Source organism: Halobaculum gomorrense, from assembly GCF_900129775.1.
GTDB lineage: Archaea > Halobacteriota > Halobacteria > Halobacteriales > Haloferacaceae > Halobaculum > Halobaculum gomorrense.
The window spans coordinates 165545-221169 of the sequence record NZ_FQWV01000005.1 but is presented as its reverse complement, the minus strand read 5'-3'; the positions used below and the strand labels follow the sequence as shown (position 1 = coordinate 221169).

Annotated in this window: 56 protein-coding genes (2 of these 56 running past the window's edge); 38 read left to right on the top strand and 18 right to left on the bottom strand. The window is 68.8% G+C overall.

Translation table 11 applies throughout. The annotated features are described in order from the left end of the window. Together BUE16_RS10825 and cyaB are read right to left on the bottom strand one after the other, a co-directional pair. Positions 1-669 carry the 5' portion of a methionine adenosyltransferase gene (locus BUE16_RS10825; protein ID WP_073309506.1) on the bottom strand. Its footprint begins 546 nt before the window's first position, so the window shows 669 of its 1215 coding nt (coding positions 1-669); its start codon is at positions 667-669; the stop codon falls past the left edge of the window. Between the two features lie 60 nt (positions 670-729). Next, positions 730-1371 carry a class IV adenylate cyclase gene (gene cyaB, locus BUE16_RS10820; RefSeq protein ID WP_073309504.1) on the bottom strand — a complete coding sequence of 214 codons (642 nt, stop codon included), beginning with the start codon at positions 1369-1371 and terminating at the stop codon, positions 730-732. Positions 1372-1565: 194 nt separating this feature from the next. Between cyaB and BUE16_RS10815 the strand changes: the two genes are divergently transcribed. From BUE16_RS10815 to BUE16_RS10790, 6 genes are all read left to right on the top strand, one after another. Further along, complete coding sequence (locus BUE16_RS10815; protein ID WP_073309502.1) at positions 1566-2579, top strand: FKBP-type peptidyl-prolyl cis-trans isomerase; 1014 nt, start codon at positions 1566-1568, stop codon at positions 2577-2579. An 89-nt stretch (positions 2580-2668) separates the two neighbouring features. Continuing rightward, positions 2669-2929: a hypothetical protein gene (locus BUE16_RS10810; protein ID WP_073309499.1), complete on the top strand. Its 261-nt coding sequence runs from the start codon at positions 2669-2671 to the stop codon at positions 2927-2929. 84 nt (positions 2930-3013) lie between these two features. Further along, on the top strand, positions 3014-3415 hold the full coding sequence (locus tag BUE16_RS10805) for a YlbF family regulator (RefSeq protein ID WP_073309497.1): 402 nt from the start codon (positions 3014-3016) through the stop codon (positions 3413-3415). 114 nt (positions 3416-3529) lie between these two features. After that, positions 3530-4216 (top strand): MinD/ParA family ATP-binding protein, encoded by a 687-nt coding sequence (locus BUE16_RS10800; protein WP_073309495.1) that lies wholly within the window; start codon positions 3530-3532, stop codon positions 4214-4216. A gap of 37 nt (positions 4217-4253) precedes the next feature. Beyond that, positions 4254-4880: an RAD55 family ATPase gene (locus tag BUE16_RS10795; protein WP_073309493.1), complete on the top strand. Its 627-nt coding sequence runs from the start codon at positions 4254-4256 to the stop codon at positions 4878-4880. Between the two features lie 82 nt (positions 4881-4962). Continuing rightward, entirely contained in the window at positions 4963-5982 is a 1020-nt protein-coding gene (locus BUE16_RS10790) for a sodium:calcium antiporter (protein WP_073309490.1), read from the top strand. Positions 5983-5984: 2 nt separating this feature from the next. On the opposite strand, the gene BUE16_RS10785 is transcribed toward BUE16_RS10790, so the two are convergent. Further along, positions 5985-6971: a PhzF family phenazine biosynthesis protein gene (locus BUE16_RS10785; RefSeq protein WP_073309488.1), complete on the bottom strand. Its 987-nt coding sequence runs from the start codon at positions 6969-6971 to the stop codon at positions 5985-5987. Positions 6972-7082: 111 nt separating this feature from the next. On the opposite strand from BUE16_RS10785, the gene dph2 reads away from it, so the two are divergent. Further along, entirely contained in the window at positions 7083-8120 is a 1038-nt protein-coding gene (gene dph2, locus BUE16_RS10780) for a diphthamide biosynthesis enzyme Dph2 (protein ID WP_073309486.1), read from the top strand. Between the two features lie 306 nt (positions 8121-8426). Here the strand turns inward: dph2 and BUE16_RS17365 are convergent, their stop codons facing one another. Beyond that, positions 8427-8555 carry a hypothetical protein gene (locus BUE16_RS17365; protein ID WP_268762493.1) on the bottom strand — a complete coding sequence of 43 codons (129 nt, stop codon included), beginning with the start codon at positions 8553-8555 and terminating at the stop codon, positions 8427-8429. Between the two features lie 167 nt (positions 8556-8722). Between BUE16_RS17365 and BUE16_RS10775 the strand changes: the two genes are divergently transcribed. From BUE16_RS10775 to BUE16_RS10750, 6 genes are all read left to right on the top strand, one after another. Then, positions 8723-9574 (top strand): MBL fold metallo-hydrolase, encoded by an 852-nt coding sequence (locus tag BUE16_RS10775; RefSeq protein WP_079991606.1) that lies wholly within the window; start codon positions 8723-8725, stop codon positions 9572-9574. Between the two features lie 142 nt (positions 9575-9716). Further along, positions 9717-10163, top strand: coding sequence for a universal stress protein (locus tag BUE16_RS10770; protein ID WP_073309484.1), 447 nt, complete (start codon positions 9717-9719; stop codon positions 10161-10163). Positions 10164-10255: 92 nt separating this feature from the next. Beyond that, entirely contained in the window at positions 10256-11986 is a 1731-nt protein-coding gene (locus BUE16_RS10765; RefSeq protein WP_073309482.1) for a prolipoprotein diacylglyceryl transferase, read from the top strand. A gap of 125 nt (positions 11987-12111) precedes the next feature. Then, complete coding sequence (locus BUE16_RS10760) at positions 12112-13011, top strand: hypothetical protein (RefSeq protein WP_073309480.1); 900 nt, start codon at positions 12112-12114, stop codon at positions 13009-13011. Between the two features lie 153 nt (positions 13012-13164). Then, complete coding sequence (locus BUE16_RS10755) at positions 13165-14787, top strand: sensor histidine kinase (RefSeq protein ID WP_073309478.1); 1623 nt, start codon at positions 13165-13167, stop codon at positions 14785-14787. A gap of 506 nt (positions 14788-15293) precedes the next feature. After that, positions 15294-16103 (top strand): BtpA/SgcQ family protein, encoded by an 810-nt coding sequence (locus BUE16_RS10750; RefSeq protein WP_073309476.1) that lies wholly within the window; start codon positions 15294-15296, stop codon positions 16101-16103. 28 nt (positions 16104-16131) lie between these two features. On the opposite strand, the gene BUE16_RS10745 is transcribed toward BUE16_RS10750, so the two are convergent. Next, positions 16132-17208 (bottom strand): carbohydrate kinase family protein, encoded by a 1077-nt coding sequence (locus BUE16_RS10745; RefSeq protein WP_079991605.1) that lies wholly within the window; start codon positions 17206-17208, stop codon positions 16132-16134. A 1-nt stretch (position 17209) separates the two neighbouring features. Next, on the bottom strand, positions 17210-18175 hold the full coding sequence (locus tag BUE16_RS10740; protein ID WP_073309473.1) for a metallophosphoesterase family protein: 966 nt from the start codon (positions 18173-18175) through the stop codon (positions 17210-17212). Positions 18176-18358: 183 nt separating this feature from the next. Between BUE16_RS10740 and BUE16_RS10735 the strand changes: the two genes are divergently transcribed. The 7 genes from BUE16_RS10735 to BUE16_RS10705 all read left to right on the top strand — a co-directional run bounded on the left by BUE16_RS10735 (position 18359) and on the right by BUE16_RS10705 (position 27932). After that, positions 18359-20335 carry an ABC transporter substrate-binding protein gene (locus BUE16_RS10735; protein ID WP_073309471.1) on the top strand — a complete coding sequence of 659 codons (1977 nt, stop codon included), beginning with the start codon at positions 18359-18361 and terminating at the stop codon, positions 20333-20335. Positions 20336-20460: 125 nt separating this feature from the next. Further along, positions 20461-21522 carry an ABC transporter permease gene (locus BUE16_RS10730; RefSeq protein WP_073309469.1) on the top strand — a complete coding sequence of 354 codons (1062 nt, stop codon included), beginning with the start codon at positions 20461-20463 and terminating at the stop codon, positions 21520-21522. 1 nt (position 21523) lies between these two features. After that, positions 21524-22999 carry an ABC transporter permease gene (locus BUE16_RS10725; RefSeq protein WP_079991604.1) on the top strand — a complete coding sequence of 492 codons (1476 nt, stop codon included), beginning with the start codon at positions 21524-21526 and terminating at the stop codon, positions 22997-22999. Further along, positions 22999-24078, top strand: coding sequence for an ABC transporter ATP-binding protein (locus tag BUE16_RS10720; RefSeq protein ID WP_073309466.1), 1080 nt, complete (start codon positions 22999-23001; stop codon positions 24076-24078). The genes BUE16_RS10725 and BUE16_RS10720 overlap by 1 nt, the downstream gene beginning before the upstream one ends. After that, a complete protein-coding gene (locus BUE16_RS10715) occupies positions 24075-25481 on the top strand; it encodes an ABC transporter ATP-binding protein (RefSeq protein ID WP_073309464.1) in 1407 nt (468 codons plus the stop codon). The genes BUE16_RS10720 and BUE16_RS10715 overlap by 4 nt, the downstream gene beginning before the upstream one ends. An 892-nt stretch (positions 25482-26373) precedes the next feature. Further along, complete coding sequence (locus BUE16_RS10710) at positions 26374-26835, top strand: DUF5805 domain-containing protein (protein WP_073309462.1); 462 nt, start codon at positions 26374-26376, stop codon at positions 26833-26835. Further along, entirely contained in the window at positions 26832-27932 is a 1101-nt protein-coding gene (locus BUE16_RS10705) for a tyrosine-type recombinase/integrase (RefSeq protein ID WP_073309460.1), read from the top strand. The genes BUE16_RS10710 and BUE16_RS10705 overlap by 4 nt, the downstream gene beginning before the upstream one ends. Before the next feature lie 576 nt (positions 27933-28508). Here BUE16_RS10705 and BUE16_RS10700 read toward each other — a convergent pair. After that, positions 28509-29222: an SOS response-associated peptidase gene (locus BUE16_RS10700; protein ID WP_073309458.1), complete on the bottom strand. Its 714-nt coding sequence runs from the start codon at positions 29220-29222 to the stop codon at positions 28509-28511. Between the two features lie 181 nt (positions 29223-29403). Here BUE16_RS10700 and BUE16_RS10695 point away from each other — a divergent pair, with 181 nt between their 5' ends. Then, positions 29404-30186, top strand: coding sequence for a ribonuclease H-like domain-containing protein (locus tag BUE16_RS10695; protein ID WP_073309455.1), 783 nt, complete (start codon positions 29404-29406; stop codon positions 30184-30186). 69 nt (positions 30187-30255) lie between these two features. Here BUE16_RS10695 and BUE16_RS10690 read toward each other — a convergent pair whose 3' ends face one another. After that, positions 30256-30450 (bottom strand): DUF5800 family protein, encoded by a 195-nt coding sequence (locus BUE16_RS10690; protein WP_073309454.1) that lies wholly within the window; start codon positions 30448-30450, stop codon positions 30256-30258. A gap of 125 nt (positions 30451-30575) precedes the next feature. On the opposite strand from BUE16_RS10690, the gene BUE16_RS10685 reads away from it, so the two are divergent. After that, entirely contained in the window at positions 30576-31757 is a 1182-nt protein-coding gene (locus tag BUE16_RS10685) for a redox-regulated ATPase YchF (protein WP_073309452.1), read from the top strand. Positions 31758-31798: 41 nt separating this feature from the next. Here the strand turns inward: BUE16_RS10685 and BUE16_RS10680 are convergent, their stop codons facing one another. Both BUE16_RS10680 and BUE16_RS10675 read right to left on the bottom strand, forming a co-directional pair. Continuing rightward, entirely contained in the window at positions 31799-32971 is a 1173-nt protein-coding gene (locus BUE16_RS10680; RefSeq protein ID WP_073309625.1) for an aminotransferase class V-fold PLP-dependent enzyme, read from the bottom strand. A gap of 2 nt (positions 32972-32973) precedes the next feature. Further along, positions 32974-34092 carry a pyridoxal phosphate-dependent aminotransferase gene (locus BUE16_RS10675; protein WP_073309450.1) on the bottom strand — a complete coding sequence of 373 codons (1119 nt, stop codon included), beginning with the start codon at positions 34090-34092 and terminating at the stop codon, positions 32974-32976. Positions 34093-34450: 358 nt separating this feature from the next. On the opposite strand from BUE16_RS10675, the gene BUE16_RS10670 reads away from it, so the two are divergent. From BUE16_RS10670 to BUE16_RS10660, 3 genes are read left to right on the top strand one after another with little or no spacing between them, the layout of a single operon-like run. Beyond that, the gene (locus BUE16_RS10670) at positions 34451-35518 is read left to right on the top strand and encodes an ABC transporter substrate-binding protein (protein ID WP_073309448.1); all 1068 of its coding nucleotides are present in this window, start codon (positions 34451-34453) and stop codon (positions 35516-35518) included. Positions 35519-35521: 3 nt separating this feature from the next. After that, positions 35522-36322, top strand: a complete 801-nt coding sequence (locus BUE16_RS10665) for an ABC transporter permease (RefSeq protein WP_073309447.1) — start codon at positions 35522-35524, stop codon at positions 36320-36322. After that, positions 36319-37107 carry an ABC transporter ATP-binding protein gene (locus BUE16_RS10660; RefSeq protein WP_073309623.1) on the top strand — a complete coding sequence of 263 codons (789 nt, stop codon included), beginning with the start codon at positions 36319-36321 and terminating at the stop codon, positions 37105-37107. Before BUE16_RS10665 ends, BUE16_RS10660 begins: the two co-directional genes overlap by 4 nt. 50 nt (positions 37108-37157) lie before the next feature. On the opposite strand, the gene BUE16_RS17360 is transcribed toward BUE16_RS10660, so the two are convergent. From BUE16_RS17360 to BUE16_RS10650, 3 genes are all read right to left on the bottom strand, one after another. Further along, positions 37158-37289, bottom strand: coding sequence for a hypothetical protein (locus tag BUE16_RS17360; protein ID WP_268762492.1), 132 nt, complete (start codon positions 37287-37289; stop codon positions 37158-37160). A gap of 2 nt (positions 37290-37291) precedes the next feature. Further along, entirely contained in the window at positions 37292-37969 is a 678-nt protein-coding gene (locus BUE16_RS10655) for a polysaccharide deacetylase family protein (RefSeq protein ID WP_234972384.1), read from the bottom strand. A 78-nt stretch (positions 37970-38047) separates the two neighbouring features. Beyond that, the gene (locus tag BUE16_RS10650; RefSeq protein WP_073309445.1) at positions 38048-38806 is read right to left on the bottom strand and encodes a proteasome assembly chaperone family protein; all 759 of its coding nucleotides are present in this window, start codon (positions 38804-38806) and stop codon (positions 38048-38050) included. 93 nt (positions 38807-38899) lie between these two features. On the opposite strand from BUE16_RS10650, the gene BUE16_RS10645 reads away from it, so the two are divergent. Together BUE16_RS10645 and BUE16_RS10640 are read left to right on the top strand one after the other, a co-directional pair. Then, positions 38900-39841 (top strand): RsmB/NOP family class I SAM-dependent RNA methyltransferase, encoded by a 942-nt coding sequence (locus BUE16_RS10645; RefSeq protein ID WP_073309443.1) that lies wholly within the window; start codon positions 38900-38902, stop codon positions 39839-39841. Further along, on the top strand, positions 39838-40377 hold the full coding sequence (locus tag BUE16_RS10640; RefSeq protein ID WP_073309441.1) for a DUF7122 family protein: 540 nt from the start codon (positions 39838-39840) through the stop codon (positions 40375-40377). Before BUE16_RS10645 ends, BUE16_RS10640 begins: the two co-directional genes overlap by 4 nt. A gap of 17 nt (positions 40378-40394) precedes the next feature. On the opposite strand, the gene BUE16_RS10635 is transcribed toward BUE16_RS10640, so the two are convergent. Then, positions 40395-41918 (bottom strand): DUF790 family protein, encoded by a 1524-nt coding sequence (locus BUE16_RS10635; RefSeq protein ID WP_073309439.1) that lies wholly within the window; start codon positions 41916-41918, stop codon positions 40395-40397. Between the two features lie 133 nt (positions 41919-42051). Here BUE16_RS10635 and BUE16_RS10630 point away from each other — a divergent pair, with 133 nt between their 5' ends. Beyond that, entirely contained in the window at positions 42052-42465 is a 414-nt protein-coding gene (locus tag BUE16_RS10630; RefSeq protein ID WP_073309437.1) for a hypothetical protein, read from the top strand. A gap of 60 nt (positions 42466-42525) precedes the next feature. Here BUE16_RS10630 and BUE16_RS10625 read toward each other — a convergent pair whose 3' ends face one another. Next, a complete protein-coding gene (locus BUE16_RS10625) occupies positions 42526-43872 on the bottom strand; it encodes a DEAD/DEAH box helicase (RefSeq protein WP_234972383.1) in 1347 nt (448 codons plus the stop codon). 129 nt (positions 43873-44001) lie between these two features. Here BUE16_RS10625 and BUE16_RS10620 point away from each other — a divergent pair, with 129 nt between their 5' ends. The 5 genes from BUE16_RS10620 to dnaJ all read left to right on the top strand — a co-directional run bounded on the left by BUE16_RS10620 (position 44002) and on the right by dnaJ (position 49257). Continuing rightward, positions 44002-44196: a hypothetical protein gene (locus BUE16_RS10620; RefSeq protein WP_073309434.1), complete on the top strand. Its 195-nt coding sequence runs from the start codon at positions 44002-44004 to the stop codon at positions 44194-44196. Positions 44197-44316: 120 nt separating this feature from the next. Next, positions 44317-44946 (top strand): nucleotide exchange factor GrpE, encoded by a 630-nt coding sequence (locus BUE16_RS10615; RefSeq protein ID WP_073309432.1) that lies wholly within the window; start codon positions 44317-44319, stop codon positions 44944-44946. Between the two features lie 60 nt (positions 44947-45006). Further along, complete coding sequence (locus BUE16_RS10610) at positions 45007-45708, top strand: lipase family protein (protein WP_073309430.1); 702 nt, start codon at positions 45007-45009, stop codon at positions 45706-45708. A 171-nt stretch (positions 45709-45879) separates the two neighbouring features. Further along, entirely contained in the window at positions 45880-47793 is a 1914-nt protein-coding gene (dnaK, locus tag BUE16_RS10605) for a molecular chaperone DnaK (RefSeq protein WP_200778415.1), read from the top strand. A 291-nt stretch (positions 47794-48084) separates the two neighbouring features. Continuing rightward, positions 48085-49257 carry a molecular chaperone DnaJ gene (gene dnaJ, locus BUE16_RS10600; RefSeq protein ID WP_073309426.1) on the top strand — a complete coding sequence of 391 codons (1173 nt, stop codon included), beginning with the start codon at positions 48085-48087 and terminating at the stop codon, positions 49255-49257. A 63-nt stretch (positions 49258-49320) separates the two neighbouring features. Here dnaJ and BUE16_RS10595 read toward each other — a convergent pair whose 3' ends face one another. Beyond that, complete coding sequence (locus tag BUE16_RS10595; protein WP_073309423.1) at positions 49321-49860, bottom strand: CBS domain-containing protein; 540 nt, start codon at positions 49858-49860, stop codon at positions 49321-49323. Between the two features lie 72 nt (positions 49861-49932). Beyond that, on the bottom strand, positions 49933-50295 hold the full coding sequence (locus BUE16_RS10590; protein ID WP_073309421.1) for a DUF555 domain-containing protein: 363 nt from the start codon (positions 50293-50295) through the stop codon (positions 49933-49935). A gap of 354 nt (positions 50296-50649) precedes the next feature. On the opposite strand from BUE16_RS10590, the gene BUE16_RS10585 reads away from it, so the two are divergent. The 3 genes from BUE16_RS10585 (at position 50650) to BUE16_RS10575 (ending at position 52174) form a co-directional block, all read left to right on the top strand. Then, a complete protein-coding gene (locus BUE16_RS10585) occupies positions 50650-50853 on the top strand; it encodes a hypothetical protein (protein WP_073309419.1) in 204 nt (67 codons plus the stop codon). 86 nt (positions 50854-50939) lie between these two features. Then, positions 50940-51665 (top strand): archaeal proteasome endopeptidase complex subunit beta, encoded by a 726-nt coding sequence (gene psmB / locus BUE16_RS10580; protein ID WP_073309417.1) that lies wholly within the window; start codon positions 50940-50942, stop codon positions 51663-51665. A 92-nt stretch (positions 51666-51757) separates the two neighbouring features. Then, on the top strand, positions 51758-52174 hold the full coding sequence (locus tag BUE16_RS10575; protein WP_073309415.1) for a Rieske (2Fe-2S) protein: 417 nt from the start codon (positions 51758-51760) through the stop codon (positions 52172-52174). Positions 52175-52292: 118 nt separating this feature from the next. Here the strand turns inward: BUE16_RS10575 and BUE16_RS10570 are convergent, their stop codons facing one another. Further along, complete coding sequence (locus BUE16_RS10570) at positions 52293-53867, bottom strand: hypothetical protein (RefSeq protein WP_073309413.1); 1575 nt, start codon at positions 53865-53867, stop codon at positions 52293-52295. A gap of 103 nt (positions 53868-53970) precedes the next feature. Here BUE16_RS10570 and BUE16_RS10565 point away from each other — a divergent pair, with 103 nt between their 5' ends. Together BUE16_RS10565 and ligA are read left to right on the top strand one after the other, a co-directional pair. Then, complete coding sequence (locus tag BUE16_RS10565; RefSeq protein ID WP_073309411.1) at positions 53971-54486, top strand: DUF6884 domain-containing protein; 516 nt, start codon at positions 53971-53973, stop codon at positions 54484-54486. Positions 54487-54564: 78 nt separating this feature from the next. Beyond that, positions 54565-55625: the 5' portion of an ATP-dependent DNA ligase LigA gene (gene ligA / locus BUE16_RS10560; RefSeq protein ID WP_073309409.1), read on the top strand. The gene runs 805 nt beyond the window's last position; 1061 of the gene's 1866 nt are visible here — the first part of the coding sequence; it begins with the start codon at positions 54565-54567; the stop codon falls past the right edge of the window.

The window sequence follows — 55625 nt, the reverse complement described above, 5'->3', positions numbered from 1 at the left end:
CGCGTCGACCATCGCCGCCGCGACCGTGATGTCGATCTGGTCGCCCTCGCGCTTGCCCATGATCTTCACGTCGGGGCCGAGCTCGGGGTGGTCGTCGTGGTACGGCCCGTTGAGCGCGCGCTCGGCCTCCCGGACGATCCGCTCGGTCTCGGTCAGCGGTGCGTGGCCGACGCCGAAGGAGGTGTCGTTCGCCATCGGCACCTGCGCGCCGTCCTCGCCGAAGACATCTTGGAGGTCGCCCGACCCCTCGCCGAGTTTCACGTCGACGATGATGTCGGTGCCGACCGCCAGTTCGGGGATGGTCTCGCGGAGGTACTCGCGGGCGGATTCGAGCGCGACGCGGCCGACGGGCAGCGTCAACTCCCGCCCGTCTTCGGTCTCGTACTGCTTCGTCGCACGGCCGACGATGAGCACGTAGATCGGGTCGACCACCTCGCCGCCGCCGTAGGCGGGCGCGGCAGTGCCGGCGACCAACTGCGTCTCGTCGGTGTTGTAGTGGAGCACCTTGCCGACGCGGTCGAGATACAACTGCGAGAGGCCGCGCGAGACCGCCTCGGCGATCCCGTCGCAGATGGTGTCTGGGTGGCCGATCCCCTTTCGCTCGACGATCTCTACCGCTTGGTCTTCAACCGCCTTCCGGTCGAGTTCAGAGACCTGAATGTTCCTCATTAGACGGTGGGAGGAATCGGGTCGCAGTATAACTTGCGGAAAGAGTTTTCTCGCGCCGAATTACTCTGAGGTATCGTTTGGCAGATCTTGCGATTGGAGCAGCAGCCCGAGGTACGACGTGCGGATCTGGTCGTCCGGATCGAGACCCAACTCGCGGACGACCGCGTACGCGCCGTCGCGGGCGGATTCTATCTCCGCCTCGACGGCCTCGCGCTCGACCTCGACGAACTCGCCGACGCCGGCCACGTCGTCGAGCGTGACGGTGTAGCCGTCGAGTTCGAAGAACTCCCGGTACTTCTCGACGGTCGCCGCGGGCGAGAAGCCGAGCCCGTCCAGGATCCCCGCTACGGCGTCGGCGTCGGCGACTGCCGTCTCGAACTCCTCGCGCGTCTTCGACTCGGCCTCGACGAGCGGTCCCTTGTAGGTGATCTTCGTCTCGGTGTCGCCGGTACCGGTGCCGGCGTCGGTGCCCGTACCGGTACCGGCGTCGATGGCGCGACTCCCGCCGCGCCCGTCGCCCCCGCCGCCGACCGTTTCATGGCGGATCCGGAGCGCTTCGTCCGTCTCGGCGAAGTCGCGGTGGGGCGCGTCGTAGTACGTGTCCACCTGCCGCACTCGCCGCGCGAGCGTCGCGGCACTGTCTGCGAGCCGATCTCGGACGGCGTCGTGGTCGGCGCGGACCTTCACCTCCACTTCGTACATGCGACGGCGGTCGGGGTGACCGAGCAAAAGGGTGGCGCGTCCGAGTGTCTCGAAGCCGAGCGTGTCGGGGCTGGGCGTGTCGCGGCCGGGTGTCCGCCCTCTGGCGGATCGTCGGCGGATCCCATCGTCGTCGGGGAGTTGGGCCGCTCGACCGAAACGTGACTGTTAAGAAGCGCACGAGCGACGATGCGCATATGAGCGAAGAAGAGCAGGCCGAGGCGGCAGACGCCGCCGACGCCGGCGATGAGGCGAGCGAGGACGCGGTCGAATCCGAGGAGTCCGACGACGGGATCCAGAACGGGGACTTCGTCCGCCTGGACTACACCGTCCGCACCGTGTCCGGCGAGGACGAGGACGAGGGCCGCGTCGTCGACACGACCCGCAAGGAGGTCGCCGAAGAGGCGGGCATTGACGACGACGAGTACGACTTCTCCCCGCGCATCATCGTCGTCGGCGAGGGCCACGTGTTCGGCACCGTCGACGAGGACCTCGTCGGCAAGCACGTCGGCGACACGAACGTCGTCACCGTCCCCTCCGAGGAGGCGTTCGGCGAGTTCGACCCCGACGACGTGCGCACCGTGAGCGCCGAGAAGATCCCGGAGGACGACCGCTACCCCGGCGCGCAGGTCACCATCGACGGCGAACAGGGCTACGTCGAGACGGTCATCGGCGGGCGCTCGCGCGTCGACTTCAACCACCCGCTGGCCGGCGACGACCTCGAGTACGACTACGAGATCCTCGAACTCGTCGAGGACGACGAGGAGAAGGCAGCCGGCCTCATCGGCATGTACCTCCAGGAGACCCCCGAGGTCCGCATCGAATCGGAGACCGTCGAAGAGGAGATCACCGTCGAGGCCCACGAAGACGAGGAGACCGGCGAGGTCGAGAAAGAGACCGAGCTGCAGGAGGTCGACAAGCGCTCGCTGTACATCGAGGCCACGCCGATGATGCAGATGAACCAGCAGTGGATGTTCTCGAAGCAGCAGATCGCACAGGATATCATGGGGCGCCTCGACCTCGACCGCGTCGTCGTCGAGGAGGTCATCGACGGCTCCGGCGGCATGATGGGCGGCATGGGCGGCATGATGGGCGGCATGGGCGGTATGGGCGGCGGCGACGTCGAGGACGCCCTCGACGACGTGGACATGGACGATGTCGATGTCGACGCCGACGAGCTCGTCGAGGAGCTCGAGGGCGCCGAGGAGTAACGCTCGACCGACGCGACCGCGCGGGAGACGCTCGCCGCGTTCGGACCGAACCGACATCGATTACTTTCGGTTCACACATCACTCGGTAGATGGATCTCAGCGACGCGCGCGAGGACCTCCTCGTCGCCGCGGCGGCGGCGTTGGGGGCGGTCGGGCTGACGGTCGTGCTGGACCTGCTGGCGGGCGTCCCGGTGTCGACACCCGTGAGGGTCGCCCCGCTGGCCGTCTACTTCGCGTACCTGTTCACCCGAAAGGGGGGACCGTACGGCTCGTTCGACACCCCCCGCAACTGGACGGCGTTCGTCGTCGTCGTCACGGTCGCGGCCGCCGGCTACGCGGTCGCGACGTAGCTCTCGCCGGCGCGCGCACACCGCCGCAGTTCCCCACGGTTCCCCAGCCGCGGGGCTTAACAGCGACCGATTCCAAGGCGACTCATGAGCATCGAGACCGACGCGCCCGAGGCGGCCGCGACCGACGACTCCGTCGAAGCCCTCGCGACGGAGCTGGGTGCGGCTATCGCCGATACCGCCGAGTATCGCCGGTTCGAGGAGGCGAAGGCGGCCGTGCAAGACGACGACGAGGCACAAGCGCGGATCGCCGAGTTCGAGCAGCTCCGTCAGGAGTTCGCGATGGCCCGCCAGGCCGGGAAGGCCGACCAAGAGACGATGGAGAAGGTGCAGTCCGCCCAGCAGGATCTGCACTCGCTGCCGGTAATGCAGGAGTACGTCGAGGCGCAGGACGAACTCCAGCGTCGACTCGAAACGCTGAACGAGGCAATCTCAGACGAGCTGATCGTCGACTTCGGCGGCGAGGCCGGCGGCTGCTGCCACGACTGAACCGCGGCGTCGCTCGCGCGCTGCCGACCCAGTTTTCGACGGTGACCGAGCGAGTCGACAGCCGCTCGCTTCGGCGCCGCGAGGGTTGAAATCCGATCGCGACCCAGCCGGTCCATGCTCGCGGTCACCGGCGGGAAGGGCGGCACGGGAAAGACGACGACGACGCTCGGAGTGGCTCGCGCGCTCGGAGCGGCCGGAACGGCGGCGATCGCGGTCGACGCCGACTGGGACCTGCCGGATTTGGGCGCCCTGGCCGGCGGGGAGCGGCGGGTCGCGTACCCCGATCGATCGGAGGGACGATCGCCGCTTGCAGCGACGGTTCCCGACGGCGAAGCCAGGGGGGTCCGGGTCCTCCCGGCGCCGACCGACTCCCGCGAGCACGACCTCCGTGGGACGCTTCGAGCGATCGCCGCCGACGCGCCGCGGGGGGCGAGCGTACTGGTCGACTGTCCCGCGGGAGCCGCCCCGGACGCGGTCGCGCCGCTTCGCGTCGCGGACGGCGCGCTGCTTGTGACCGAACCGTGCGTGGCCGCGCTCCGCGACGCCGCCAAGACCGCCGCCGTCGCACGCCGTCTGGGGACGCCCGTCGTCGGTGCAGTCGTGACGAGGGCGGCGGCCGTCCCACCGGGCCTCACCGACCTCCTCGGTTGCCCGGTCGTGGCTCGCATCGCGCGCGAGACGCGCGAAGACGCCGTGACTGGCGGTCCACTTGCGAGCGAGCGAGTCGCCGCGGCGTACGAACGCGCGGCGGAGACGCTGTGGGTGTCGGAGTCGGCGGACAACTCCTCACCCGGCCCGTGAGAAACGATTATCATCCAACGGGTTGTTGTTCGGACGCATGCAGGATCGCCTCCCGACCGGGATCGACGTGCTCGACCGCCGGTTCGACGGCGGGATCCCGGCCGGGAGCATCGTCTTGTTCTCGGCGGAGCCGGCGAGCCAGTCGGAGCTGTTGTTGTACGAGCTCACGGCCGCGCGAGGGACGCTGTACCTCACGACCCTGCGTTCCGACCAGGCGGTCACGGACGCGATCGACCGGACGAAATCGCGGGTGGGAACGCCCACGGTCCGGGACATCGGCGGCGACGCACCGCTGGACGCGGCCAACCGCCTCGTCAGCGCGCTCCCCGAGAACGCGAACCTCATCGTCGACGTGGTCGACCCGCTCGAGCGGACGGACCGCTCGCGATACCGGCGCTTCCTCACCGAACTCCAGACGGCGATGGTCAACACGGAGAGCGTCGCCTTCCTTCACGCGATGAAGCGCGACGACGAGCCGCGCAATCGCGCGATGACCGAACACGTCGCCGATGTCGTGTGGGATCTCGACACGCAGGTGCGGGGCAGCGACGTGGTCAACAAGCTCGCCGTCCCGAAGTTCCGCGGCGGTCGCGCGCTCGACGAGACGGTGAAACTGAAGCTGGAAGAGCAGGTGGCCATCGACACCTCCCGCGACATCGCGTAGGCCTCGCGTTCGGCTGACGGCCGACCGACGATGATCGTCTCGTACCGGTTCGATTTTTCACGTCGGGGGTCCGGTCTGAGATATGGTCTCGCTGCTTTCTGCGGTCGCGCTCGCCGTCGTCGGCACCGCCGTCGTCTGGGTCGGCGGCGGTCGCCTCGAATCCGCGAGCGAACGCCTCGGCGCCCACTACGGACTCCCCGCGGTCGTGCAGGGGGCCGTCATCGCCGCCGTCGGCTCGTCGTTCCCGGAGCTGACGAGCGTCGTGTTGGCGGTGTTGCTGCACGGGAACTTCGACCTGGGCGTCGGCGCGATCGTCGGATCGGCGGTGTTCAACATCCTCGTGATCCCCGGCTGGAGCGCGCTGCGGGGGCGCGGGCTCCGGGCAGACCGCGACGTGGTGTACAAGGAGACGCAGTTCTACATGCTCGCGGTCGCCGTACTGCTGCTCACGTTCTCGCTGGGGGTGATCTACGCGCCACAGCCCGTCACCAACGGGCTCACGTCGACGCTCACGCGACCGCTGGCGCTGATCCCGCTCGCGCTGTATGCGGTGTACCTCTTCATCCAGTCGCAGGATGTCTCCGACTTCGAGGCCCCCGTCGTCGACGATGTGACCCCCGCCCGTCAGTGGCTGCTGCTCGTGGGCTCGCTCGTCGCGATCCTCGTCGGCGTCGAGGCGCTTGTGCAGGCGGCGCTCTCGCTGGAGACCGCCCTCGGTGTCCCGTCGACCGTTTGGGGGCTCACCGTCGTCGCCGCGGGGACGAGCCTGCCGGACACGGTCGTGTCGGTACGCGCGGCGGAGGCCGGTCGCGGGCCCACGAGCCTCGCGAACGTCCTCGGGAGCAACACCTTCGACCTGCTCGTTGCCATCCCCGTGGGCGTGCTCTTGGTCCCCGACGGCGCCGTCGAGGTCGACTTCGGGACCGCGGTTCCGATGATGGGCTTTCTCACCGTCGCGACGCTCGGGTTCCTCGTCGTCACGCGCACGAACCTCGAACTCGACCGTCCCGAGGCGGTGTCGCTGCTCGGACTGTATGGCGTCTTCATCGCGTGGATGGTGCTGGAGACGCTGGGGGTGACGGCGCTCGTTCCGGGCGTGTGACCCTACAGGACCCGACCCTCGGCGACCGGAACGACCGAGCCGCCGACCTCGACGCGCGGGTCGTCGTCCGCGTCGCGCTCGGCACGCAGGCGGAGCCGTGAGGGCCGCCCTATCTCGTACCCCTGTTCGACGGTAGCCGCGATGGGGCCGCCTCCGAGGTAGTCGCGTTCGAGCATCCAGCCGGCGAGACAGCCGGCCGCCGACCCGGTCGCCGGGTCCTCCGGCACGCCGGCCCAGTCCGCGAATACCCGCGCGTGGAGGTCGCCGCCGTCGACGCCGCCGCGAGCGAACGCGAGGACGTTGTGCCCGCCGTACTCGTCGATGAACTCGCCGTAAGCCGGCTCCGTCGTCGCGGCGCGCTCCACGGCGCCGATCGAGGAGAGGGGGACGACGAGCGTCGGCAGCCCGGTCGAGACGGCCTGCACCGGGTGTTCGCCGTCAACGTCGTCGCCGTCGAGCCCGAGCACGGCCGCGGCGACCCTCGCCGGGACCGTCTCCCCGAAATCGGGCGGAATCTGCCGCATCCAGTACTCTCCGCGTCCGTCGTCGCTGTCGCCGGCGGCCCCCTCGTCGGTGCGCTCGACCCACACGTCGATCGGACCGACGCCGAGGTTCAGCGTCAGTTCGTCCACGCGGTCGGCGTCGCGGGCCGTCGCAGGACCGTCGCCGGCAGCGTCCGCGTCGCCGTCGGCGACGCCGGAATCGCCGCCGACCAGCTCCCGCAGGACCGCAGCGGTGCCGAGGGTCGGGTGGCCGGCGAACGGGATCTCCTCGGCGGGGTCGAAGATGCAGACGTCGTACCCGCCGTCCGTCATCCCGGCGACGAACGTGCACTCCGAGAAGTTCGTCTCGCGGGTGAGCGCGAGCGCGTCGGCGGCGTCGATGTCGCCGGCGTCGTGGAACACCGCCAGTTGGTTGCCGGTGAATCGCTCGTCGCCGCGGGCGAACACGTCCACCGTGTGAAAGCGGTGGCCCGTCGCGTCGGTCATGGCCGAGAGATCGCACGCGAGCGGGAAGGTCGTATCGGGGGCGTGAGAGGCGTTCGCGCGCGAGTCGCCGGAGCGCGCCGTTTAACCGCGTCCGGTCGGTAGCGGTGTGCAATGAGTCAGCGGAGCGAGGGCGACCTCACCAACACGGGGATGTCGCTCAAACACGACCGCGAGTGGGACTACGAGCTCGATCGCATCGTCGAGGCGGTCGAGGAGCGCGACGCCGACAAGGTCGGCCTCCAGTTCCCCGAGGGGCTGAAACGCCGCGCGCCCGCGGTCGCCGACGACCTCCGGGAGCTGACGGAGGACGTGACCTACCTCATCTCGGGGCAGCCGTGTTACGGCGCCTGCGACCTCGACACCTACCTGATGCGCCGGTGTGACGTGTTCGTCCACTTCGGCCACTCGCCGATGAAGGAGTCGGACAAGATCATCTACGTCCCGCTGTTCTCCAACGTGGACCCCTTCCCGATCATGCAGGAGTCGCTGGCGGAGCTGTCGGACCCGGAGGAGGACCCCGACGTGGGACTCGTCACGACCGCCCAGCACATGAACCTCTTCGGCGACATGGTCGACTGGCTGGAGGAGCGCGGCTACGAGGTCCACACCCGTCGCGGCGACGACCGCCTCACCCACGAGGGGCAGGTGCTCGGCTGCAACTACGCGAGCGCCGACATCGACGCCGACCAGGTGCTGTACGTCGGCGGCGGGAAGTTCCACCCGCTCGGCCTCGCGATGGAACACCCCGACAAGACCGTCGTCATCGGCGACCCCGTCAACAACGTGGTGACGATCGCCGACACCGAGAAGTTCCTGAAACAGCGCTACGGCGCCGTCCACCGCGCGATGGACGCAGACACCTTCGGCGTCATCTTCTGCACGAAGATCGGACAGGGCCGCTGGGACCAGGCCGAGGAGATCGTCGAGGAGAACGACAACGCCCACCTCATCACGATGGACGAGGTGACGCCCGACCGCCTGCGCAACTTCGACTTCGACGCGTTCGTCAACACCGGCTGCCCGCGGATCACGACCGACGACGGCCCGCGGTTCCACAAGCCGATGCTCACCCCCGGAGAGTACGAGATCGCCGTCGGCAACGAGCCGCTCGAAGACCTCGAGTTCGACACGTTCCACGGCACCTGGTAGTAGCTGATCGCCCCGCTCGCCGGCCCACCGCGAGCGCCGGCCCACCGCAAACGATACACCGCGAGCGTTCCCTTCGCCGCCGATTCCCTCCACACGCACTGCGGGGAGAGCCGTCGGAGCGCTGGTGTTGGCAGTGCCCGCGGCGATCCCGGTCCTCGGCGGGCCGATCAACTGAGTCGTCGGCCTCCCGTGCATCGGGATTGTCGGCCACGACCGCTACGTGAGCTGGACGGAGTGACGAACCGAATCGGCCCCGAACGTGGTGGACCGCGCCAGTCCGGGACCGAACGGAGCGGCCCGACCGCCTCAGCTCGGCGGACCGAACGGTCGTCGGTCGGCCGGGCCGAACGTCTGTGCGTCGACTCGGTCGACACATTCGGCGATGTTCTCGCGCATCGCGGCGAAGCCCAGCGTTCGTGCGACTCTCGCGCGCATGTCTCGTCTGTTCGTGCTCTCCATGATATGCTTTTGGGGGACGATACCATGTCAGATAGTTACACGCCCATTTCCGCGTCGCAGTAGTCCGTCCCAACCGCCGTGAGGGATCGCCTACCGAGCGCCGAGCCGACAAGCCTTACCCCTCCTACTCGGAAGCGACTCACATGAGCGACGCGAGCGACCCCGCGATCACGTCCGACTGGGGCGACTGGCTCCCGCGAACGATCGAGGCCGCCGAACCCGACGGTCTGGCCGTCTGGTACCTCGGCTGCAACGGCTTCGTCCTGAAGGGTGCAGACGGGACGAGCCTGTGGATCGACCCGTACGTCGGGCTCGGCGACCCGCCGCGGACGGTCCGGATGATCCCGGTACCGTTCGATCCGCACGACGTGTACGACGCCGACGCAGTGCTGGCGACGCACGAGCACACAGACCACACGCACGGCCCCTCACAGGCGCCGATCCTCGCGAACTCTGGCGCCGAGTTCTACGCCGCGGACGACTCGCTCGCGGTCACTGACGAGGAGAGATGGACGGACGACTGGGACGTTACAGCAGACCAGTTGCACGAGGTCGAGGAGGGCGACTCCCTGTCCGTCGACGGCTTCGACATCGACGTGGTGACCGTCAGCGACGCCGACGCGACGCACCCGGTCGGCTACGTGATCCGGTACGGCGACGCGACCGTCTTCCACGGCGGCGACACAAAGCCGCACGACGGCTTCGCCGACCTCGGCGCGGAGTACGACATCGACCTGGCGGTCGTCGCGTTCGGCTCCGTCGGCCGCGTCCCCGACAAGGAGACGCGAGCGCCCCAGCGCACCCGCTGGTACTGCGACGAGAACCAAGCCGTCGAAGTCGCCGAAGCGCTCCGGGCCGACCGCATGCTCCCGAGCCACTGGGACATGTGGAAGGGGCTGACCGCCGACCCGACGGCGCTGCACGAACACGTCCGCAGCTTCGAGTATCCCGGACGCCTCGACATCGTCGAGATCGGCGACCGGCTCGACCTCTGACCGGTCGAAGGGGACGCCGATCTCCGCGGGGAGTCGCCGATCTCCGGCCGTGCCGACGCCCATCGCGGCCGCCGTCCGTGGCGCGTGTCAACATGCGCTCGAACCATCGGGATTTTTTATCTCCTCCCGATTTTCGGTCGCTATGGACCACGCACTCGCAGTCGTCGGACCGACCGAGACCGCAAAGACGTTGACGCGCGAAGCGGGCGAACTTGCGGCCGGCGTCGGCGCCGACCTCACGCTGCTGCACATCACCGACGAGGACGATTACGACGAACAGCGCGAACAGCTCGCACAGGTCACCCGGGGGGACTCCACCTACAGCGTCGGGCAGGCCGTCGAGGGCGCGCGGGCGTACGCCTCCGACATCGGCCGGGAGGTGCTGGAGGACGTCGACATCGACTACGAGACGGTCGGCACCGTCGGCGACCGCGCCGAAACGGTGGTGGCGGAGGCTCGCAGACGCGGCTGCGATCACGTCTTCATCGCCGGACGCAAACGCTCGCCGACCGGCAAGGCGCTGTTCGGCGACGACACCCAGCGCATCATCCTCGACGCCGAGATGCCCGTCACCGTCGTCACCGAGTAGTCCCCCCACGGCCGCTGTGCGCCGGCCTCGCGGCCTGTCGAAGCGATAATCGGCCCGGTGACTTTTTATACTGTACTCGGCTCGGTGTATCCATGAGCCAGGGGCCCGATGTCACCGACGCCGTCACCGTCGAGGAAGACGGCGTCACCGTCGAGAAACGCTTCACCGCCGACGAGTTCCCCGTCCCGGCGATCGAGTTCACCCTCCGCTCGGACCGCGAGGGCGAGATCGAGTTTCGCCTCGTCGACGAGATCCCGGAGGAGTTTCCGATGGACCGCATCGGCTTCCACCCGGAGTACGAGTCCGAGCACTGGACGGCGTACCAGGACCACCGCGTCGAGTACCGGCGTCGCCTCGACGCCGGCGAGGAGGTGGTCACGGTGTACGGGATCCGAACCGACGATCCCGCCGACGGCGACCGATTCCTCGGGGAGCCGACAGTCGCCGAGGTGGCCGAGGACGACGACCCCGTCGGCGATGTTGCCGACGTGATCGGCGACGACTCCTCGCAGGCGGTGCGCGACGTGCTCGCCGGCGGCGACGCCCCCGATGCGGCCGACGACGGCACGGCTGACGACAGCACGGACGGCCTCGATCTCGCGGGCGCAGAGGCGGATCTCGGCGCCGAGGACGCGGCCGATCCCCTCGCGGCGGACGCGAGCGACGACGACTCCGCCCCGAAGGAGGCGCGGATGGCGGACGAGTCCCCCGCCGAGCTCCTCGACGACCTCTCCGACGAGGAAGCCGCCGAGGCCGACGAATCACTCGACATCGAGGGCGAACGGGACGCAGTCGGCGACGACCAGCCGGAACCGGACGTTGCCGAGGAACTGGAACCGGACGTTGCCGAGGAACTGGAACCGGACGCCGCAGATGGCGAGGGCGCCGACACCAGTGAGGCGGACGAGGACTTCGAGGAGCCCGAGGCGGTCGGCACCGAGGAGAGAGCAGACGAACTGAGCGAGTCTTCGAACCGAACGGGAAGCGGAGCAACCAGTGAGGACCCGACCGCGTCGGCGGGTGCGGCCGGCGGCGTCGCCGCGGGGGGTGTCGCCGCAGCACTCGCCGAGGAGCTCCGTACGGGGACCGTCTCGGAGGAGGACAAGGCGGTACTTACGGAGGAACTCGAACTCGATCACTCGACGAGCGTCGACGCGCGCATCTCCCGACTGCAGTCGAAAGTCGAGGACATGGCCGCCTACTCGAACGCGCTGGAGGAGTTCATCGACGAGAACGGCCTCGCCAGCGAGTGGATGGACGGGCTCCAGGCCGACCTCGACGAGCTGCGCGACGACGTGGCCGAAACGCGCGAGGAGGTCGCCGACGCGGCCGCCGACCGCGACTCCCTCCGCGAGGAGGTCGGGTCGGTCCGCGAGGACGCGCAGTCCGCCAGCGAGGAGGCGGCGACCGTCCGCGACGAGATCGACGACCTCCGCGGGGAACTGGATGACCTCGGCGGAGAGGTAGACGACCTCGGCCAGGAGGTTGGAGACGTTGGCGATGAGGTGGCCGACACCGCCGAGTCGGTCGAGTCCTCGATCGCGGAGGTCCGCGCGGATCTCGACGACCTCGCCGAGGAGGTCGCCGACGAGGACGAGGCCGTCGCGGAGGTCCGCGAGGAGCTGGCGTCGATCGGCGACGACGTCGAGTCGGTCTCGGCGCTCGTCGACGACGAACTCTCAGAGATGCGCGCGGAGCTGGAGGATGTCCACGACGACCTCGAGGAGTTCGAGGAGTTCCGGACGCGCCTCTCGTCGGTGTTCGGACCGGGCGGCGCTGCCGGCGCGGGCGGTCCCGGAGAGAGCGGCGACGACGAGCAGTAACGCGACCCCACGAGGGGTATCGCGGCGCCCCCGGCGGGATGAGCCTCGCTCCATCGCCGCGGGCGTTCCGTTCGGACCGTGCCGGAAACGCGCCGCTTTTGCACCGGGGTCTCCACGTTCCGTCAATGAGCAGACCCGTCTCCGTCGCCGTCCCTCGGAAGGGGCGACCGCTGGAGGCCGCGCTGGAACGGCTCGCGGCGGCCGGCGGCGACGACGCGGCGACGCTGGCCGACGACGTGTCCTCGACGCTTCGGTACGAGAAGGCGATTACGAAGGGAAGCGATCGCGACCAGCGCGGCGTGTACGACCGCTTGGCGGCCTACAGCGATCCGGACGGTAGCGGTCCCGAGTACACGCTGGTGCGCGACGACCGCGAGGGCCACCCGCGGCGCATCGTCTTCGACTCGGCGCGGCTATCGGTCGACGGGCGCGAGGTCCGTCTGGTCGGTCGCGAGGAGCCGTTCCGCGCGCTGCGCACCCATGACGTGGCGTTGGGATTCGACTCCGCCGACCTCGTGCTGGAGGAAGTCGTCGGGCTGGAGCCGGAGGGTGTCTCCGACCTCTCGGACGTGAACGCGCGAATCGACCCGCGCGACACCGACGTTCGGGTGGTGACCGGCCTCGGCGATACCGTCCGGCACACGCTGATGGCGACGCCCGAGACGATCTCCGCCGGCGCCGAACTGGACCGGTCGTTCGTCGCCGACTACGAGGGATCGCTGTGCATCTCCCCGCGCTACGAGCGGCTCGTCGAGGCGGTGCTCGGCACCGACGCGCTCTTGGGCGTCGAGTTCGTCTACCCCGACCCCGGACAAGAAGAGGAGGCGGCGATCGCCGAGACTGGACTCGGCGTGTACCTCACGGTTACGGGCGGAACCGCCCGCGACCACGGGCTCGTCCTCGGCGAGGATCTCTTCCCCAGCGAGACCGTCCTGATGGAGAATGAGGCTGAATCGACGCGCGCGACGCGCTCGCTCGAGATCGCGCTCGCCAGCGGCATCGACACCGCCCTCGCGCCTGAGTGACGGCGGGACCGGGTGCACGCAGGCAAGGCAGGGCTGAAGACGATCGGTGCACCCGCACGGGACGCGTGGGCGTCCGGCGGCGCGACATCGGTGTGACTGTCGACGCCGACACAATGGGCACCATTATGTACGTCCGACAACACGTGTTCCTCGATGACAGTTCGGCGCCGTCACGTGCTGTACATCGGTCGCGGGGAAACCGAACGCGGCCGCAGTACGAGGGAACTGCACGCGACGCTAGACGCAGCGACCGTCTCGACGGAGGCCGACGTGGCGACGGCGGTCGAGCATCGCCCGAACGGGCGGGCGGTCGACTGCGTCGTGCTCGGCGCCGGGGTGACCGACCCCGAGGCGCTCGCCCCGCTGGCGGAGTTGGGAGCCGAGCGGGGACCGGTTCCAGCCGTCACGCTCGCCGATAGCGGGATCGAAGCGGCCGCCCGCGACTCGACGGGCGTCGCCGTCGCCGCGACGGTCGGAACGGAAGAGAGCGACCCGTACGAGACGCTCGCGTCGCGGGTGCGAGCGGTCCTCGAACGCAGCGACTGTGCGGAACCCGCCGCCGCGAGCGGTCATCCCGGTGATCGGACCCGCGACGACCGACCGGGGGGCGTTCCGACCGGTGGCGGCGTGCCGTCGACCGATCGCGGCACGCCCGACGGGACCCTCAGCCGGTGTCGGCTGTTGGTCGACCGGAGCGACGATCCCATGGCGGTGGTAGACGACGGACGGTATCGGTTGGTCAACGATGCGTGCGTCGATCTGATCGGTCGGCCACGCGAGCAAATCCTCGGAGCGACCGACGACGAGCTCTTTCCCGAGCCGATCGCGGCCGAACTCACCCGTCACGCTGAGCAGGCGGACGAGCACGGGGAGCCGCGTGAGCATCGTATCGAACTGGAGGTCGACGGCGACTCCCGGATCATGGACATCGTGCACCTCCCTGCCGAGCAGTCAGCCGTCGGGTCGGGAACGACCGGCCGGATCGCGAGCGACGTGACCGAACAAGTGGAGCGAGAGCGGCTGCTGCGCGAGGAGCGCGACCGGTTGGAGTCGCTGGCGAGCGCCGTCGCACACGACGCGCGGAACGCGATCCAGCTCATCACCGGGCGGACGACCCTCGCGAAGGAGTCGCTCCCCGTGGGCGCGGACGAGTCGCGGTCGCATCTCGACTCGCTCGGCGTCGGGATCGACCGACTCGACGACCTCGTCACCTCCTTGGAGTCACTTCGAGGCGTGAACGATCCCGTCGCCGACCCCGTTCCGGTGTCCGTCGACGAGGCGGCGCGCGACGCGTGGGAGGCGCTCGCCGCGCCCGCGGGGCGCCTGTGCGTTCGCGGGGACCCGGTCGTTCTCGGCGACCCCGCTCGGATCCGCACGCTCTTGGAGAACCTGCTCAAGAACAGCATCGAACACGGGATACCCAATCGCGAGGCGACCCCCGGATCCGGAGGCCGCCTCGCGGTCGCCGATGCGACGGCGGGCGACACGGATCCGCGATCCTGCGCGGGAGCCGAGGCGCAGATCACGGTGACCGTCGACGACCTCGACGACGGCCGCGGCTTCTCCGTGAGCGACGACGGAGCGGGAATCTCCGAGACCGAGCGCGAACGCGTGCTCGAGTTCGGGTACTCGTCGGACGGAGGGACTGGGCTCGGGCTCGGGGTCGTCGCGGGGATCGCCGACGCGCACGGCTGGACGGTCGAGATTGACGAATCCGCCGAGGGCGGCGCTCGGTTCGATATCCGCGAAGAAACGCTCGATTCGTTCGTGTCGTAGCCGACCCATTCTCGTCGCAAGGCGTTCGTGTTCGTCCCTTCACCGCTCGTCGTGTTCGAGTCCCGGCTGCGGCCCGCCGGCCGCGATACGCAACGTGGCGGAGTCGAACCGGCTCCGCGGACGCCGCGTGACACAACCTCGGAGGATCGACGTGACCACAACCTCGGAGGATGGCTTTGATGTGTGCCTTCTGTTCATATGAAGGACCTGTGAAACAGGAGCTGTCTTGCGGTTCCGTAATTTTATCACTCAGAAAACTTTTCTGAGCGACATACTCCGCGACTGCAGCCTAATCGCCGGACGAAAGACTATCCATCCACAGACCACGTGAAAATAAGGCACGCATCAAAATCCAAACTCCGAAACTCTGCGTGACGACGAATCGAATTCGATATAGCAATATATGATACATTTGTTCGACATCCGCCCGCCGAAACTGCCGTCGTTCCGACACGAATCCCGATCGAACCGCCAGACTGACACCAGAACCCCCGAAACGCGGCGACATGTTCGACTCGCTGTTCGCGGACGGCGCGAAGCCGGTGATCGGGATGGTGCACCTCCCCGCGCTCCCCGGAGCGCCGAAGTACGACGGCGACCGCGCGGATATCTTCGACGCCGCGACGCGCGACGCCCGCCGGCTCGCCGCGGGCGGCGTCGACGCGATCATGGTGGAGAACTTCGGAGACGCGCCGTTTTACCCTGACGACGTACCCAAACACGTCGTCGCGAGCATGACGCGCGCGACCAGGGCAGTCGTCGACACGGTCGACGTACCGGTCGGCGTGAACGTCCTCCGCAACGACGCCGACGCCGCGCTGTCGGTCGCCGCGGCAGCCGGCGGCGACTTCGTCCGCGTGAACGTTCACACGGGTGCGCGCGTGACCGACCAGGGGGTCATCGACGGGAACGCTCACGAGACGATGCGCCTGCGCGAGCGCATCGACGCGGACGTCGCCCTCCTCGCCGATCACGACGTGAAGCACTCCGCGCCGATCGCGGCGAGGGGGTTCACCGCCGAGTCCGTCGCCGACGGCGTCGAGCGGGGGCTCGCCGATGCGGTCGTCGTCAGCGGCACCGGAACCGGTCGCGAGACGGACCGTTCCGACCTCGAACACGCCGTCGAACGGCGGGACACGAACGACCTCGACACGCCGATCCTCGTCGGCAGCGGCGTCACCGCCGAGCGGGTCGGGGCGATCCTCGACCTCGCGGACGGGGTCATCGTCGGCACCGCGCTGAAGCAGGACGGCGACGTTGGAAGGCCCGTCTCGGAGGCACGCGTGCGGGAACTCGTCGAAGCCGCGCGGTCATAAGACCCCACGACGTTGCGGCCGATCGGAGCTATCGGTCGGCGAGGAACGCCTCGACGGCTCGCCGGGTCGCCAGTCCGCCGCGAGCGCCGGCCTCGGTCACGTTCAGCGCCGCGGCGGCCGCCGCGAACCGCCCCGCTTCCCGAGGGGTGTCATCGCCGAGTACCCACCGATCGATCAGCGCCGCGACGTAGGCGTCGCCGGCACCCGTCTCGTCGGCGACGGGGACCTCGAACGCCGATAGCTCATGCAGACCGGTGTCGGTGGCGAGGACCGCGCCGGCGGGGCCGGCGGTCACGGCGACCCGGTTCGCGCCCTGCGACAGGAGCGCTTCGGCGGCTTCGCGGCCCGAGCAGCCGAGATACGACTCGGCGGCCACCTCGCCGAGGACGAACAGGTCCGCCGCCCGGACCCATCGATCGATCGTCTCCCTACGCGCGCCTCGTCCGGCTAACTCCGCGAGCGGCCCCGAGAGATCGAAGACGAACGGGGGCGCGTCGGCGCGCTCGGCGATCGCGATCGCGTCGCGGTGGACCTCGTCGGGGTTGTACGCGGTGAGGAAGGCGGCGTCGGCATCCGCGAGGTACGCTCGATCTGCGGTGGTCAAGCGGAGTCGTTTCGCCGAGTCGCCTGCCGTGACGATGCTCCGTTTCCCGTCGTCGTCACGGAGGATGACGCAGTGCGTGCTGGTCCCCAACTTCCGCCGAACGCGGGCGTCGTCGATCGGAGTCGCGTCGATGTCGGCGGCGACCCGGGCGCCCACGTCGTCGTCGCCGAGGCGGGCGATCAGGCCGGTAGCGCGGCCCAGGCGCGCGCTCGCGAGCGCGACGTTCGCGCCGACGCCGCCGAACGCCTCGGCGACGGTGCCGGCGTAGGCGCCGCCGTCGGGTTCGGGGATGTTCGAGACGTGGTACGTCCGGTCGACCGTCGCGGCGCCGACGGTGACGACCTCGGGGGCGGCGGTGTCGGCCGTGTCGGCCGTGTCGACGGTGTTGTCTGCGGTGTCGACATCGGTGTCGGTGGCGGGGACGGCGGTGTCTGCGTCGGTGACGCCGGCGTCGTCGGAGCGATCCGTCTCGGTTGTGCTCGCGGCGTCGCGCCGGGTCATCTCACTCCTCGATCAGCGGGAACTGTGCGAGTCGGACGGCCGCCATTCCGGTGAGCCCACGCGCCGTCACCGAGTCCGACGACCGCTCGCGGTGGCCAGCGACCATGCCGGCGAAGTCCGTGACCGGCACGAACCGGACCTCGATCCCCTCCGGGCCGACATCCACGAGGCAGTACCCCTGCGGGAACGAGCACGTCGTCGGCATCATCAGCTCGCGGACCGACCCCTGGGTCGCGGCCGACGGCATGTGCAGGTGGCCCGTGAGCAACAGCGGCACGTCGTTGCGTTCGAGCGTCTCGACGAACGGCTCGGGATCGTCCATCTCCGGGGGGACGAACATGTCCGGCTCGGCCAGTTGCTTGTGCTCGTGGACCTGCTCGGACATCGCCGGAAGGTTGTGGTGTGCCAGCACGAGGGGGGTATCGGCGTCCGCGAGGAGGTCGTCGAGCTCGCCGAGTTGCGCTTCGGGAACCGTCCCGGCGTGCGAGTCGTACAGCAACTGGTCGGTTCCGGCGGTGTTGACGCCGATCACGTCGATCCCGCCGACGGCGACGTGAAACGGAAATCCTTGGCCGTCGGGAGTGTACCGGGCTTCGAACTCCGCCATCGGGAGGTTCTCGTGGTCGTATCCCTCCTTCGGCACGTCGTGGTTCCCGGGAATCGAGTAGAACGGCGCGTCGAGGTCCGCGGCGATCTCGTCGAAGCGGTCGAAGTTCCACTGCTCGCCGTCTTTCGTGATGTCGCCGACGCACAGCGTCGCGTCGACATCGCGCTCGGCGATGTCCGTGACGGCGGCGGCGACGTGCTCTTCGGTCCGATCGAACAGCTTCGAGGTACCCGCCTCGCCCGTCGAGAGGTGGGGGTCGGCGATGACGGCGACGCGCGTCGAGTCTGCGGTACGGGGTCGGTCAAGGCGGGCCATGAGCGTGCCCGCGGGCGGCCCGGACCGGTCCAGCGGTGAGACCATAGCGATGCCTCGGAGAGGCGTCCCAAAACGCTCCCGGTCGCGGGCGAAGGGGTAGTGAAGGTACATAACGGATGATAACACGAGACACAGTACTGTGCACTACATAGCGATCCATACCGCGAGATATATCCATATGGATGCAGATGGCAAGTTATTTTGTCTGTCAATGGTCGTGTACACCCGATGTCCGAGGACACCACTCGGCGACGCTTCCTCACGGCGACAGGCTCGGGCGTAGCGGCGGCGCTCGCGGGATGCTCGTCGAACACACCGGGACAACAGACGACTGAATCAGCCGATGCAACAGCGACCGAGGGATCGGCGACCGGTTCGTCGAACACAGAGTCGGGGATCGGGCAGCCCGACAAGGCAGGGGGGCCGTCCGGGACGCTCCGGCTCGCGGCGACGGGGCCGATACAGACGCTTGACCCGGTCAACGCCAAAGGCTCGGGAGCCGGGTACAACCAGTACCAGGAATCGCTGATGTACTTCCCCGAAGGGGCGCTTCCGCCGGTCGGGGAACTCGCGTCGGACTACACCGTCTCCGACGACGGGAAGACGTACACCTTCACGCTCAAAGAAGGCGTCACGCACCACGACGGCCAGGAACTGACCGCGTCCGATTTCGTGTACTCGTGGCGGCGACTCGCCGGTTCGGCGAAGTCACGCAACGCAGACGACATCATCGGAGGCACCTTCACCATCCAACACGAGGGAGCCACCAGCGAAAACCTCAATAACTACGAAATCGGCTCGCTGGCCGTCCGTGCACCCGACAAGAACACCTTCGAGTTCGACATGGCGGCGCCGTTCCACGCCATCCCCTCCCAGATCGCCGGCGGCGCGTTCGGCGTCATCCCCGAGGGCGCCGTGCAGTACCCCCGTCCGAGCCAGATGGACGGGAGCAAGCAGCCGACGTACGACGGCAACTCGCCGCTGTACGAGGGTGAATACAAGTACCAGGAGTACTTCTCGACGGCGGGTGACGGTCCGTACTTCGCGTCGACGGGGCCGTTCAAGGTCGATTCATGGAGCAAAGGCGACCAGATCCGGCTGACGGCGTTCTCGGATTATCACGGTGAAGGCCCGAAGATCCAGACGATCACCTACACCGTCATCGGGTCGTCGAACACGCGCTATCAGCGGTTCGTCAACGGAAACCTCGACATGGTCAACGGGATTCCGAACTCGAAATACGATCCCGACGACCTCGTCATCGACGAGGAGAACGGCGCGGTCAAGGTCGGTCGGTACCGGCTCAACGAGGGCACGGTCGTCAACTACGGGCAGGTAACGTCTCTCGAGACGGACTACATCTTATTCAACTGCGACAACGTGAAACGGCCGGCACGCCGGGCGTTCGCGTACATGATCAACCAGCACGACATCGCCGAGACGATCTACAAGGGGATCGGCTCGCCGGCGTACACGATCACGCCGAAGCCGGCGTTCCCGCGCCTCGGCGGCAAGGACCAGGTCGCCGCATACAAGGCGTTTGTGAAGAACGGTGAGGGGTCCAACGACGTGCCGGGGAACGTCGGCGAGAACGGCTACCCGTACGGGTTCGACGAGGCTCGGCTCGACGAGGCCGCCAGTGTGATGGAAGCGGCTGGCCACAGCGCCGACAACCCGTACAAGGTCACGTTTACCATCTTCAAGGGGTCCGACGTCTGGGACCAGCTGGCGAAGCGGATCCAGGCCAAGGCGCAGGCCGCACACATCGACGTGACCATCGAGAAGGCGTCCTTCGGCACCATCATCGGGAAGGCCATCGACGGGACGATGGACATGTTCTCGCTCGGCGACGGCATGGAGTGGCCCGAGTCGGACAACTTCCTTCGGTTCCTCCACGCCGGCAACCCCGGAACTGCGTTCACCCGATGGGGGTCGACGGACAAGTCGAAGTGGAACGACTTCATGAAAACCGCCGACAGCGCCTGGCAGAACAAGTACAAGCCCAACCGTGGCCCGGGCGACCAGAACCAGAAGATGCGAAACGAGGCGTACATCACGGTCGAGCAGATGAACTGGGCGTCCGTCCAGGAACTGCCGACCGTGTTCGGCGTCTTCGAGCGCTTCTGGTACGACGACGTGAACGAGGAGATGGTCAGTACGATGGAAGACCAGAAGTTCAATCACCTCCAGTTAGACCGTCCCTGAGCGGACCCGTGACGGAGCGACGCGGACGAGAGCCGGTACGGGTCAAAAACGCGGTTTCACCACGTTTTTGCGAAGCCGCCCGTGAACACGAACGACGACACATCGAACGAGACAATGCTTGACACATGAGTCGGTGGAGATACCTCGCGAAGCGATTTCTGATGGCGATCCCGGTGTTGTGGCTCGGGACATCGATGACCTGGGCGATCATCTTCCTCGGTCCGATCAATCCCGCGACGTACGTCCTCGGGCAGACAAATCCACAAAATCAGGCGGCGGTCAAGGCGGCGCGCGAACGGTTCGGGCTGGGGGAACCGCCATTGGAACACTACACCGAGTTCATGATCAACATGGTGACCCTCGATCTGGGACAGACCTGGCTGTTGTACCCCGGGACGCCCGTCATGTCGCTAATATTTGATTACGCTCCGCGGACGGTCTGGCTCGGCTTCTGGTCGGTGCTCATCGCCGTGTTCGTCGGCGTGCCGCTGGGGTTTTATGCCGGTCTCAACTCGAACTCCGTCTCGGACTATGCGACCAGCCTGACGGGGATCGTCTGGCGGGCGATGCCGAACTTCTGGCTGGCGATCATGCTGCTCGCGCTGCTGGTCAAAAGCGAAACCATAACGCAAGCCCTGTTCGGCATTCCGATATCGTGGGACACGTTCCTCGTCGACATCAACGCGATCACGGGAAACCCCCAGCTGAGCTACATGCAGGGGAACCCGTTGGCGCTGGTTACACAACCGCGGGAGACGCTCGCTGCGATCAAGAAGATCCTGCCCGCGGCGGTCGTGCTCGGATCGGCGTCGATGGGCAACGAGATGCGGATCGGCCGGACGGCGGTACTGGAGACGCGTTCGGAGCAGTACATCGACACCGCGAAAGCCAAGGGCGTTTCGGGTCGAGTGCTCGTCTGGAAGCACATCCTCCGCAACGCGCTCATTCCGCTGGTACCGATCGTGACGAGCGAGGCGTTCCTCCTCATCGGCGGATCGGTGCTCGTCGAGACGGTGTTCGGGATCAACGGGATGGGAAAGCTGTTTTTTGACGCGGCGATCCAAGGTGATCTCTGGCTCGTCGCGACGCTGATGTTCATTTTCATCATCCTCATCGTCGGTATCAACATCGTGCAGGACCTGCTGTACACGCTAATTGACCCCCGAGTCGGCTACGAGCGTGAGTGAGATGAGTACGATAACAGACTCCGAAGACCCGGCGGCGATCGCCGCACTTGACGGGACGGAATCGTTTCTCGAACGCGTGCTCGCGTACCCGCGACCGGCGGCGGTGTGGACTGTCGTCGCCCTCGCGCTGTTCGCGCTGGAGGCTGGAGCGGTCGCCCACTTCGTCGCAACGCTGCTCGTCGACCTCGTGAGGGCACTTCCCGGGACGTACGACCCCGCTGCGTTCTCACGTCTCGCGTCGGCGACGGCCCAGGTCCCGACGCTGCTGTCACGCGAGACGATCCCGAACGCGGGCTACTGGAACGGACGGTCGTTCGTCGGAACGTTCTTGCAACTTCCACCCCATCTAGCGTGGTTTCTGCGGGTCGGCCTGGTGTACGTCTACTCGTTCGCGTTCGTCGCGTGGATCTGGGTCGGGTTCGACCGGTATCGGCGGTACTACCGCGCGGCCGACTGGTCCCCCCGCGACGACGTGATCGACCGCTTCAGGAACCACTACTGGGGGATCTTCGGGCTCGTCGTCGTGTTCATGTTCGTCGTCATGGCGGTGTTCGCCCCCGCACTCGGGCCGACGACCGTCGAGAAGAACATGCAGAACCCGTATGGCCACACGATCACTCACTGGGACGCAGAACAGAACGAGCCCACACAGGTGACTGTCGGGCAAGCCAACCGGGCCTCACAGTCCCGCGGCACGCGGACGAACAACGTCGCCCCGCTCAGTTACGATCAGTTCGGTCGATATCACCCGTTCGGGACACTCCCGACCGGAAGAGACCTGTTCACATTCATCGCGGCCGGGGCGCGAATATCGCTCGTTATCGGCCTCCTGTCGGTGTCCCTGTCGATCGCGATAGCATCGACGTTAGCGCTGTTGTCAGCGTACTACAAGGGCGCAGTCGATCTGTCGTTCGTGCTGTTATCAGATGCGGTGATGGCTCTTCCGCAGTTGCTGTTGCTTATCATGCTCACCGTCGTCCTCTCGGGTACCTGGATAGGAAATCTCTACAACGGCGCGTTCGTGCTCGCGCTCATCTTCGCCGGGACGGGGTGGCCGTACATGTGGCGATCGTTCCGCGGCCCGGCGCTGCAGGTGGCACAGCGGGAGTGGGTCGACGCGGCTCGAAGCTTCGGTCAGCGTCCGACCGCGATCATGCGTAAACACATGCTTCCGTACATCACCGGGTACGTCCTCATTTACGGGTCGATGACGCTCGGGGGCGCGATCATTGCGATCGCCGGTCTCTCGTATCTTGGACTGGGTGTGAACCCACCGACTCCAGAGTGGGGCCGAGCCGTGAACGCCGGCCAGCCATACGTCGACACCGTTTCGTGGCACATCTCGCTCATCCCGGGAGTATTGATCACGCTCGTCGTCACCGGGTTCAACGCCCTCGGAGACGGCGTCCGCGACGCGATCGATCCGGAGTCCGACTCCGCTGCGGGAGAGGCCGGCGGTCGCGGGGGTGGTGCCTGATGGGCACCCGCGAGACCCCTCAGGCGAACGCCGCCGGGAGCGACGATCCGCTGTTGGCCGTCGAGAACCTCACGACGGTGTTCAACACCGACAAGGAAACGATTCACGCCGTCGACGGCGTCTCCTTCGATGTCCGCGAGGGCGAGACGGTCGGCGTCGTCGGCGAGTCCGGTTCGGGCAAGTCCGTCACCGCCCGGTCGATACTCGGGCTGGTGGAGCGGCCGGGCGTCATCGAGTCGGGGTCGATCCGGTTCCGCGGCGACGAACTGACCGGTGACAACTGGGACCGCTACCGGGGAGACATCTCGATCGTGTTTCAGGACCCGATCAACTCGATGAACCCCGTCTACACCGTCGGCAACCAGATCCGGGAGGCGCTTCGCATCCACCAAGGCCTGCGCGGACAGGACGCGCGCGAGGAGGCGATTCGACTGCTCGAAGAAGTCGGCATCCCGGACGCACGCCGCCGGGTCGGCGAGTACCCACACCAGTTCTCCGGCGGGATGCGCCAGCGGGCGGTCATCGCGATGGCGTTGGCGTGCGATCCGGACCTCCTGGTGTGTGACGAGCCGACGACCGCCCTCGACGTGACGATCCAGGCGCAGATCCTCGAACTGCTCGACGAACTCCAGCGCGAGGAGGATCTCGCGATCTTGTTCATCACCCACGACATGGGCGTCATCGAGGACACGGCCGACCGCGTGAACGTGATGTACGCCGGCGAGGTCGTCGAGCGGGCGCCCGTCGACCAGTTGTTCGACTCGCCCGCTCACCCGTACACCCGAGGGTTACTCGCGTCGATTCCCGGGCAGACGGCAGAGAGCGACCGGCTCCCGACGATCGGGGGAGAGGTTCCGACGCCGACGGCGGAGCCGACCGACTGTCGGTTCGCCGACCGCTGTCCGGAGGCGTTCGACGCCTGCGAACAGGTCCACCCCGACCACGTCCGGATCGGGTCCGACCACACCGCCGCGTGCCTCCTGCATGAGGACCGGTACGACCGTCAGCTGAGCGCCTCCGGCGCCGGCGACGATACCCCCGCGGGCGACGCCGCGGTCGACGGAGGTGGGCAGCGATGAGCGGTACGGGCGCCGGCGACGACACCGGGTCGGTCGTCTCGGACGCCGACGCGACGGTCGAGGTGGGTGAGCCGCTGGTCAAGGTTCGCGACCTGAAGAAGTACTACGAGGACGACGGCTTCCTCGGAGGCAAGCCGGTGAAAGCCGTCGACGGCGTCTCCTTCGACATCCGGAAGGGAGAGACGCTCGGTCTCGTCGGGGAGTCGGGCTGCGGCAAGACCACGCTCGGGCGGACCATCCTCGGACTGGAGTCCGCCACCGGCGGCGACGTGACCTCGAACGGACGCGAGGTCGCGAGCCTCTCCGGACGCGAACTGCGCGAGTGGCAGCGCGACGCTCAAATGGTGTTTCAGGACCCGGACGCGAGCCTCAACGACCGGATGACGGTGGGCGAAATCGTCCGCGAACCGCTCGACGCCCACGACTGGAAGGGCCGAACCGAGCGCAAGGAGCGCGTCTTCGAACTGCTCGACCTCGTGGGACTCAACGAGGAGCACTACTACCGCTATCCCCACCAGTTCTCGGGGGGACAGCGCCAGCGCGTCGGGATCGCCCGCGCGCTCGCACTCGAACCGGAGTTCATCGTGCTCGACGAGCCGGTCTCAGCGCTGGACGTGAGCGTGCAGGCCCGGGTTATCAACCTCCTCGAGGACCTCCAAGCGGAGTTGGGGCTCACGTACCTGTTCATCGCGCACGATCTGAGCGTCGTCCGCCACATCGCCGACCGCGTCGCCGTGATGTACCTCGGCGACATCGTCGAACTCGGCGACACCGAGGCTGTGTACACGGATCCGGCTCACCCGTACACGGCCTCGTTGCTGTCTGCGATCCCCGGGAGCCACACGGAGACCGAACGCCGCCGGATCACGCTCCGCGGGACGCCGCCGTCCCCGCGAGACCCCCCACAGGGATGTCGGTTCGCCACCCGATGCCCGGCGAAGGTTCGACCGGCGGAGTTCGACGATCTCTCCGCGACGGCGTGGGAGCGGATCGACGCCTTGCACACGGTGTTGCGCGAGCGGCAGAACGCCGAAAGCGGGCTCGGAGAGCAGTTGAAGCGTCGCCTCGGCCTCGCAGCGAACGCCAGCGACATCGAGGAGGTGGTCGACGACCTCTTCGAACGCGACGGGGGCGGCGCCGGCGGCGGCCCAGGCGACGACGGACTGTTGACCGATGCGGCGCGCACGGCCGTCGAGGACGCCGTCCGGTTCGCCCGTCAGGGCGATGACGCGGAGGCGACAGCCGTGCTCCGCGAGGCGTTCGGCTCCGTGTGCAACCGCGAGCGCCCCGAGGATCACGTTGTCGGAGACGACGGACGCACGAGCGCGTGTGTTCGCCACACCGACGAGTACGACGAGCCGACGGTCGTGATCGACCGCCGATACGGCCGCGATGACGACTGAGTCTCCAGCCCACCCCTCGTCACCGCGATCGAACCGTTCGGCGGGCACCTCGATTATGTATCGCGATATGAAGTTTATGAGTCGGAGGCAGACCAAGTCGTTGTCCTCGTAGAGCGACACGATCCCCGACCGACCACCGAGAATCGGCAGTCGAGAAGCGAAGCGGCTCTCGATTCCAGGATGCGTGCCATTGTAATGGGAACGCGCCCGGCGACTCGATGGTGACGGGGTGATACGACTGGGACGAGGGGACGCCCCGCAAGGGACGAACGCTAGTCCGTCTGCCGCGACGGTCTCGTCCGACACCGACGGCACGGCGTCCGCCCACCGAACAGCGGAGCGAGCGCTTCGTACGGTCTCGGCCCACCGCAACACCGGATGCGATCGGAGGTGTGACACGCCGAAGAGCCGCTACGCCCGTGAAATCCGTACGCTCCACAAAGATATCACCGACAAGCCACGCTCGGGCGGCTTCTGACGGCGACAGGAGCCGCTCACGCGACTTCACTGGAGGGGCGACGAGTTGGAACCAAGGTGGTACAGGGGCCAGGGACGAGAAGATACTCGCACGCCCGTTCGGAGAGCCGCTGTTCGCACGCGGGGGATCTCCGTGACCGCCCCCACGTTCGACTAATGGTTTGGACCCGACCTGACACACTCCCGGACCTCAGGCCGCTGGTAGCTCCGAGCGCACGGGGACCGGGTACACTAAGACAGGATCACGCATCAAATTTCTTCGGCAAACAGATCCACTCATTCGATAGAATATTGGTGTTTCAGGGGCTATTTATGCAACACAGTGCGTTCTGCGATCGTGAAGCAATAGACAGAATTAGTGCATTAGGACACGAGAATGCACCAGATTGATGTATGCGCCCTCGATGGAGACGGTATGGGCGATGCGGACGCCGACACCGAACGGGTCGCCGTGACCGCGCGGGTGCCGGCCTATCAGAAGGAAGCGTGGGTTGCTGACGCCGACCGGCTGGACATGTCGCAGTCGGAGTTCCTCCGGACGATGGTGCAGGCCGGCCGCCGCGACCTCGGAATCGCCGACGAGTTCGGTCCGGCGGCCTGGGTCGACGCACACTCCCCTCCGGATCGCGACGATCCGACAAATTCGTCTGGTAGTGTGGACGGGGATTCTCCGTCCACAGACCCTTGGGGTGAAGGCCTCGAAGACGACCTCCTCGATGCCCTCGCGGGCAGCGGAGTCATGGCGTTCGACGAACTCGTCGAGGCGGTCGCCGGTGACATCGAAGAGCGCGTCGACGAGACGATGGGGGAACTCCAATCGCGGGGGCGGGTCCGCTACAGCGGCCGCGACGGCGGGTACGTGTTGGTGGAGCAATGAGCGCAGCCGACGGGAGCGACGCGGGCGACGCGGGCGACGATCCGATCGGCTACTTCATCGAGGACATGGAGCTTCACGGGAAGAGCCGACGGACGCGGGCTGAGTACGGTCGCGTGCTTCGGCGGTTCGAAGCGTTTCTCGCAGATCCGTCGCGCGGTCCCGGCGGCGGATCGATCGCCCCGGCGGCGGCCTCGCATCGTGACTGCATGGCGTTCGTCCACGCGCTCCGTCGCGATCCGGACCTGGCCGACTCGACGACGGCGACGTACGCGGCCTACCTGCACCGCTTTTTCGCGTACATGACGCAGGTCGGAGCGTTCGACGCCAATCCGATGGCGCTGGTGATGGAGGAGCTCGACGAACGGATCGACACCGACCCGACCCGGAGAGAGATTTCCGTGCCGCAGATGCGGAGCTTCGTCGCCGAGATCGCGCACCCCTTAGAGCGCGCGCTGATCGTGGCGCTGCTGAAGACGGGAATGCGCGTCGGTGAGCTGTGTAACCTCGATCTCCGAGACGTGGCGCTCTCCCGAAACCTCGGCGGGGTTGCGACCGATACTCGCGCCCAATTGGACGGGCGTCCCGACTCGCTGTTCGTCGCGAGCGAGCCGGCGGTCGACGAGTCGTACAACGGCGAGGAACGGACCGCCTCGAACAAGCGCAAGCGCGGTACCGTCGTCCCCGTCGACGACGAGCTCGCCGAGACGCTGCTGCGATGGCTCGCGATCCGCCCCGACGCCGCCTCGCCGGCCGACCCCCTGTTCGTGGGAACCGGTAGCGGCTGGGGTGAGCGGCTCACGCCCGAGCAGGTCGGCCGAGTCGTGCGATCCCACGCCGAGGAGGCCGGCTGGTACGAGCCCGGCGCTGGTGCAGCCGAGAACGTCACGCCCCACTACTTCCGGCACTTCTTCACCACGCACCTACGGGATCGGACCGGTGACCGCGGCGTCGTGAAGTATCTTCGCGGCGACGTGGGCGACGACATCATCGACACGTACACCCACAACTGGGGCGACAACGTTCGCGAGACGTACGAGCGCCATATCTACTCGCTGTTCAACGAAGACGCGGGTGCGAGGCGAGTCGGGTCAACGTAGCGGGGCGAACGCGCCGCCGCGGCTCCGTCAAAATCGGCGGATCCTCGAAGTACACGAGGAGTTCGTTGAAACGGTACACGAGTGTACTGTGTCTGATCGCGGCCGAAGAGGTACAAATAAATTGTATATCGCTATACTGAATTGTCGAAGAGTGGTCGCCACAACCTCGGAGGATAGTTTTAATGTGTGTCTTCTGTTCATGTGTTAAATCTGTGAAACAGGAGCAGTCTTGTGGTTCGACATTTCTATCACTCAGAAAACGTTTCTAAGCGATATACTTCGTGACTGGAGCCTAATCGACAGATGAAAGCCTATCCGTCTGATGATAGAGTGAAAATAAGGCACGCATCAGATCCCAAACTCCGAAACTGTGTGGTCGGCCCGATTTCGGCGGATCGAGGGGTCAAAGCGGGCGTTCTGCGGGTCGATGGGGTTGCTACGGAGAGTACGGGAATCACCGGCGCGGCAGCACTGGTCGACGATTTGGTCGCCGTCTCCGATAGTATCCAGAGCGTCCCGATCGAGTCCGGAAATCTTCCTCGCCGGTGCCGAACCGAGCGGGCGCCCGTCGTGCCGTCACCGGGTGGATTGCGCTTCGATCAGCGACGGGTCGTCGTTCGCGGGGGAGTTGATGCGCGTCGAGACCGGGTAGAACCGCATGTCCCCGCCAGGATACGGTGTCAGCAGGTCCGCCGTGCCGAGGTCGCCGGCGAGCCAGTCGCCTTCGCGGTCGCGCGGGAGGACGACCGCCATTCGGTGGTGGAGGTCGGCGATCAGGTCGTTCGGTTCGGTGGTCAACACGGCGAACGCCTCGATGCGCTCGTCGGCCGCGTCGTCTCCGAGCGCGTCGTCGCCGCCGCCCCACTCGCCGAGGCCAGCCTGCCGACCGGGCGTCGGCGGCTCCCACATCGCGTGGATCCCGGCCATCGCGAACGCGCGGTCATCCCCGAACGCGACGCGGTAGGGCCGCTTCTCCCCGCCGTGATCGCTCCACTCGTAGAAGCCGTCGGCGGGGACGAGACAGCGACGAGACTCGAACGACTCCGCGAACGCCCGCTTCTCGTCGACGGTTTCGGCCCTGGCGTTGATGAGGTCGCGCGACTCGTCGGCCCACGGCGGGGTGTACCCCCACCGCATCCGTCGGAACGAGCCAGGGTCGTCGTCGGCGACGACGGGGAGTTCCTGCCCCGGCGCGCAGTTGTACCGCGGCTCCCAGTCGTCCGGGGCGGCGGCGTCGAACCGCTCCGCGAGGTCGGCGGCAGAGAGCGTCAGCGAATAGCGGCCGCACATGGGGTTCCCGAGGGGCGCCGGTCGAATAACCGTACCGCGTTCGGGACCGTATTCGGGGCGCCGGAACCGATCGCGTGACGTCTGGCGGTGCGCAACAGAACCCTTTAGCGTCGGTGCGACCCCACATCGACCGACACGACGGCCGGGGCGTCGCGGGCGGCGCTCGCGGTCGGTGCACACCATGCGCATCAGAAACAGCTTCATTCCGGTCGAGGGGGTCGGCGCGACGACCGAGCGCCGCATGTGGGAGAACGGCATCCGAGAGTGGGCTGAGTTCCGACAGGACCGCGCGCCGGGCGTCGGGGCGACGACGGCCTCGCGCATCGAGTCGTTCATCGACGAGGCAACCGAGCGGCTCGACGACCGCGACGCGCCGTTCTTCGACCGGACGTTCCCATCGAACGAGCGCTGGCGCCTGTACGAGGACTTCCGCGACGGGGCGTGCTTCTTCGACATCGAGACGACCGGGCTCTCCCACGAGCGCGACCGCGTCACCACGGTCTCGTTTCACCGGGACGGCGAGACGACGACGCTCGTCCAGGGTCGGGACCTCTCGGCGGAGTCGCTGCGCGAGCAGTTTCACGAGGCCGACCTTCTGGTGACGTTCAACGGAACGAGCTTCGACGTGCCGTTCCTTGAGACCTCTTTCGGTCTGGATATCGACACGCCCCACCTCGACCTCATGTACCCGTGTCGCACGCTCGGGCTGACGGGGGGACTCAAGCCCATCGAGCGGGAGGTGGGTATCGCCCGCGACGGGCCGGACATAACCGGACGCGACGCGGTCCGGCTGTGGTACGAGTACGAGGACGGCGACGAGCGCGCGCTGGAGCGGCTCGTCTCGTACAACCGCGACGACACCGTGAACCTCCGCGCGCTCGCCGACGAGGTCGCGAGACGGCTCCACCGGGAGACCGTGCCCGGCGACGACGACCCGATCGGGACGACGCTCGGCGATGCGTGAATCTCCATCCGCGATATCGACGGTCCGCGGGCGAGATTGAGCGGCGGCGTCGCCAACGGTGGCTCAGGCTCAGACGATATCGCCGATGCGGCGCGGCTCACCCGACAGCGAGGGACGCTTCTCGACGATCTTCAGCACCTCGTGGTCGGTCACGTCCATGTACGACTTGCGGGTCGCCTCTTCGATCAGGTCCTTCTCCAGGCGGAACTCGGTCCCCTGGTAGACGACGTCGACGCCGGTTTCGTCGAACGAGAGCGTGGTCATACTCCGCGATAGCCGGTCGCCGTATTTAAGCGAACGGCACGGCGCTGACGGTCGCGGCGAGGCAGGGCGTCGCCGCGGTTCCCGGGACCGAAAGCGCCTTTCGGCGTCCCCGACGACTCGCCTCCATGATATCCATCGCGCTCGCGGGCAAACCCAACGCGGGCAAGTCCACCTTCTACACGGCCGCGACGATGGCCGAGGTGGACGTAGGGAACTACCCGTTCACCACCATCGACCCGAACCGTGGCGTCACCCACGTCCGCACCGAGTGCCCGTGTCTCGACCGGGAGGAGCGCTGCGGCGACGAGCACTGCCACGACGGCAAGCGGTACGTCCCGGTCGAACTGCTCGACGTGGCGGGACTGGTCCCGGGGGCCCACGAAGGGAAGGGCCTGGGCAACCAGTTCCTCGACGCGCTCACCGACGCCGACGTGATCCTCCAGGTCGTCGACGCCGCGGGCGCGACGAACGCGGAGGGCGAGCCCGTCGAGGTCGGCGAGTACGACCCCGTGGAGGAGGTCGACTTCATCGAGGCGGAGATGGACGCGTGGCTCGCGGGGATCCTCGACCGCAACTGGGAGTCAGTCGAGCGCAAGTCGCGCTCGCCCGACTTCGACCTCGAGGAGGCGCTCACCGACCTGTTGACGGGGTTCGGCGCGACCGAGCACGACGTGACGATCGTGTTACGGGGGCTGGAGTACCCCGACGACCCGATCCAGTGGACCGACGAGGACCGCGAGGAACTGGCCACGGCGATCCGCGCCCGGACGAAGCCGATCGTCCTCGTGGCGAACAAGGCCGACATCGCACCAGCGGAGAACATCGAGCGCCTGCACGAGACGGACAAGCCGGTGGTCCCCGCGACCGCCGACGGCGAACTTGCGCTCCGTCGCGCGGCCGAGGCGGGCGTGATCGAGTACGACCCCGGCGACGAGGACTTCGCGGTTGTCGGCGACGTGACCGACCAGCAGGAGCAGGGGCTCGAACAGATCCGCGAGGTGATGGCTGACTTCGACGGGACCGGCGTCCAAGGAGCACTCAACGAGGCGGTGTACGGGCTCCTCGACCTGATCACGGCCTTCCCCGTCCAGAACGAGACGCACTGGACCGACGCGAAGGGGAACGCCCTCCCGGACGCGTTCCTGCTCCCGAGCGGCAGCGGCCCCAAGGACCTCGCGTACACCGTCCACACGGACATCGGCGACGGGTACCTCCACGCGGTCGACGCGCGCGCTGACCGCCGGATCGGCGAGGACTCCGAGCTGGCGGAGGGCGACGTGATCAAGATCGTCTCGACGGCGTCGTAGCCGTCGGCGACATCGAGGTCGGGGCCGCTGGCGTCGTGCGACTACGGCTCGGCGTTCAACGCCTCGGCGAGCCGATCCACCTCTTGCTTGGTATTGAACGCGTGCACGGACGCCCGAACCGCCTCGGGGTCCGGAAGGTCGCGGGTCACGATCCCGTCGTCGTGAAGTCGGTCGACGGTCCCCTCGGGGTCGGCCACGTCGACCGCCACGAGCCCGGATTCGGGGTCGGCAGGCGACAACAGCCGGTCGCTGTCGAGCCGGTCTGTCAGTCGATCCGCGAGATCGAGCACGCGCTCGTGGACGGCGTCGAGCCCGACGGACTCCATCGTCTCTATCGCCTCCCGGAGGCCGACGTGTGGCGCCAGCGACGCGGTTCCGCGCTCGAAGCGCGCGCCGCCGGGGTTCAGTTCGTACGCGTCGGCGCCGGGGTCGTCGACGCTCCGGTAGCTGATCTGCGCCGGATGCAGGTCTCCCTCGGCGGCCGGGTCGACGTACAACAGTCCGGCGCCCCACGGCCCGAGACACCACTTGTGCCCCGAGCAGGCGACGGCGTCGGCGCCCCACTCGGGCACAGACAGCGGGCGCTGCCCCGGCGACTGCACCGCGTCGACGAGAGAGAACGCGCCCGCGTCGTCGGCGATCTCGCACAGCTCCCGGACCGGAAGCCGGGTGCCGTAGTTCCACGACAGCGACGAGAAACACGCCAGCTCCGCGCCGGCGACGGCTTCGGCGAACTCGGCGGTGTCGATGCGCCCGTCCTCCGTCTCGACGACGCGGACCTCGACGCCGCGGCGGCGCGCGAGCCGCTCGAAGGGGAGGGTGCCCGCGGGGTGTTCGAGGTCGGTACGGACGACCACGTCGCCGGGCTCCCAGTCGAGCGCGGCGGCGACGGCGCTGACGCCGTCGGCGGTGCTCTCGGTGAGGCCGACCGTCTCGCTCGGCGCGTCGAGGAACGCGGCGAGTCGATCGCGGAGGCGCTCGTACTCGGCGAACGCGACCTCGTAGGGGTCCGACTCCGCGAGCACGTCCACCTTGTGGTACCCCTCCCACGCGGCCGACGCGTCGAGCACGCGCCCCGGCGACGGGCCGGTCGCGCCCGTGTTGAAGTAGGCGATGCGGTCGCACGCGGGGATCGCCTCACGCAGCGCGTCGGGCGAGTCGGGGCGGGCGCCGTGGTCGGCGTCGAGATCCGGGGTGAACCCGTGGTCCGACATCGTCACCGCACCGCTTCCGCCGCCTCGGCCATGATCTCGAGCGCCTCCTCGAGGTCGTCCTCCCCGGTGGCGTAGGAGATCCGCGCGTGGCCGGCGCCGTGCTCGCCGAACGCCTCGCCGGGGACGACGACGACGCCGCGCTCGATGCACTCGTCGACGAGCCCCTCGGGCACCCGCGGCATCGCGTAGAAGGCGCCCTGCGGGGTCGGGCAGTCGAGCCCGGCGTCCGCGAGGCCGTCGACCACGAGATCGCGCCGGCGCTCGTAGGCCGCGCGCATCTCGTCAACGACGCCCTGGGGCCCCGAGAGCGCGGCCTCGGCGGCGTACTGGGCGGGCGCGGACGCACAGGCCTGCACGTACTGGTGGACGCGCAGCATACGCTCGATGCGGTCGCTCGCGCCGGTGACCCACCCGAGGCGCCAGCCGGTCATCGAGTACGTCTTCGAGGCGGCGTTGACGACGACGACGTTGTCGCGCTCGTATTCGATCGGCGAGCGGTGTTCGCCGTCGAACACGAAGTGCTCGTACACTTCGTCGGAGACGCACAGCACGTCGTGCTCGCGGGCGATGCGGGCGAACTCCCGTACGTCCGCCTCCGAGGAGACGGTCCCCGTGGGGTTGCCGGGGGAGTTGACGACGAAGGCGGCGGTGTCGTCGGTGATGCGCTCTTCGATCGCCGCCGGGTCGATCGTCAGGTCCTCGCGCAGCGGGACCGGCACGGGCTCGCCGCCCGCGAGTTTCGTCAGGGCGTCGTAGGCGACGAACCCCGGATCCGGGATCAGGACCTCCTGGCCGGCGTCCACGTGCGCCTCCATCGCGAGGTGCAGCGCCTCGCTGCCGCCCGCGGTCGCGATCACGTCGCCGGGGGGCACGTCGACGCCTTGGTCGCGGGCGTGCTTCTCGGCGATCGCCTCGCGTAGCGCCTCGGTCCCCTTGTTGCCGGTGTACCCGTCGGTGTCGCCGGCCTCGATGGCGTCGATCGCAGCCCGTCCGGCGTGTTCGGGCGTCGGGAAGTCCGGCTGCCCGAGCCCGAGATTGATGGCGTCGTCGCCGGCGGCCTCGAACACCTCGCGGATGCCGCTGATGGAGATCCGCTCCACGCGATCGGAGAACGTCGTCATGTGGGAACGCGCGGCTGCGGCGGTGTTAGTCGTTTCCCCACGCGTCCGCGTCGTCGACGGGACCGCCCGCCTCGCGTTCTGCCGATAGGGACACGCACGCGCCCCGCAGCGAGTCCACGCGACGGGTATCGGCGTCATCGACCGCGCTCTCGCGCCTGCACGGTCGACCCTCGCCGGCGCTTCGACAATACAAGCAAATATTACTTTTTTCTGTGACACGCTGTCCCCGTGCGGTTGCCGCCGTAGCGGTCCACCGACCGCGTCTCAAGGCGTATCGCGCCGATCAGAATCGACTTCGACAGGAACGGAAGTTACCGGGGGCGCGGGGGGCAAGCGGGGCAGGGCCGTTCGAACAGGTATGACGAACCACGCACGCGCGGACGGACCCGCGACCGGTCCGAGCAGACGGTCGTATCTGAAGGGGCTGGGCACAGCGGGCGCCGCGGGGCTGACGGGCGCCGCCGGCTGCCTCGGCGGCGGCGGCGAGGGTGGCCCCGTAACGGTCGCCTACATGCCGATCTACCCGGACATGCAGTACTTCGTGATGCAGGAGGAGGGCTACTTCGACGAGATCGACCGCGAGGTCGAGGGCAAGCAGTTCCCGAGCGGCCCGGCGATCGTGAAGGCGTTCGCCTCCGGTGACATCGACGTGGCGATGTTCGGTATCGTCCCCGCGATGATCGTCATCGACCGGGGGATCCCCGCCGAGGTCGTCGCCGCCAACGTCGTCGAGCCGATGGCGATCATGGCCCACGAGGACTTCCACCCGCTGTGGGAGCAGAACGACCCGAAGGCCGCCTTCGAGCAGTGGAGGGCGGACACCGGCTCGACGTTCTCCTTCGGCACCTTCCCCGAGGGGTCCGTCCCCGACATCCTCCTGCGCTACTGGCTGATCGACGAACACGGACTGGAGCCGGGGACGGCCGCCGAGGTGCTGGGTCTGGGCGGCGCCTCAGCGGTGTTCCAGGGGCTCGCGAACGGCGAGATCGACGGGACGAGCATCATGGAGCCGGTGCCCACCCGCGTCGAGGCCGAGGGACTGCCGTACAGTCCGCTCGCGCTCGCCGGGGAGTTCATGCCCGGCCAGCCGGCGGCGGTGACGCTGATGAAAGACGAGGTCCGGAACACGGCGTTCGCCGAGCAGTTCGTCGAGCAGCACGTCCGCGCGACGGCGTTCACGAACGCGAACCCGGACGCCGCGGCCGAACACGCCAGCGCGGTCATCGGCGAGCAGAACCTCCCGGTGTCGATCGCGAAGCGGGCGATGGCCTCCCCGCTGTCGAACTTCATCTCGAACCCCCACGAGATCCGATCGGGGACGAAGGTGTTCGCGGAGTACGCCAAGCGACTGGGGAAGACGGACCAGCGACTGACGATGGATCAGGTGTTCGATTACGATCCGTACGACGCAGTCACGGGGAACTGACGGATGAGTGCGGACCTGGAGACCGAACTCGCCGACCGGTTCGATCCCCGCGAGGGAGGTGCCGGCGCCCGCCGCGCACTGCGCGGGCTCGCCGGCGTGGCGGCGTTCGTCCTCGTGTGGGCCGTCGCCGCGCGCTTCAACCCCGACTACGTGCTCCCAGGGCCGCTCGCGACGGGAGAGACATTCCTCACGGAGGTGCGGTCGGGGCGAGCGCTCGATGCGCTCGCGAGCAGCGTCCAGCACTGGCTGCTCGGGACGGTCGTCGGGACGACCCTGGGGGTCGGTCTGGGCGTCCTGCTCGGGTGGAGCGACGCCGCCGAGGACGGCGCCGCGCCGCTCGTGCGACTTCTCCGTCCGGTGCCGCCGCTCGCGTTGACCGGCTTCGGGATCGCGTGGTTCGGCATCAACCACGTCGGCGCGGCGTTCATCGTCGCCGCGGGCGCCTTCTGGATTAACTACTACGCGGCGTACGGCGGCGTGCGGTCGGTCTCCGACGACCTGCTCGACGTGGCGCGGTCGCTCGGCGTTCGCTCAGATCTCGGCTTGATCCGGAAGGTGGTGCTCCCGTCGGCCTCCCCGGAGATCCTCACGGGGGTGCGGACAGGCGTGGGGCGCTGCTGGATGCTCATCATCGCCGCCGAGACGATCGGCGTCGCCGGCGTCGGCAACCGGATCCTCACCGCGGCGTCGAACCTCGCGGTCGACGTGGTGATCGCGTACATCCTCGTGATGAGCCTCGTCTACCTCGTGCTCGACACGCTGTTTCAGGCCGCGGAAGACCGGATCCTGGGGTGGCGCGCGTGAGCGGACGCGACCACGACGGCGACGGGTCGCGGGCGACGCCCGCCCGGCGCGTCGCCGTGGACGGCGTCTCGAAGACGTACGCCGGCGACGACGGTCCCGTCCACGCGCTCGCGGACGTGTCGTTCGACGTGACCGACGGTGAGTTCGTCTGTATCGTCGGGCCCTCCGGCTGCGGGAAGACGACGCTGTTCCGAATCATCGCGGGGCTGGAGGAGGCGACCGACGGCGAGGTATCCCTCTCTGGCGACCCCGTCGACGGGCCGAGCCGGGACCTGGGGATCGTGTTTCAGGAGTACCACCTGTTCCCGTGGCGCACCGTCCGCGGCAATGTCGGCTTCGGGCTGGAACAGACCGACATGGACGAGTCGGAGCGGGCGGATCGCGTCGACGAGCTGATCGACCTCGTCGGACTCGACGGGTTCACGAACAGCTACCCGCCACAGCTGTCCGGCGGAATGAAACAGCGGGTCGCCCTGGCTCGCGCGCTCGCGGTCGACCCCGAACTCCTGTTGATGGACGAGCCGTTCGGCGCCGTCGACGCCCAGACGCGGGCGATGCTCCACGAGGAACTGCTGGAGGTGTGGGAGGCGACCCGAAAGACGGTGCTGTTCGTCACGCACGACGTGGAGGAAGCGGTGACGCTCGCCGATCGGGTCGTCGTCATGGCGGCCGACCCCGGACGGGTCCGAGAGGTCGTTGACGTGGGTCTAGACCGTCCCCGCGAGCGGACCGACCCCGGGTTCGCCGAGTACGTCGAGCGCATCCGCGGACTGATCGGCGAGTAGAATCCGGCTCCGTCGACTGCGCGGTCGGCGACCGCGTCGGCGGCGACCGCTCAGATCGCGTCGCCGGCTCGGGCGGCGACCTCGCGGACCTCGGCGAACGCAGCGCCGGCCTCCCGGGCGTGGTCGACGAACTTCCCCAACTTCGCCAGTCTGTCCTCGCGACCGATCACCTGCGGGTGCATCGTCAGGACGAACACGCCGTCGGCGGGCGCGTGGTCGAACTGCGCCGTCCAGTCGTCGAAGACGACCCGCTCGCCGGTGTAGCCGCGCTGTCCGGAGAACGCCAGCGGCGGGTAGTCGTCGCGCGCCCACGCACCGGCACCTCGACCAGGTCGACCGTCTCGCCGGGATCGTACGGCTCGTCGACGAGGGCCTCGTCCCGGCAGACGCGATAGGGCTCGAACTCGCGGGCCATCCCGGAGGAGGAGTAGTCGAAGCCGAGCTCCAGCAGGAGGTCGACGGTGTGCTCGGAGTAGTCCCACGACGGCGAGCGGTAGCCCGCCGGCGGCGACCCGGTGAGGTCCGCGATCGACGCGATCCCGCGCTCGATGTCAGCACGCTCGGCGGCCCTCGACTCGTAGTCGCCCGGCGGCGTGTGGCTCCAGCCGTGGTGGGCCACCTCGTGCGCGTCGGCGACGCGGGCGGCGACCTCGGGGAAACTGTCGATCGTGTGGCCAGGCGTGAACCACGTGGCCGGGAGGTCGCGCTCGGCGAGGAACGCGAGGACGTTCGGGACGCCGACTTCGGCGCCGTACAGCCCCCGTGAGCGGTTCGTCGGCGTGTTGCGGCCGCCGTCGTCCATGTGGATCCACGGCGAGACGGCGTCGAAGTCGAACGTGAGACAGACGGTGTCGGCAGGCACGGTCGAGCATCGCGGTCCGGATACCGAAGCGGTCCGCCCGGACGGCGGAGGGGGTGCGGACGCTGACCCCTCGGCCGGTCACTGGTACATCCGCAGCGCCTGCGCCTGCGTCACGTTCTCGTCCTGCGGGCGGATCTGCGCGGCGAGCTGCGCTTTCGCCTGCTGGATGCGTTCGGCTTGCTCGTCGAGCGTCTCGACGTCGACGTCGATCCCAGAGATTGGCTCGACGGCTCCCTCCAGCACCACGCGCGCCGCGGCCGGATCGGGGAACTGCGGGTCGACCGCGGCGATGAGGCCGACCGCCGCGAGGTCGGTTTCGAGCGCGTGCGCGAGCAGCGCACCGGTGGGTCCCGAGACGAGCCCCGCCGATTCCGGCTCCGGAACGCCGATCTCGTCCAACAGCGCCGCGCCGTCGCCGACCGAGACGCCGCACAGCGACGGGTGGGCGGACGCCTCCCCGTCTTCGTTCGCGTCTCCAGCGCGACCCATCCCGGCGATGTACAGCGGCACGACGCCCTCCTCGCGGAACCACCCTTCGATGCAGCCGGCGAACTCCTCGGCCGCGCTCGGCGAGATCGGCACGTCCGACTGGAGGACGAGCAGGTCCTCCGCGGGCGCAGCGTACAGCCTGACCGGAGTCGTGACAGCTCGGTCGCCATCGCCGTAGGCGGCCGCCGGCGGGAGCGCGTCGCAGTGGACGGTCGCGTACAGCTCCATGTCGAGCGTCTCGACGAGGTGATCGGCGACGATCTTCCCCACCAGCCCGACGCCTGGCAACCCCTCGATGAGCACCGGGTCGTCAAACTCGCGCTCGGAGACCACGTCGATGTGCGCCATACGGGTAGTGGTCCGCTTCACAGCATAAATCTTGGTCGCGGTGGCGCCGTGGGGGTCCGAAAGGGACAACCGCGGCGGCGCAGATTCGTGCGTATGAACGATGACGGCGGCGTGCTCGACCGGTACGCCTCGCTCGTCGACGACGAGGCGGCGCTGCGGGCCGCCTGCGAGCGGCCGCTCCCGTCGGTCGTACGCGTCAACACGCTCGCGGCCGACGCCGACCGCGTCGCCCGCGCGTTCGACGAGGAGGGGACCGACTACGAGCGCGTCGACTGGCACGACGGGCTGTTCCGCATGGCCAATCGCTCGCCCGGGACGACGTGGCCGTACGCCCACGGCTGGGTCCACGGGCAAGAGGAGGTGTCGTGTCTCCCCGCGATGGCGCTCGGTCACGAGCCCGGAATGCGCGTGTGGGACACCTGCGCTGCGCCGGGGAGCAAGACCACCCAACTCGCGGCGCTGATGGACGACTCGGGAGTCCTCGTCGGCAACGACACCAGCCTCGGTCGGCTGTCGGCGCTGCGGCACAACGCCGAGCGACTGGGCGTGACGAACCTCCTCGTCGACCAGCAGGACGCGCGAAACTACTCGCTCAACGGGTTCGACTTCGAGGAGTTCGACGCGACGCTCGTCGACGCGCCCTGTTCTTGTGAGGGGACGATCCGAAAGAATCCGGACGCGTTCGACACGTGGACGCTCGATCACGTCCACGAGGTCGCCGGCATCCAGAAGGGAATCCTCCGCCGCGCGGTGCAGGCGACGCGCCCAGGCGGCACGGTCGTCTACTCGACGTGCACCTTCGCCCCCGAGGAGAACGAGGCCGTGCTCGATCACGTGCTCCGGGAGGAGGACTGCCGGGTCGTCGAGTGGGACTGCCCGCTGGAGTCGGTCGACGGCGTGACCGAGTGGCACGGCGAGGAGTTCGACCCGAGCGTTGCGAAGGCGACGCGGATCTACCCCCACCACAACGACACGGGCGGGTTCTTCCTCGCGAAGCTCCGGGTGGGTGGGGAAGACGAGGGGGTGTCGGCATGAGCGACGGCGAGGGCGCCCCCGGCAACGACGGGAGTCAGTTCGACCGGCTGCCGGCGACCGCCGACGAACGCGAGGTCGAGGGGCGCGCGACCCGCGAGGAGGTGCTCGACTGGTGGGCCGAGCGCTTCGGACTCGCGCCGGAGACGTTCGCGAACCACACCTTCTGGGAGAAGGGGAAGGGGAAGATCTGGGTCTTCGCGGACGACCTTCCCAGCCCGCAGGAGCTCGAGGGCGTCGGGATGACCGTCCTGCGCACCCGCCAGGAGCACTGGAAGCCGACGACGACGGCCGTCCGGAAGTGGGGCCACCTCGCGACGGAGAACGTGATCGAGCTGTCGCCGGGGCAGGCGACGGCGTTCGCCGCGGGCCACGATCAGGAGCTCCCCGAGTGGGAGGGCGACTGGGGGTATCTGATCGCGACGCACGAACTCGCGGGCGATCAGGTGCCGATCGGCGTGGGACTGTACCTCTATGACGAACTTCGGTCGGTGGTGCCGAAGGGGTATCAAGAAGAACTCCCCGACCTCGGGGAGTAACGGAACCGATCGCCGCGCTACGGCGACTTCTCGCGGACCGTCCCGCCGCTCAACCCGTCCCACTCGACGCGGTAGCCGAGCGCCGACAGCGCCGCGCTCGCGTCGGTGACGCCCGCGTCGGCGAGGGCGTCTTCGGCCTCAGCGAACGCCATCCCGGCTTCGATCTCGTCGCCGACGCGGTCGAGCACGGCGGGCCGAACGAGCGTCGAGCCGACCCGCCGGTGCTCCGGGAACTCCACGTCGTCGAGCGCGTCCGTCGGAACACCGTGCTCGGCGGCCACGTCCGCGACCGCGACCGCGTCAGCCTCGGGGGCCACCTCCGCGGGGAGGTCGGCGGCCACCTCGGCGGCCAGATCCGCCTCGTACTCGCGGAGCACGTCGACCACGTCCTTCACGCGGACGGTCCCCGAGTAGGTGACGACGCGGTGGTCGCGGGCGGCGATCTCCTCGCCGACGCCGAGGCTCTCGTCGACGGCGACCACCAGCTCCACGTCCTCCACGTCCGCGAGCTGGGCGAGCTTCTTTTCGACGTACTCGGGCGTCCAGAAGCCCATGACCTCGAAGAAGACGCGGAAGTCGGCGTGGCGATACTCGAACGCAAAATCAGGAATCATCACGCTCGCCCCGACACGGAGGGGCTCGGGCTCCCTGGTGAGGTCCCAGTCGAGATCGAGCGCGCGAAAGCGGGCGGCGAAGTCGGCCTCGACGCCGGAGTCGAAGGCGGGCTCGGCGAGCGGCTCGACGCCCGGCACGGACACGTCGCCGTCGTCGAGTTCGAGCAGGTACTCGCGCCCGCGGTCGTCGATGTCCGCCGCCAGCGTCCACTCGTCGGCGGTCGCGGCGACGGTGCGCAGGAGTCGGGCGAAGGCGGTCCCGTAGCGTCGCGTCCGGCGGAACAGCGCGTCCGGACCGGTGATCACCACCTCGCGGTCCGTGGGGCCCCCGTCTTCTCGCACGCGGATCTCGTACAGGAGTCCGAGGCGCTTGGCGGCGGAGACGAGCGCCTTCGGGTCCGTCGACCGGACGCGCACCTCCGTCGCGTCGAACAGCGCCGTCTGCGCCAGCGAGAGGTCGTACTGGACGAGCAGCTCCTCGGGGTCCCAACGCGGATCGAACGCGGCGAGCACCCGATTCGCGTCGCGGTCGGCGTACAGCGACGAATCGATCTCCGAGGGATCGACCCCGAGGCGATCGCCCGCGCGATCGAGGACCGTCGCCCGCTCCTCGGCGCTCGCCGCGCCCACGGTCTCCGCAGCCTCGAAGGCGACACGACGGGCGCGCCGCGGGGGGAGCGGCGCGCGCGTCTCGAACGTCGCCTCCCGATCGAGCAGCGCGGCGAGCCCGCGGACGAGCTTGTAGTCGTCGGCCTCCCGTTCCAGCGCCTCCAGCGCGTCGTCGAGGTCGCTCCGTCGCTCGCCGACGTGGCCCTGGTAGACGCCGACCACGCGCGCGGCGAGGCGACGCGCGTCGGGGTCGCCGGCGACGAACTGCGGCCGGTAGCCGCCGCGGCGGCTGACGCGCAGGAGGTCTTTCGTGATCACGGGTCGTCGGCGGACGTACCGTCCGGGGCGGTAAAGCCGCGGCGGTGTTGCCACCCGGAACCGACCGACGGACCGACCTGACCGGACGCCGCGATGGGCAAGGCTCATACCGGATCCGCGAAACCGAGGAGATGTGAATCGCAGGCGCCTGCTCGCGACGGGGGCACGCCTCGCCGTCGCCAGCGGCGTCGCCGCGCTCGCCGGCTGCGCGGATCCGGCCGAGCCGTCCGGACCGTTGACGCCGCCGCGCTCGCCGGAGGCGACGGCGGGCGCCGGCGAGGGGCTCGTCGTCACCGACTTCGCCGACGTGGAGGGCGACGACGGCGACCTGCTCGTCCGCGTCACCGTCGAGAACCGCGGCGCCGAGCGGCGAACGGGGACCGTGATCGTCACCGCGAGCGTCACCGTCGAGGGGGAGGAATCCGAGGAGACGGTCTCCGAGGAGGTGACCGTCGCCTCGGGCGAGCGAACCGAGGTCACCGTCGCGACATCGCTGTCGTTCGACCGCTTCAGCCGGAACGGGTCGATGCGCGTCGAGATCGTCTGAGGCCGGGACCGGTTCGCGCCGGTTGGAAGCCCGCCGTCACCGACCCGTCGACCACGGCTCCTACCGCCGCCGTTGCGCGACCCGTTCTTCGGCCGTCTCGCTCGTCACGAGTTCGTACAGCGTCGCCGTCTTCGTCCCGTCGGCCCCGGGTCGGAGGATCCGACCGAGCCGCTGGGTGAACTCCCGCTCGGAGCCGCTGCCGGAGAGGATGACGCCGACGCTCGCCTCCGGCACGTCGACCCCCTCGTCGAGCACGTTCGCGGCGACGACCCGCGAGTACGTGCCGTCGCGGAACCGCGAGAGCGTCTCCCGTCGCTCGTCGGTCCCGGTCTCGGCCGTGATCGCCGGGATCAGGAACCGCTCCGAGATTCGGTAGACGAGGGCGGTGTGGGCGGTGAAGACGATGACGCGCTCGCCGCGGTGGCGGTCGAGGATGCGGGCGAGGCGGTCGAGTTTCGCGTCGGCGTTCATCATCACCTCGCGGGCGCGCTGTTTGGCGAGCAGCGCCTCGCGGGCGCGCGGGTCGGTCCCCGAGCGCTTGACGAGCTCCTGGTAGTCGGAGCCGGAGGTGAACCGGATGCCGGCGTCGCGGACGTAGTCGACGAAGGTGCCCTGCGCCGCCTCGTAGCGCTCGCGCTCGGCGGCGGTCAGCTCCACCTCGACCCGACGCACCTCGTACTCGGCGAGGTGCTCGCCCGCGAGGTCGTCGGGGTCCAGGTCGTAGACGACGGGGCCGACAAGCTCCGCGACCGCCTCGTGGGCGCCGTCGGGGCGCTCGAACGTCGCGGTCAGGCCCAGCCGGGCGGGCGCAGCGAACAGCCGCGCGATGTCGCGGTAGCCCTCGCCGCCGAGGTGGTGGACCTCGTCGAAGACGAGCAGGCCGAAGCGGTCGCCCAGCTCGTCGGCGCGGAGGTACGCCGAGTCGTACGTGGCGACGGTGAGCGCCTCGACGGTCTGCTCGCCGCCGCCGAGGCGACCGACCGGCGCGTCGAACGTGGCGGAGAGCTCGCGGTGCCACTGCTCCAGCAGGTCGACGGTCGGCACGACGACGAGCGCCGGCGTCGCCGCGGCGACAATCGCCGCCAGCGCGATCACGGTCTTCCCGCTTCCCGTCGGGAGTTCCAGGACGCCGCGCCGGTCGGACGCCTCCCAGGCGTCGAGCGCCTCGCGCTGGTACTCTCTGAGGACGTACCCGGAGTCGAGCGCCGGGAGCGCCGGAAGATCGAGCACGCGGTCGTCCACGTCGCGGCCGCGTTCGCGGAGCGCCTCGCGGATCTCCCGGTATCGGTGGGCCGGCGCCCGACCGGTCGCCGAGCGCGCGTCCGCCTCCATCCCGGGAAGCGATTCGGCGGGCGCGCCCGCGACCCGGACCGTCCCGTCCTCGTAGGTGAGCGTGACCGGCGGCACGCGCGGAGGTCGCGGCCGGCGGCAGATAAGTCCGCCGTCGACTGCTCCTCGGGTCGGCCCGCGGGCACCCGGCGCCACGGGACCCGGGCGCCCGCAAGCCACACAAGGTGGAACCCCGTAGCGACGGGTATGAGCGACGACACCGGCGGCGAGGAAACCGAACCGAACGGAGCCGAGCTGAACGAGGCGGTGGCCGCCTTCCTCGCGGGCGCCGACGACGTGTACGGCGAGTACGACCAAGGGTACATAGACGCCGACGCGGCGCTGTCGGTGCTGTCGAGTCGGATCGACGACCTTCGAGACGCCACCGAGAACACCGAGTAGAACCGGCAGGAGGCGCGAGGGGCGAACGCCGAGCGGGACGGCGCCGCCGACGGTCGGCGGTCGGCGCCGTCCACGCCCGGATCCGCAATCCGTATTTCCGCGCGACCGCTTCGGTGGGGTATGAGCGACGAGGCCGACGCCGGACACGACGACCCGGAGGACGCGACCGACGCCGCAGCCGACGCTGACGGCGGGAGCGCATCCGCGGAGTCGACCGAGCGCGACGGCGACGACGCGATCGCGACCGCGCTGGCCGACGAGGTGGCGCAGTACGACGACGCGCTGGCGAAGGAGGTGGCCGCGCTCGAACGCGAGGCCGTCGAGTCGGCCGAGCGCGTCGAGGAACTGGAGTCGAGCCTGCGGCGGACGAAGGCGGACTTCCAGAACTACAAGAAACGGGCCAAGAAGCGCCAGGAGCAAGAGAAGGCGCGCGCGACGGAGTCGCTCGTGACACGGCTGACCGAGGTCCGCGACAACCTCGTGCGCGCGCTGGACCAGGACGAGGACGCCGACATCCGTCCGGGCGTCGAGTCCACGCTGGAGACGTTCGACCGGGTCCTCGCCGACGAGAACGTCGACGTGATCGACCCGGAGCCCGGGCAGGAAGTCGACCCCGAGCGACACGAGGTGATGATGCGAGTCGACTCCGAGCACCCGGATGGCACCATCGCTGACGTGTACAAGCAGGGGTACGAAATGGCCGAGAAGGTGATCGAGGCGGCGCAGGTGACCGTCAGCGACGGCCAGTAGGCATCCCGCAGCGACGGTCCGGAGGCGTACCGTTTAGTCACCGCCGCGAGAGGCGCCGGTGTGAACGTCACCGTCCACGGTCCCGTCGACGGCGAGCCGCTGTGGTTCGTGATGGGGTGGGGGAACACACCCGACCAGCCTGCGGTCGGCTGGCTGCTCGACGCGCTCGCCGACGCCGGCTTCCGAACTCGCGCCGTCGAGATCCCGACGAACGTGCGGGACTTCGAGAGAGAGTATCTCGACCCGCTGGCCGCCGCAGTCGACGACGGGCCGGCCGCAGACCGCCTGCTCTCGCACAGCACCGGCGGGCTGATCGCCGCCCACGCAATCGAGGCGGACGTGCTACCCGAGCGGGCCGTCCACCTCAGTCCGTGGTGGGGCCTCCACCCGAGCCAGCGGATCCCGTTCTGCGTGCTCGGGGCGCTCCCGACGGGGCGGGCACTCGTCTCGGTGGAGCCGGATCGGGAGACGCTGGGCGAGCTCGCGGAGCCGAGCGCGCGCGAGCCGATCGGCCTGTCGCCGTCGTTCGCGCGCGAGGTCAGGCGCGCGCAGTCGTCGCTGCCGACCGCGCGCGACGGGGAAGTCGCCTTCTGCACGCTGACCGACGGTCTCGTCGGCACCGCCGCGATCGGCGAGCGCCTGCCGGCCGACCGGATCCGCCTGTACGACGGGGGCCACGAGTGCTTCGCGTCGCCGGGGCGGACGGCGATCGTCGCCGACGCGGTCGCCGCGCTGTGCGAGGGTCCGGGCGCACTGGAGTAGCCGGGTCCCACGACCGGTCCCCGCCGGGTCGACCCGCGGTTCGTGATAAGCGTTGTCACTCGACCGACTCCGTGATGCGACGAATCGCAATACAGCGTTGGGATCGGTGAAGACCGCGGTACGCTCTGTCTAGTAACGTTTAACGGACTCGCGGCGCTATTCGTGGCCAAGATGGCGACCAACAAGATCCTCGGGATCGACCTCGGGACCACGAACTCGGCGTTCGCGGTGATGGAGGGGGACGACCCAGAGATCATCGTGAACGGCGAGGGCGACCGAACGACGCCGTCCGTCGTCGCGTTCACCGACGACGGCGAGCGCCTCGTCGGCAAGCCCGCGAAGAACCAGGCCGTCCAGAACCCCGACCGCACGATCCAGTCGATCAAGCGGCACATGGGTGACGAGGGCTACACCGTCGAGATCGACGGGGAGGACTACACGCCCCAGGAGATCTCGGCGATGATCCTCCAGAAAATCAAGCGCGACGCCGAGGAGTATCTCGGCGACGACGTGGAGAAGGCGGTCATCACGGTCCCCGCGTACTTCAACGACAAGCAGCGCCAGGCGACGAAGGACGCCGGCGAGATCGCCGGCTTCGAGGTCGAACGGATCGTCAACGAGCCGACCGCCGCCTCGATGGCGTACGGCCTTGACGACGAGTCCGACCAGACTGTCATGGTGTACGACCTCGGGGGTGGCACCTTCGACGTGTCTGTGCTCGATCTGGGCGGCGGCGTCTACGAGGTCGTCGCCACCAACGGGGACAACGATCTCGGGGGCGACGACTGGGACGAGGCGATCATCGACCACCTCGCCGACGAGTTCGAGAACGACCACGGCATCGACCTCCGCGAGGACCGTCAGGCGCTCCAGCGGCTGAAGGACGCCGCCGAGGAGGCGAAGATCGAGCTCAGCTCCCGAAAGCAGGCGAGCGTCAACCTCCCGTTCATCACGGCGACCGACTCCGGTCCCGTCCACCTCGAAACCGAGATCACCCGCGCGACGTTCGAGAGCATCACCTCGGACCTCATCGAGCGCACGGTCGAGCCGACCAAGCAGGCGCTCTCGGACGCCGGCTACGACGCCGATGACATCGACGAGGTGATCCTCGTCGGCGGCTCGACCCGGATGCCGCAGGTCCAAGAGAAGGTCGAGGAGATCCTCGGCTCCGAGCCGAAAAAGAATGTCAACCCCGACGAGGCGGTCGCGCTGGGCGCGGCCATCCAGGGCGGCGTGCTCTCGGGCGACGTGGACGACCTCGTGCTGCTCGACGTGACGCCGCTGTCGCTCGGGATCGAGGTGAAGGGCGGCCTCTTTGAGCGGCTCATCGACAAGAACACGACCATCCCGACTGAGGAGTCGAAGATCTTCACGACCGCGGCGGCGAACCAGACCTCGGTGCAGGTGCGCGTCTTCCAGGGCGAGCGCGAGATCGCCGAGGAGAACGAGCTGCTCGGGGAGTTCCAGCTCACCGGCATTCCGCCAGCGCCCGCGGGAACACCCCAGATCGAGGTGTCGTTCAACATCGACGAGAACGGCATCGTGAACGTCGAGGCCGAGGACCAGGGCTCGGGCAACGCCGAGTCGATCACCATCGAGGGCGGCGCCGGCCTCTCCGACGAGGAGATCGAGCAGATGCAAGAGGAGGCCGAACAGCACGCCGAGGAGGACGAGGAACGTCGCCGCCGGATCGAGGCCCGCAACGAGGCCGAGAGCGCAGTCCAGCGCGCCGATACGCTCCTCGAGGAGAACGAGGAGGAGGTCGACGACGACCTCGAGTCGGACATCCGCGAGGAGATCGAGGCGCTTGAGGACGTGCTCGCCGACGAGGACGCCGAGACCGAGGAGATCGAGGACGCCACCGAGTCGCTCTCGGAGGCGCTCCAGGAGATCGGCAAGCAAATGTACCAGCAGCAGGCCCAGGCCGGGCCCGGTGGCGCGGGCGGCCCCGAGGGCGCCGCGGGCGCCGGTCCCGGCGGCATGGGCGGTCAGGGCCCCGGCGGCGCAGGCGCGGCCGCCGACGGCGACGACGAGGAGTACGTCGACGCCGACTTCGAGGACGTCGAGGACGAGGACGAGTCGTAGACTCGTCCCGTCCGAGGCCCGACGGACGAGCGAAGCGAGTCCTTCGTAGTTTCAGAAACCGAGCGAAGCGAGGTATCTGAAGTGGACGAGAACGGCGACGTGGACGCGTAAGCGTCCGAGGAGCGCGTTGCCGGAGCCAGCTGACCCCTTTTTCCGTTTCCACGCACGCTTTGAGGGCGCCAGTCCCGGCGGGCCCTCGCGGCGGCCCACGCCCCGCGCGACCCGTCCCGATCAGTCCTCCCGCGAGCCACGCGATTGAAATAGCACGAGCGACGAACGTACGACCAACGAATGAGCGAGGACTTCTACGACGTGCTCGGGGTCTCCCAAGACGCCTCCGAGGAGGAGATCAAACAGGCGTATCGACAGAAGGCCACGGAGTACCATCCGGACGTCAGCGACGCCGAGGACGCTGAGGAGAAGTTCAAGCAGGTCAAGAAGGCCAAGGAGGTCCTCACCGACGAAGAGAAGCGCCAGGCGTACGACCAGATGGGCCACGAGCAGTTCGAGCAGGCCGAGAAGCGCGGCGGCTTCGACGGCGGCCCCGGCGGAGCGGGTGCCGGCGGCATGGGGGGAGACCCCTTCGGCGGGATGGGGGGCGGCATGGGCGGCGGCGGCATGGGCGGCCTCGGCGACATCTTCGAGGAGTTCTTCGGCGGCGGGGGCGGCGGCCGCGGCGGCCCGCGCCCCGGGAAGGACCTCCGGACGAACCTCGACATCACCCTGCAGGAGGCCCACAACGGCGTCACCAAGCAGTTCTCCGTCGCGCGGCCGACCCGCTGTGAAGAGTGTGACGGGTCGGGACACCCCGAGGACGCCGACGTGCAGACGTGTCCGCAGTGCGACGGCCGCGGGCAGGTGACACAGGTGCAGCAGACGCCGCTCGGCCGCGTGCAACAGCGGGGCGCGTGTCCCCAGTGCGAGGGCGAGGGCGAACTGTACTCCGAGGACTGCGCCGTCTGCGACGGCTCGGGGATCACCCGCGAGGAGTCCACCCTCACCGTGGACGTGCCCGCGGGGATCCAAGACGGCCAGACGCTGCGGATGGACGGCGAGGGCGCCCCCGGCGAGCCCGGCGCCCGCGACGGCGACCTCCTCATCGAAGTGCGCGTCGAGGGCGACGACCGCTTCGAGCGCGACGGCGCCGACCTCCACCTCACCGAGCCGGTCTCGTTCCCGCAGGCCGTCTTCGGCGACACGGTGCAACTGGAGACGCTCGACGGCAGCGTCGAGTTCGAGGTGCCCGCGGGCACCCAAAGCGGCGAGACGTTCCGCCTGAAGGGGAAGGGGATGCCCCGGCTGCGCCGCCGCGGCAACGGCGACCTCTACGTGCAGGTGCAGGTCGTCACCCCCGACGACCTCACGAGCGAGCAGCGCGAGGCGCTCAAGGAGTTCGCGGAGGCCGGCGGCGAAGAGATCGATGTGAGCGAGGGCTTCTTCGAGAAGATCAAGAACTCGCTATAACGGTCGAACGCGCCCGCAAGGGGGAGCGCACGACCGCACCGACGGCTCGTGTTCGGGACCCGCTCAGGACAGCTGCGCCGCCAGGTCCGCCTCGGTGATGATCCCGACGGCGTCGCCACCGTCGGTGACGACGACCGCCTTGTAATGCTCCAGGAGATTCCGGATCTCGTCGACGGTGGCGCCCGGACTCACCGGCGGGAACGACTCCGACATGACCTCGCTGACCGGGAGATCCGCGGCGTCCTCGCCGGCCTGATTCACGTCCGAGAAGGAGATCGAGCCGACGGGAGTTCCGTTTTGGATCACCGGAAGCTGGGAGTACGCCTCCTCTTCCATCAGGTCGACGGCGTGGCGCACGGAGTCGTCTGGCGCGACGCTGATCACCGACTCGTGCATGATGTCGCGGGCGCGAACCACGTCGCCCTCGACCTCGTCGAGCGCCTCGACGATGCGCCGGAGCGTCGACAGTCGCGGGTCCACGTCCCCGCCCTCGATGCGGGCGATGAGCGGCTGCGACACGTCTGCGCGTTCGGCGAGCGCGCTCTGGGTCAGATCGAGCGAGGTCCGCCGCTCGCGCAGGTCCTGCGGCGTCGGGAGTTCCATACCCGAGTGATTACCCGAGGTAATTAAAAAGCGTTCGGTCGCGGGCCGGGGACGTTCACCCGTCGTCGCGGCCTACTCGTCCTCGTCGTCCGCCTCGGTCTCGATCACGTCGATCACGTCGAGCGGCACGTCGCGGAGGGCGCCGCCGATCTCGCTTTTGGCGATGCGGGTGGCGTGCTCCTCGCTGTCGGCGTTGAAGACTTCGATCTCCAGCATCAGTCCGACGAGCGCGGTCGACGCGGCGATGAACGCCGAGTCGAACGGCTCCCCGCAGGCCGGACACGGCGTCGCGCCGACCTCCACGTCGACGAACTCCTTGTTCGCCTCGTTGAGTCGCCCGCCCGCTTCGCTGACCGCCACGCCGATCGCGTCGTCGATCGCTTCCACGTCTCGCACCAACCAGGCCGCCTCGAGCGCGACGAGATAGTTGCTCACAGCACACCTCCCCGGCGTGCGGACAATAACCCGTTGGTTCGGCGCGCGCGCGTCGTCGGTGACCGACTCCGTCTCATTACGGCCGCTCAGTAGCCGCGCGAGTCGGTTCACTGTTTCCATTTCCGCGCTCGACGCCGACGGGATGGGAACGCGCACCGAACCTGCGGGTTCGCCATAGGTTATGAGCAACCCGTGCGTCAATCCGTCGAAACGTCCGACTCTCAGCGGCGGGAACCGGACGACGATCCTCGGTCCCCTGGTCGACGGGAGAACCGCATGACAGCGACCAGATCGGCGTTCCCGAGCGAGCCGACACGCTTATCAGTGGGGACGGCTCCACCAGGTGATACCGGTATGACTCACGCCGTCCGAGCCGCCCACCGCGCTGGCGTTCACGCGCTCCACCACCTGACCGTGCTCACGGGGATCCTCGCGTTCCCGCTCGTCCTCCTCACCCGCAAGGTCGGAGTGCGACTCCCGATGGGAGCGATGGTCTCCCGCATTCACGACGCCTACGAGGCAGTTGTCGACGCCGCAGGGGAGTCCGCCGACGAGTAGCGGTCGCCGAGACCGGGAGATGGCGTCGCGTCGGCTGAGTTCCTCAAAGGGTGCATTTATCAGCGGCGCCGCCCAATCGATGTGTAATGCGACCATCTAGTGACCTCGCGGACCTCGACGCCATCGGCGGCGACGAAACCGTGTTCGGGCCGGAACTCGGGGAGTTCCCCAACGCCGACGAGCGCCGCGCACAGGCGACCGGCGAAGGCGAGATGAAGACCGGAACCACGACCGTCGGCCTGCGAACGGAGGACGGCGTCGTGCTCGCGACCGACATGCGTGCCTCGCTGGGTCGCATGGTCTCCTCGAAGGACGTGCAGAAGGTCGAGCAGATCCACCCGACGGGCGCGCTCACCATCGCGGGCTCGGTCTCGGCGGCGCAGAACCTCATCCAGACGCTGAAGGCCGAGACGAACCTCTACGAGACCCGCCGCGGCAAAGACATGAGCATGCAGGCGCTGTCGACGCTCACCGGCAACCTCCTGCGCTCGGGCGCGTTCTTCATCGTCCAGCCCATCCTCGGCGGCATCGACGACGAGGGCGCCCACATCTACTCCATCGACGCCGCCGGCGGCATGACCGAGGAGGAGTACACCGTCACCGGCTCCGGCTCGCAGTTCGCGCTCGGCGTGCTCGAACAGGAGTACGACGAAGGCATGTCCATCGAGGACGCGAAGCGCGTCGCCGCCCGCGCGATCAAGTCCGCCGTCGAGCGCGACACCGCCTCCGGCAACGGGATCAATATGTGCGTCGTAACCGACGAGGGCGTCGAGATCACGAAGCACAAGGAGATCGGCGAACTCACCGCCTAAGCGCTCCCTTCTTTGCGACTCCGATCCGCCGCTCTGCCCCCGAAGCGACGGGGTACCGACGTTTTTGCACCCCGGCAGCGAACGCCCGATCGATGGCCCCCGGCGCGCGGATCACGTCGATCGACGAGGTACCGGAGCGCGGCTCGCACCTGTTCACCGTCAGCGACCTCCACGGCACCGACCGCGAGGTGATCCTGGTCCGGTGTGACGAGAAGCCCGGCGTCCGCGCGTGGGTCAACGTCTGCCCCCACGAGTACCATCGGCTCGACCGGGGCCGCGGCGCGGCGATGCGGGACGGGGAGATCATCCGTCCGAAGCACGGGTCGATGTTCGACGCCTGCGCGGGCGACTGCGACAACGGCGAGGCTGCGGGGACGACACTGACCGCCGTCGAGATCGCCGTCGACGACGGCGACGTGTGTCTCACAGACAAGCGAAACACCTACCGACACGAGGGAGGCCGAGACGACGAGGACGGCCCGAATTCGACCACTCACATCGGCTGTTGACTCGCGGGCGTCCGAGGAGTGGACAACTCGATGAGGGGACGACCCGACGGCGTGGCGGCGTCCGCACGGCGTTCCGGCCGGGACCGCCCGGTGATCCTGAAGCGTGCCGGTCGCCGCGCTATTCGACGATCCAGTCGGCGAACGTCCCCTCGAACAGCGTCTCCCGCTGGCGCTCCACGTACGTCCGCTGCATCGCGCCAACCGCCTCGGCGAAGTCGGCGCCGTCGTCGAGACGCTCGCGGACCCGGCGACGTTTCCACGCGGCGGGCGTGAGTCTCGTCCTCGCGCGCCAGCGGAGCGGGTCGAGGTACGACTCCGCCTCGGCTTCCGAGAGGCCGACATCCTCGAGTCCGGCCTCGGCGTGCGACAGCAGGTCCCCGAAGATCGCGTCGGCGTCGGTCGTCTCGACGCCGTCAGTCGTGATCCACGAGAGGTCGGCGTCGATGCCGTCGCGAACCGCCGCGTAGAAGTTGTCGCGGGCGGTCTCCCAGTCGAGGTCGTACACCGGGTGGCGTCGCCGGGGCAGGCTCTCCAGCAAGCCGGCGAACGCCGCCAGGAACGCGAACGAATCGTGGACGGTCGGCTGTGCGGGGATCGGCCGGAACTCGATTCGCGCGTTCGCCGCCGACCGGGTAGCGCCGTCGAAGACGGGACGCACCCACCGCCAGTAGGTGCCGTGCTTGCGGCGCAGCGTCGCGAACGCGTCGTCGAAGCGGTCGCCGTCGGTCGCCGGCATCGGCACGATTGTCGGGTCGGCGGCGACGCGGTCGACCGCCTCTTCGACACTGTCGAGATCCTCGGGGAATGCCACCTTCTCGGCGCCCTCCTCGTTGAGGACGGACTCGAAGACGGCGACGCGGTTCTCGTGCCAGCCGTCCGCCAGGATCGCCTCCGCGCTCGCGTCGTCGGCGTACAGGTCCAGGGGGAAGAACGGAGCGTTGACGCCGAGCGCGAGCAGCGGGCCCGCGACCCGGAGCGCGAGGGTGTGATAGCGGGGGATGTCCTCCGCGCTGGCGACCTGGTAGTGGGGCTGGATGGAGGTGATCAGGCTCTCGGGCATCACCGTATCCGCCGCCAAGTCGACGTGCGGGGCGTCGACGGCGAACGTCCCCGGACCGGGACCGTTGGCCATCGCGTGATAGCGGACGGCGTCGCTCATGTTGGTCGCGATGCGGACGCCGTCGTCTTCGATGGAGTCGGCGAGGTACTCGCGGGCGGTCTCGCCGACCGGCGGGACGGTCCACATCGCGTCCGAGACGAGGCGCATTCCCTCAGCGTCGGTGGTCTCCTGAGCGGCCTGCAGGCGCGCGCGGACCTCCGCGACCTGCGCGCGCACGCCGGCGGCGTTGAGCGGCTGCGGGCTGGTCGTCATCTCCGCGTTGTGCAGGCCTAACTCCTTCTCGAAGCCGATGAGTTCGAGCAGGCGACGAGGAACCCTGCTGAGGTGCGGCACGTCGCCGGCGGCGCCGTCGGTCCGCTCCCAGTCGCGGTCTCTCCCACGCCAGCGACCCTCCGAGACCGCGTAGAACTCGTATTCGAGTCCGATGATCGACTGGTGATTGTCGAACGTGCCGTCGCGAAGCTCCGCTTTCACCGTCTCCGCGTCGGCCTCCGCCCGCCGGCGGAACTCCTCGGGGTCCGTTTCCAACACGCCCCGGATCCGCGCGGCCAGATCCCGGTCGGCGTCAGTCATGTCCCCCGATGGTCCCGCGGCACTCTTCAAGCCGTCGGGCACTCGTTCGCGCCTATCGGAATCGAGAACCAAGATTTATAAATATATTCAGGGATCGGTCGATATGGAGACGTTTGGGCTCGTGCAGGCAGGTGCCTGTCCGTTCCGGGGGAGGGGAAAAGCCGTCGACCGGTACGCGACGGCGTTTTTCACGAAGAAGGCCGAGCTCGCCGAGCTCGTCAGCGACGAATGGGTCGTCCTCGCGGAGGGGCAGGGCGTGGTCGACCCGGACGAGGAGGTCGAGGGGGTCGACCGCGAGTTCACCGAGCTGGAGCCGGCAGCGCAGGCGCGGTGGTCGATGGAGGCCGTCGCGGACGTGGCTTCCCGCGTCCGCAAACACGAGTACGAGCGCGTCGTCGTCTTCGCGGACCGGCCGATGCGCGACGCGCTGAAGGAGCGCGGCGGGCTCCTCAGCCGGATGACCGCGGCCGGCGCGGAGACGATCGAGCCGCTGGCTGGGATCGGCGGGCAAGAGCAGCAGGAGCGGTGGCTCGACGAACAGCTGTCGATCCGCCGCGACGCCGCCGATCCGTCCGCCGAAGATCTGGACTCGGGGCTGGACGAGCTTTCGTCCGGGTGAGCGGCACCCGGACGGCGGTCCGGGCCCGGACCATTGCGAGTCGTCGGAGTTATTCTCGCCGCCCGACTCTGAGCGGGCATGAAGTTCGCCACGTTCGCCGATCGCGCCGACGAGATGGCCGCCGAGCCGGGGGACCTGGCAACCGTTGCGCTCGTCGCGGACGCGCTCGCGGCTGCCGGTGACGGTCCCGAGCACCGCTCGGCCGGCGGTGAGACGGCGACAGCCGACGGGACGGACGCGGACGACGACCTGCCGATCGTCGCGCGCTTTCTCCGGGGGGCGGTGTTTCCCGGCTGGGACGAGCGGACCCTCTCGGTCGGGCCGTCGCTGTGTCACGCGGCGCTGGCCCGCGCGGCCGGCGCGAACGTCACCGCCGACGACATCGAGGAGCGGCTCGCGGAGACCGGCGATATCGGCGCCGTCGCGGCCGACCTCGACCTCGGCGGACAGACGGGACTCGCCGCGTTCGCCGGCGGCGGTGATGACGCTCCCGGCGCCGGCGGAAGCGCCCTCACCGTCCGAGAGGTGTACGGGGAGTTGGTCGCCGTCGCGGAAGCGACCGGGGGCGGGAGCGAGTCGTTCCGCGAGGACGCCCTGTTCGGCCTGTTCACGCGCGCCGACCCCACGGAGGCGAGGTACCTCGCCAGGCTCGTCCTCGGGGAGATGCGGATCGGCGTCGGCTCCGGCACCCTCCGCGACGCCACCGCCGAGGCGTTCCTCAACGCGTCCGTAACGACACCGACCGAGGAGCGCGGCGAGGACGACCGCACGGAGGAGGTGGTCGGACTCGTCGAGCGCGCGCTGCAGGTGACGAACGATCACGGCCGGGTCGCCAAACTCGCCCGCGACGAGGGCGAGGCGGGGCTGCGGGGCGTCTCCCTGTCGGTCGGCCGACCCGTCCGCTCGATGCTCGCGCAGGCGGGGACCGTCGCCGACGCGCTCGACGCGTGGGGCGCCGTCGCCGTCGAGACGAAGTACGACGGCGCGCGGGTGCAGATCCACTACGAGGACCGAGCCGCCGACGAGCCGGACGACCGGTCCGGCGGCGCCGTCGGTGCCGGCGACGCCGGCGGCCCCGTCTCGATCTACTCGCGCAACATGGAGGACGTGACGGGCGCGCTCCCCGAGCTGGTCGAGCA

What these genes read in the sequence shown, in the direction of transcription:
- cyaB (WP_073309504.1), bottom strand. Translation starts at nt 1,371, where the DNA reads ATGTACGAAGTGGAGGTGAAGGTCCGCGCCGACCACGACGCCGTCCGA.
- BUE16_RS10815 (WP_073309502.1), top strand. Translation starts at nt 1,566, where the DNA reads ATGAGCGAAGAAGAGCAGGCCGAGGCGGCAGACGCCGCCGACGCCGGC.
- BUE16_RS10810 (WP_073309499.1), top strand. Translation starts at nt 2,669, where the DNA reads ATGGATCTCAGCGACGCGCGCGAGGACCTCCTCGTCGCCGCGGCGGCG.
- BUE16_RS10805 (WP_073309497.1), top strand. Translation starts at nt 3,014, where the DNA reads ATGAGCATCGAGACCGACGCGCCCGAGGCGGCCGCGACCGACGACTCC.
- BUE16_RS10800 (WP_073309495.1), top strand. Translation starts at nt 3,530, where the DNA reads ATGCTCGCGGTCACCGGCGGGAAGGGCGGCACGGGAAAGACGACGACG.
- BUE16_RS10795 (WP_073309493.1), top strand. Translation starts at nt 4,254, where the DNA reads ATGCAGGATCGCCTCCCGACCGGGATCGACGTGCTCGACCGCCGGTTC.
- BUE16_RS10790 (WP_073309490.1), top strand. Translation starts at nt 4,963, where the DNA reads ATGGTCTCGCTGCTTTCTGCGGTCGCGCTCGCCGTCGTCGGCACCGCC.
- BUE16_RS10785 (WP_073309488.1), bottom strand. Translation starts at nt 6,971, where the DNA reads ATGACCGACGCGACGGGCCACCGCTTTCACACGGTGGACGTGTTCGCC.
- dph2 (WP_073309486.1), top strand. Translation starts at nt 7,083, where the DNA reads ATGAGTCAGCGGAGCGAGGGCGACCTCACCAACACGGGGATGTCGCTC.
- BUE16_RS17365 (WP_268762493.1), bottom strand. Translation starts at nt 8,555, where the DNA reads ATGCGCGCGAGAGTCGCACGAACGCTGGGCTTCGCCGCGATGCGCGAG.
- BUE16_RS10775 (WP_079991606.1), top strand. Translation starts at nt 8,723, where the DNA reads ATGAGCGACGCGAGCGACCCCGCGATCACGTCCGACTGGGGCGACTGG.
- BUE16_RS10770 (WP_073309484.1), top strand. Translation starts at nt 9,717, where the DNA reads ATGGACCACGCACTCGCAGTCGTCGGACCGACCGAGACCGCAAAGACG.
- BUE16_RS10765 (WP_073309482.1), top strand. Translation starts at nt 10,256, where the DNA reads ATGAGCCAGGGGCCCGATGTCACCGACGCCGTCACCGTCGAGGAAGAC.
- BUE16_RS10760 (WP_073309480.1), top strand. Translation starts at nt 12,112, where the DNA reads ATGAGCAGACCCGTCTCCGTCGCCGTCCCTCGGAAGGGGCGACCGCTG.
- BUE16_RS10755 (WP_073309478.1), top strand. Translation starts at nt 13,165, where the DNA reads ATGACAGTTCGGCGCCGTCACGTGCTGTACATCGGTCGCGGGGAAACC.
- BUE16_RS10750 (WP_073309476.1), top strand. Translation starts at nt 15,294, where the DNA reads ATGTTCGACTCGCTGTTCGCGGACGGCGCGAAGCCGGTGATCGGGATG.
- BUE16_RS10745 (WP_079991605.1), bottom strand. Translation starts at nt 17,208, where the DNA reads ATGACCCGGCGCGACGCCGCGAGCACAACCGAGACGGATCGCTCCGAC.
- BUE16_RS10740 (WP_073309473.1), bottom strand. Translation starts at nt 18,175, where the DNA reads ATGGTCTCACCGCTGGACCGGTCCGGGCCGCCCGCGGGCACGCTCATG.
- BUE16_RS10735 (WP_073309471.1), top strand. Translation starts at nt 18,359, where the DNA reads ATGTCCGAGGACACCACTCGGCGACGCTTCCTCACGGCGACAGGCTCG.
- BUE16_RS10730 (WP_073309469.1), top strand. Translation starts at nt 20,461, where the DNA reads ATGAGTCGGTGGAGATACCTCGCGAAGCGATTTCTGATGGCGATCCCG.
- BUE16_RS10725 (WP_079991604.1), top strand. Translation starts at nt 21,524, where the DNA reads ATGAGTACGATAACAGACTCCGAAGACCCGGCGGCGATCGCCGCACTT.
- BUE16_RS10720 (WP_073309466.1), top strand. Translation starts at nt 22,999, where the DNA reads ATGGGCACCCGCGAGACCCCTCAGGCGAACGCCGCCGGGAGCGACGAT.
- BUE16_RS10715 (WP_073309464.1), top strand. Translation starts at nt 24,075, where the DNA reads ATGAGCGGTACGGGCGCCGGCGACGACACCGGGTCGGTCGTCTCGGAC.
- BUE16_RS10710 (WP_073309462.1), top strand. Translation starts at nt 26,374, where the DNA reads ATGGGCGATGCGGACGCCGACACCGAACGGGTCGCCGTGACCGCGCGG.
- BUE16_RS10705 (WP_073309460.1), top strand. Translation starts at nt 26,832, where the DNA reads ATGAGCGCAGCCGACGGGAGCGACGCGGGCGACGCGGGCGACGATCCG.
- BUE16_RS10700 (WP_073309458.1), bottom strand. Translation starts at nt 29,222, where the DNA reads ATGTGCGGCCGCTATTCGCTGACGCTCTCTGCCGCCGACCTCGCGGAG.
- BUE16_RS10695 (WP_073309455.1), top strand. Translation starts at nt 29,404, where the DNA reads ATGCGCATCAGAAACAGCTTCATTCCGGTCGAGGGGGTCGGCGCGACG.
- BUE16_RS10690 (WP_073309454.1), bottom strand. Translation starts at nt 30,450, where the DNA reads ATGACCACGCTCTCGTTCGACGAAACCGGCGTCGACGTCGTCTACCAG.
- BUE16_RS10685 (WP_073309452.1), top strand. Translation starts at nt 30,576, where the DNA reads ATGATATCCATCGCGCTCGCGGGCAAACCCAACGCGGGCAAGTCCACC.
- BUE16_RS10680 (WP_073309625.1), bottom strand. Translation starts at nt 32,971, where the DNA reads ATGTCGGACCACGGGTTCACCCCGGATCTCGACGCCGACCACGGCGCC.
- BUE16_RS10675 (WP_073309450.1), bottom strand. Translation starts at nt 34,092, where the DNA reads ATGACGACGTTCTCCGATCGCGTGGAGCGGATCTCCATCAGCGGCATC.
- BUE16_RS10670 (WP_073309448.1), top strand. Translation starts at nt 34,451, where the DNA reads ATGACGAACCACGCACGCGCGGACGGACCCGCGACCGGTCCGAGCAGA.
- BUE16_RS10665 (WP_073309447.1), top strand. Translation starts at nt 35,522, where the DNA reads ATGAGTGCGGACCTGGAGACCGAACTCGCCGACCGGTTCGATCCCCGC.
- BUE16_RS17360 (WP_268762492.1), bottom strand. Translation starts at nt 37,289, where the DNA reads ATGCACCCGCAGGTGATCGGTCGCGAGGACAGACTGGCGAAGTTGGGG.
- BUE16_RS10650 (WP_073309445.1), bottom strand. Translation starts at nt 38,806, where the DNA reads ATGGCGCACATCGACGTGGTCTCCGAGCGCGAGTTTGACGACCCGGTG.
- BUE16_RS10645 (WP_073309443.1), top strand. Translation starts at nt 38,900, where the DNA reads ATGAACGATGACGGCGGCGTGCTCGACCGGTACGCCTCGCTCGTCGAC.
- BUE16_RS10640 (WP_073309441.1), top strand. Translation starts at nt 39,838, where the DNA reads ATGAGCGACGGCGAGGGCGCCCCCGGCAACGACGGGAGTCAGTTCGAC.
- BUE16_RS10620 (WP_073309434.1), top strand. Translation starts at nt 44,002, where the DNA reads ATGAGCGACGACACCGGCGGCGAGGAAACCGAACCGAACGGAGCCGAG.
- BUE16_RS10615 (WP_073309432.1), top strand. Translation starts at nt 44,317, where the DNA reads ATGAGCGACGAGGCCGACGCCGGACACGACGACCCGGAGGACGCGACC.
- dnaK (WP_200778415.1), top strand. Translation starts at nt 45,880, where the DNA reads ATGGCGACCAACAAGATCCTCGGGATCGACCTCGGGACCACGAACTCG.
- dnaJ (WP_073309426.1), top strand. Translation starts at nt 48,085, where the DNA reads ATGAGCGAGGACTTCTACGACGTGCTCGGGGTCTCCCAAGACGCCTCC.
- BUE16_RS10595 (WP_073309423.1), bottom strand. Translation starts at nt 49,860, where the DNA reads ATGGAACTCCCGACGCCGCAGGACCTGCGCGAGCGGCGGACCTCGCTC.
- BUE16_RS10585 (WP_073309419.1), top strand. Translation starts at nt 50,650, where the DNA reads ATGACTCACGCCGTCCGAGCCGCCCACCGCGCTGGCGTTCACGCGCTC.
- psmB (WP_073309417.1), top strand. Translation starts at nt 50,940, where the DNA reads ATGCGACCATCTAGTGACCTCGCGGACCTCGACGCCATCGGCGGCGAC.
- BUE16_RS10575 (WP_073309415.1), top strand. Translation starts at nt 51,758, where the DNA reads ATGGCCCCCGGCGCGCGGATCACGTCGATCGACGAGGTACCGGAGCGC.
- BUE16_RS10570 (WP_073309413.1), bottom strand. Translation starts at nt 53,867, where the DNA reads ATGACTGACGCCGACCGGGATCTGGCCGCGCGGATCCGGGGCGTGTTG.
- BUE16_RS10565 (WP_073309411.1), top strand. Translation starts at nt 53,971, where the DNA reads ATGGAGACGTTTGGGCTCGTGCAGGCAGGTGCCTGTCCGTTCCGGGGG.